Raw genomic sequence first — 57,671 nt, 5'->3', positions numbered from 1 at the left:
TGGATGATGAACAGCTTGAGGCGTTGGTTGAGCGCTTAGAGGAATGTGAATTAGACGATTACACAGAAATCACCACGCTGATTGGCATCGAGTTTGATGACAATACAGTTTGGGGACAGCTCACCATTTTAGAACTGAAATTGCTGATTTATGTTGCTTTACAACAGTTTGAAGAGGCAAAAGAGCTTGTTGAAACTTACTTGCAATATAACACCAACACCGTTGAGCGTGGCTTGTTCTATCAGTGCATGAACGTGGTGCTTGAAGTGATGTTAGATGAAGAACTAGAGCTTGAAGACTACCTGACTAATTTCCGCCGTATGTTTGGTGACACACGAATGGACGCGGTATTAGGTTCTGTCGATGGTAGTGTTCGTTTCTATGGTTTAACACCAACAAGCATGAAACTAGAAGGACTTGATCGTCATTTACGTCTGATTGAGAGCTATAAAAAATTGCATGCAGCTCGTGCTAAAGCCGTGGCGATGTAATTTAAAAAGCGAAATAAAAAAAGCCTATTTTTTAATAGGCTTTTTTTATAAAACAACTTGCTATTTTAAGCAGAAGCTTTGGTGATCTCTATGGTTTCTGCCTCTACTCTATGATCTTGCTGTTCATCCAAAGAGTGTTTAGCTGGAATATAAGACATTGCACGTTCTGCTAGAGCTGTAATGGTAAGACTTGGGTTAACGCCCAAATTGGCACCTAACATTGAACCATCCACAACGTATAAGTTTTTATAGTTAAAGACACGGTTTTGTCCATCTACCACGCCACGCTCTGGACTTGAAGAAATCGCACAACCACCCATACAGTGGGCTGTAAAAGGTACGTTAAACAAAATTTCGGTAATAGTCGTCATTGGGTGACCATTAAACATTTTGGCAACTTTTTCGGTAAAAGCATTGGCCTGCGGAATATACACAGGTAGCTTTTTACCTTCGCTCGATAACACCTTACCAAAAGGCCAGAACCAATTACGTTTCAAGCGCATGTTAATTGAGGCATCAGCTGTTTGCATCACCAAGAAAATTAAAGTCTGACGCGCAAAACTGACAGGATTACTCATGCGAAGGAAAATAAATGGATGGCAGATTAAAGCCCATAACCAAAAAAAGATACGCGTCCAACCCGGTTTGCCTTTAGCCATGTAAGTACACATAAGCCCCATAGCATCTGAACCAGTTTGGTAACGAGTCGCTTCAATGTGAGTGTCATGGTCAAGGTAAATACTTGAACCAATGGCAACACCTTTACTCATGTCGACATCTTTACCAAAAAAGCGAACGCCTAAAATCGACTCGGCATTAGTACGAACCCGATTGCCCAAATCATCAGAAATATTTGGCAGAGAACCAGACTGTTTTAAACGGAACAACATCTCTTGCGTACCTAAAGACGATGCCGAGAAAATCACATTTCGAACACGCCATGTACGACGTTGTTTGTTAAACCATGAGCTTGAACATTCAGTCGTAACTTCATAGCCATCACTGCCATCGGCTTTACCATTGAGTGGTTTAACGTCAACAACTTTGGTTTCTTCGTAAACCTTGGCGCCATTCTTTTCGGCAAAGTACAAATAGTTTTTATCTAAGGTATTTTTTGCGTTGTGTTTACAACCCGTCATACAGCCGCCACATGCCGTACAGGTTCCGCGGTCTGGACCTTCGCCGTTAAAATACGGGTCAGGGTAGGTCTTGCCGCCTTGTTCACCTTCGGGTGGAAAGAAAGTGGCAACACGAGTCGGTTTAAATGTATGACCAACACCGACTGCTTCACCCATTTTTTTTAGCATATGATCGGCAGGGCCGAAAATTTTATTATCAGTCACCCCAAGCATACGTTCTGCTTCAGCATAGTGCTGTGGCATTTCATTTTTCCAGTCCGCTGCATCTGCCCATGTGCCTTCATCCCAAATATGTTCAGGTGGAACAAGTAAGGTATTGGCATAGGTGATTGAGCCGCCGCCTACAGCATTACCGCAAATAATGGTGACATGGCGAAAAAAACGCATGTTGAAATAACCGAAAAGTTTCATGCCCGGTCGCCAAATCCAGCGGCGGGTATTCCAGTTATTTTTAGCAAAATCTTTAGCTTCCCAGCGTCGCCCCATTTCCATTACAGCAACAGAGTAGCCCTTTTCGGTTAGACGGCAGGCAGAAACACTACCACCAAAGCCTGAACCAATAATGAGGTAATCATAGTCATAATTGTTTGTTGTCATGCCGAGGACTCCTCTCTGGCGATATTTTTATATTGACTGTGTATGTTTATCAATGAATTGCCCAATGCGCTCAATCGAGTCATTAGATTCATGTAGTATACCCGCGTGGAACTGAAAAACATGCCCGACTCGGTCATAAACCTTCAAGTTCGTCGGACTACCGTATTTTTCAGTTTGTTTAGCGAGCCGTTTTGCATCGTCTAATAAGACTTCTTCGGTACCGACATGAATCAAAATAGGCGGTAATCCAGTTAAGTCGGCATAGAGTGGGGAACATGTTGGATCGGTTACCGATTTTTGTCCGCAATAGTTTTTTGCACACCAAGCTAACCAGTTTTCTGACAGCATTGCATCTTGAACTGCATGAGTTTTCATCGTGCTTCCAGAGAGGCTTAAGTCAATCCAAGGTGAAAGTAAAACTAATGCTGCTGGTAACGGTAACCCTGCATCCCGTATCGCAATTGCAGCACTTAAACTCAGTCCACCGCCCGCAGAATCGCCCGCAATCACGAGTTTTTTCGGGTCTTGTCCTTGAGGAAGTAAAGCTTTATAAACTGCAATGACATCTTCAATCGCAGCAGGGCTTGTGTGCTCTGGGGCTAGGCGATATTCAGGTAACCAGACTTGTGCTTGAGCTGCATGTCCGATTTGAGCAGCAAGCTTAGTGTGACTTTTTGAGCTACCCACCACATAGCCACCGCCATGTAAATACAAGATGCCGAGGCCTGATTGAGTCGTTTTGGGCTGAATATGGACTGTCGGTACTTGAGCAATTATTTGCTTTTTTGTTTTATAGCCACGTGGTCCAAGCACAATTACACTGGCTGCATCGCTACAAAAGCGTTGTAGCTTTAGTGGGGTTCTAGGGGATAAAGCTGGACGTAGCGTGGTACGAATAGTCCATGCAAGAAGCTGCTTCATAATAAGGACTCATACTAAGCATTTAATGTCAGTCAGCATCTCTTAAAATGAAGAGTATGCTGACCACTGTTTTTATTTTGCTGATTTGTTGAGTAGACGAGTTTGCAAGGCAGTCGCGGTTGCAAAAATCTTTTGGTAGCCTTGCGGAAGAATACGTTGAATCACATCAACGGCTTTCGCATCGGCTCCAATGAGTAAGCGGCGACGGTCTTTACGAACAGCTTCTAAAATTTGTTGAGCGGCATCGTCAGCAGGGGTGCGAAGTAATTTATCGAAAGCATCCTGACTTTTTAGAGGGTCCATTCCTAAAGACTGGACGCTATTATTCATGCGGGCAGCTTTGGCAATATTGGTACGAATACCACCCGGATGCACACAGGTCGCACTCACTCCAGCATTTTGTAGATCGAGTTCTTGGCGCAATGATTCAGTAAAGCCACGAACAGCAAATTTACTGGCGTTATAAGCACTTTGGGTTGGTTGAGCTGTTAAGCCAAACATACTGGAAATATTAATAATATGCCCATCACCACTTTGCTTTAAGTAAGGCAAAAATTCTTTGGTGCCATAAACTACGCCCCAAAAATTAATCCCAATGAGCCATTCAAGATCTTCGTAGCTCACGCCTTCAGCGGTGCTACCTATTGCGACACCAGCATTATTAAAAATCAGGTTAACTTGGCCATGTTCATCTACAACTACCTTTGCCCAAGTTGCAACTTCATCACGTTTAGCCACATCGACTTTTTTGGTGGTTACTTTGACTGAATAAGGCGTTAACAGCTCGACTGTTTTAGCTAATCCCGCTTCACTAATATCGGAAAGTGCCAGATGGCAACCTTGTTTTGCGAGTGCTATAGCAATTGCTTGTCCAATACCAGAGCCAGCACCTGTCACAGCTGCGACTTTATTTTTAAAAGACTTCATAAAATTCTCCGTTTATTTTTCTCATTTCCTATGGTGAAGCTTGTTTAAGAAATAGCCGAAACCTGAGCGTAGTTTTCAACATCGAAGCGACGAGTGCGTTGTCGATATTCAAGAGTAAAACCCGGCCAGTTATTGGTATTTTTACCATCCGCAGTCTGATACCAACTGGTACAACCTTGTGCCCAGATAGTTTTTTTCATTTTTTCTTGAATGCTTTGATTAAACTCATGTTGAACTTCTGCACGAACGTTGGTGAACAGAAGTTTGTTTTGTAGGGTTGTTTGAATGGCATCTAAAATATAATTCACCTGACTTTCAATCATATACACAATTGAGTTGTGCCCAAGATTGGTATTTGGACCATAGAGCATAAAGAAGTTTGGAAAGCCGCTCACAGTTAAACCGAGATAAGCTTCTGCACCATCTTTCCATGTGTCTTTTAAGGTACGACCATCAAGGCCTGTAATCTGCATTGGCGCCATAAATTCCGTTGCGGCAAAGCCCGTACCATAAATAATGGTATCGATTTCACGTAGATTTCCTTCCGTATCTAAAATGCCGTTTTCGGTAATTTCTTGAATTCCCGTATTAATCACATCGACATGAGGCTGAGTCAGCGTTTCATACCAATGGTTAGAGATTAAAATACGTTTACAACCAATTGGATAATCCGGCATTAAGCGATGGCGCAACTTTCCATCTTTAACAACTTTACGAATGTGGCGCTGGAATAAATATTCCACCAAAGGCATTTCATTGAGTGAGGTTGTAAAAGCCAGTAGGCGAATTTCATGGTGTCCATATTGCAAGGCGCGGTCCAGACTTTGCAAAATTGGCAGTTTGCGGAAAGCCTTTTTCTCTAAAGGTTGGTAAACCCGATCTGGTTTTGGAATAACATACGGCGCTGAGCGTTGATAAACGTCTAGGTGAGCCACTTGTTTTGCAATTTCAGGTACAAACTGAATTGCGCTTGCACCTGTACCGATCACTGCAACACGTTTACCGGTTAAATCATAGTCATGATCCCAACGAGCTGAGTGGAATGCCTTACCTTTAAAGTTTTCAATACCTTTAAGTTTTGGATAGGCAGGGCGATTGAGTTGGCCTACAGCACCCACTAAGAATTCAGCTTCAAACTGTTCACCAGTCGTACTTTGGATGTGCCATACACCTTGCAGAGCATCAAATTCGGCACTGGCTATTTCAGTATTAAATTGAACATGCGGACGAATATCATATTTATCGGCGCAGTGGCGTAAGTATTGATAAATCTCTTGAGATGTCCCGTAGCGATTTTTCCAACCTAGCTCTTGTTCAAAAGAAAAAGAATACAAATGAGAAGGCACGTCGCATGCAGCACCTGGATACGTGTTGTCACGCCAGACACCGCCGACATCGGCAGCTTTTTCAAATAGGGTAAATTGTTCAAAACCTGCTTGTTTGAGACGAATGGCAAGTCCTAGACCACCAAAGCCAGTGCCAATAATGGCAATGCGTACATTTTTATTTGAATTAGTCGACGAATTAAACATAGGCTGCTCTAAATCCTTAAAAACAGTGGGCGAAAGAATCGCAATTTCCTGTATGCAGAATAGACGTTTATTAACTTGATTTAGAGGATGGATGAGGACAAAATATTGTGATTCGAGGACATTTTGGAAAGTACAGTGACGTACGCTTGGGCATTTGAACGCAGCATACATAGTGTCCGACTCATGGCTGATTTTGCAGTAGAAGCAGGTGCTTCTTATCAGACCATTTTAAATGGAACGGGATTGAGTCAGCAGCAGTTGCTTGACCCGAATATGGTGGTGTCAGGGCAACAGGAATTACAGCTCATTCATAATCTGGTTGCACAGTTTCCAGACCGACCAGTGTTGGGCTTAGAAGTAGGTACACGCTATCATTTCACAACATTTGGGCCATTAGGCATGGCACTGATGAGTAGTGCCAGCATTCGTGAAGCACTAGATTTAGCTCTCACTTATTTTTCACTTACTTTTGCGTTTACCCGTTTTTTAGTTTCAGATACTGATGCAGGAACACGTGTCGATATTGAAGAGGAAGGAATTCCATCTTTAGTTAGGCAATTTATTATTGAACGCGATGCTGCCGCTCTTATAACGGTGCAACGTGACCTGGTACAAGATAACTTTTGCCAATATTTGGCTTTTTCTTTTGAACCTACAGATCATTTAGAGGCTTATGAAAAATTATTTGGGGTGATGCCTGAATTTGGTTCTAGCAAAAGTTTTGTTCTGCTTGATGCACATAAAATTAATCAAAAGCTGCAAATGGCAAATGAGCTGGTGCTACATACTGCAGAAGAACAATGTCGACAAATTTTAGATAAGCGTCAAACCCAAAAGAAATTTATTAATTTAGTACAACAGCAATTGATGACTGTGCGAGGTGAAATGCCTTCTATGGAAATCGTGGCTGAACGTTTGCATTTAAATGTTCGTACTTTACGCCGTCACTTGGCATCTGAAGGAATGACTTTTATTCAAATACGTGAAGAAGTCAGACAAGTTTTAGCTGAGCAATATTTGGCATTACCAAAAGCTTCGGTTGAGCAGATTGCCGAGTGGTTAGGTTATGCCGAGCCTGCCAGCTTTATTCATGCCTATAAAAGATGGCATGGGAAAACACCTCATGCCATGCGTTTAATACAAAAATAAAAGATGAAGGGGCTTTTGCTTTCCATTCATCTAAAGAGTGGTTTATTTAATAAAGCTCAGTTGTTTGCTGATTTTTTCTAAAATCGGGGCTTTCTTGGCTTGAAATTCAACTTTGTTTTGTTGAATCAGGTTATTGCCTTTCGTATCGATAGAAATAATGAGCGGACCAAATTCTCTCACACGATTTATCCAAAGAGTTTCTGGCATACCTAAATCCTGCCATTCAGCACCTTCAATCTCTTCAACTAAGGTTGCTGCGAGCACTGCGCATCCACCTGGGAAAATCGCATGAACCGCAATATTTTCCTGACATCCAGCAGCTGTTTCTGGTCCCATGCCACCTTTACCTACAATAAGCTTTACGCCAGTTTGTTTGATAAATTCCCGTTCGAATTTCTCCATCCGCATACTGGTTGTTGGGCCAATCGAAACCATTTCGAAGTCGTTTTCACCTTTTTTGCGCACAATAGGGCCAGCATGAAAAATCGCTCCGCCTTCAAGGTTAACTGGTAGTTCTCGACCTTGTTCGATCAGTCTGCGATGAGCAACGTCGCGACAAGTTACCAAACGGCCAGTCAAATAAACGACATCGCCAACTTTAAGGTCTAAAAGGTCTTCGTCTTTAATAGGAGTTGTCAGAATTTTTTTCATAGTACAACTCCTTCATGAGACAAGATTTCATACGACATATCTGGATTAATCTTAATTTTGCCACGGCGATGTGCCCAGCAACCTGTATTTACGGCAACCCCAATAGTTGATGGGTGGCGTGCAGAAGATTCAATATTGACTCCCATCACACTGTTATTACCTGTGAGTCCCTGAGGACCAATACCAATTTCATTAAGACCTTGTTCTAACAGTTGTTCCATTAAGGCTGCGCGTGGATTATCACTTGTTGAGTCAACCGGACGCATAATCGCGAGTTTAGAAAGACGAGCAGCGGTTTCAACCGAAGTTGATACGCCCACACCAACCAGTAACGGCGGACAGGCATTTACACCACGTTCGGTAATAACATCCATCACAAATTCAGCAACACCTTCATAGCCTTGACCTGGCATTAAAACTTTTGCTGCACCCGGTAGGGTACAACCGCCACCAGCCATATAGACATCAATGGTACAAGTGTCGAGTTCAGGTACAATACGCCAGTCTAACCATGGAATTTGAGTACCTGTATTGGTGCCCGTATTTTTTTCATCGAAGGTTTCAACAGCGTTGTGACGTAATGGACCTATGCGTGTTGCTTCAGCAGTTGCTTCGCTCAAAATATCTTGAAGTTCACCAAGCAAAGGGAAGTTAGCACCTGCTTCAACGAAATATTGAATGACACCCGTGTCTTGACAGCTTGGGCGGTTGAGCTTATCGGCTGCTTGCTGATTTTCCTCCATCGAATCATAAACTGATTTAGCCAATGGATTGGTTTCTAAAGTACGCAGTTCAATTAACTTGCTTTTCACATCTTTAGGTAGGCGTTTTCCAATATAAGCCGTAAATTTAGCCATGGTGTCCGTAAGGGACTGGACTGCAATATCTTTGTCCATGTTGTGCTCCTTGAAGAAACTTGTTCAGATCTAATTGATGTAAATAGGGTTATTGGGTGGCTTTGGCAGTGTTTACTTTCACTTTTTGGGAGAAGCTCAGCACTAGTGTCAGTAAGGTCGAGATAATGAGTAGGCCTGCAACAAAATAGAGCCCACCTGTGAAATCTCCAGTTTGATCTTTAATCCAGCCGATCATGGCAGGGCCTGCAAACCCGCCTAAATTTCCGATTGAGTTAATAGTGGCAATGCCTGCCGCTGCGGCTGATCCTGACAAGAACATGGTTGGCATGCTCCATAGTGGTGGTTTGGCACAGCTAATACCGACATTCACAATGGTAAGTGCTGCAATTAATCCAATGACATTGTGTGTTCCAGCCGCAATTGCGAGACCAACCGCTGCGGTTAAACACGCAAGAGCAACATGCCATGTACGTTCATTGGTGCGGTCAGAATGTCGAGACCATAAAACCATGGCAATGACAGAAACGATGGGTGGAATGGCATTTAAAAGCCCGACAGTCATAGACGTTACGCCAAGCTGTTTAATAATTTGTGGTGCCCAGATACCGAGGGTATAAAGCCCAGCCGACGTTCCGAAGTAAATCAATGCAAGGGCAAGTACTCGTGGGTTGGCAAGGCCGCGAAGAATACTGTGATGCTGATGAGTATTTTTTCCTACATCTTCTTCCTTCATGGTTTTTACAAGCCATTCGCGTTCATCTTGTTTTAACCAAGTGGCTTGTTCAGGGCGATCAGTCATATATTTAAAAACCACAACGCCTAAGATGAGTGCTGGTATTGCTTCAATAATGAACATCCATTGCCAGCCAGCGAGTTCCCAAATTCCATGCATTTCAAGTAATGCGGCAGAGATTGGTGAACCAACTGCTGTGGCAATTGGGGCGGCTGCCATAAATAAAGCAATCACCCCAGCGCGATGGCGTGCAGGAAACCAGTAAGTTAAGTACAAAATAATGCCCGGAAAGAAACCCGCTTCGGCAACACCGAGTAAAAATCGCATAACATAAAAGCTGGTTGAGCTTTCTACAAATGCCATTCCCGCTGCAATCAGACCCCAAGTCACCATGACTCGAGCAATCCAGATACGGGCACCGACTTTATGCAAAATAATGTTGGATGGGACTTCAAATAAGAAATAGCCCAAAAAGAAAATTCCAGCACCAAACCCGAGAACTGAGGCAGTAAAGCCTAGATCTTCTTTCATGGTGAGTGCTGCAAAGCCAATATTGACGCGGTCGATATAGGCTACAAGGTATAACAACATAATAAACGGTACGATTCTCCATGTGATCCGACGTAACGTTCGCTTTTCAATATCCATTTCCATGTCATGACTCCATATTCATGACTACCAATCCTGATTGGTAGTTTTCGCTTTCTTTACCGCTATTGATTCGGCTAGATGGCTTTTCCCGTTCATCCACAGCATTCCTTCTGCGGACATTGTTATGCTCTTAAACAAGAGATGGCTTATGTCGGGAAACATTGAAATGGATGTTAAACACTTTAAAAAACTGATGAATCGATATAAAGTTAAATCACTATTGCAAAAAACTTAATAATCATGAATGCAGATACGGAATTAGCTTTCTTTTGTTTATTGGTTAAACAAGGAAGTCTTGTCGCGACGGCACGAGAGTTAAACCTGACCCCACCTGCGGTTTCTAGACGTTTAACTCAACTTGAAGAGCGTTTAGGTGTAAGGCTTTTAAATAGAACAACACGGCGAATTAGTTTAACCAGTGAGGGTGAGGTCTACTTTGAAAATGCAGTTCGTATTTTAAAAGAGATTGATGAAATGGAGCGTTTGGTTTCAAGTAGTCGGGCAGCACCCAAAGGGGTATTGCGTGTGAATGCTCCTTTAGGCTTTGGCCGTTCTTATATTGCGCCAGCGATTTCTACATTTGCCAAAATCTATCCTGATGTCGATGTCCAACTGCATTTAACTGACCGCCCGATTAATCTGCCAGATGAAGCCATTGATGTGTCAATCCGCTTTGGCCAAATACCCGATTCACGTCTCATTGCCAAAAAATTGGCAGCCAACCACCGTTTATTATGTGCATCACCTAGCTATTTAAAAATGGCAGGGCAACCGCTCACTCCCCATGATTTAACGCAGCATCAGTGCATTGTGATTCGGCAAAATGATTCTGCTTATGGGAATTGGCGGTTAAGTCATGGCAAACAAGTTGAAACTGTTAAAGTTCATGGGCAACTGAGCACCAATGATGGGGCAGTCGCATTAAACTGGGCTTTAGAAGGCTATGGAATTTTGATGCGAGCAGAGTGGGACGTAGCAAAATATTTAAGAAGTGGCAGATTGGTTCAAGTGTTAGAGGATTATGAAACACCACCAGCAGATGTCTATGCGGTGTATTTAGAGAGACTGAATTTGTCACCTAAAGTCGCGCACTTTTTAGAGCATTTACGTCAATTTTTAAATCAGCATGTCGATGGGCCAGAGCCGCGTTCAAGCTGGTAATGATGGTATTAATCTTGATTATAAAAAAGCCAACTTAAAGTCTAAGTTGGCTTTCAACGTTATTTTCTATTTAAACGTAAATGCAATAAACGCGTTGCTGAGGTGTGGCGAATTTCATCGATTCGTGCATTAAAATATCGCTCAGTAATGGCTTCCCCTGAAAGATCTTCGACCACTTCAAATCCCATCTGCTCCACTGCATGATGTAAATCTATTGGTTTAAATTGACCTAGTAAAGGCTCTTTCAGCAAATGGGTAAATTGTGCAACGCCCATACTTCCAAGTCGTTCAATACCGTTTAATTCCTGAAAATCGGTCGAATAGTCGAGTACCACTTCACTACCGTTTGCAGCAAATTCGGCAATACTTTTTAAAGTTTCCAAGGTCGTTTGCGGATTTAAATAGTGCGTTGTGCCTAACCATGAAAAAAATGCAGGAGCAGATGAATCATAGACACTTCTGGTCAGAGCTTCCGAAATAGACTCTTTTTCAAAGTTAATCGCGACAAACTCAACGGTAGTAGGAATATTTCCTAACTTTTTTAGCTTGGCTTGTTTAGCAGCTTGAGTATCAGGATGATCGACTTCAAAAATTTTCAAAGTAGGGTAATGGTGTGATTCACGTAGTGCAAAAGAGTCTAGGCCAGCACCCACTAACACATATTGTTGAGTATTTTGTTGAACTGCCTGATTAAGTAAATCTTCGGCATAACGAGAGCGTCCGACCACTTGCCCAGTAAGTAAACCTAAAGTGCGGTTTAAAACCGAAGAATTCATGACTTTAACAATCAGTGGGTTAGAGAGCAGTTTTTTCCAGCCTTTACTGGTCAGCTCAAAAGCATAAGGATCTGAAAATACAGGGTTCTTCGTATTTTGAAAATGATTGGCCCGTAATGCAGCAGCGGCCTCGGCGGTACGACTTGATTGACCTTCTTTCATCTTTATCCTGTTTTTTTATTTCTTGAAGATATTCAACGAAGAAGGCAGTGTATTTCATGAAAGTCAAAAATACACTGCCTCTTTCTTACAACGGATTTGATCGAAACTACAAATTAGTGAGTTTTTGTCGTTTGATACGTCACTTCATAATCTTTCAAATCTACTTTTTTCAAACGCTGTTTAAGTTTTTTTAGTGACCAAGGCCATGCAGCAAAGTTACGACCGTTGGCATCAAGGTAGTAACTTTTACAACCGCCGCTATTAAATACAGTCGTTTGTAAGTGCTTTTGCACTAAATCGTTATGCTTTTTAATCACATCAGATTTAACATTTAATTTGCTAATTCCTTTGTTTTTAATTTTCAATAAGCCATCTACGATATAGTCGAGCTGCGCTTCTGCCAAACCAATGAAAGAGTCATAAACCAGTACGTTAGGCCCTAAAACTAAAAATGCATTTGGTACATTTTCGATGTTAGTTCCTAAGTAAGCCTCTGGTGAACTACTTTTCCATATATCTTGTAAACATTGACCTTTTTCATTGTGGACACGTTTACCAATGGGTGGGTGAGATACTTCAAAGCCTGTACCCCAAATAATCACATCAACTTCGTGGCGCTCACCATTGGCAGCAACCACTGTATTGCCTTCAACCTTCACTAAACCATGAGGGATTAGGGTCGTGTTTGGTGCTTGTAGTGCAGGGTAGTAGTTGTTAGCGAATAAAATACGTTTACAACCAATATCAAAGTTTGGCGTTACGTTTTTACGTAACACTGGGTCATTAATTTGCAATTTAAGTAATTGCTTACCCAATACATTGACTGGTTTTAGGGCAAGTGGATTACGTAAACCAAAGTTAATCGCATTCAGCGTTAACGCTACACTTTTACGCCAGCTCGCCTGAATAGACGGATATTTAGCAATCACTGATTTACTAAATTCGCCTAAGTCTGTATCTGGTTTCGGTAGTACCCAAGGTGCTGTACGCTGGAACACAAACAGCTCTTTCGCTATTGGTTGAATTTGTGGCACAAACTGAATAGCAGATGCACCAGTACCAATCACGGCAATGCGTTTACCAGTTAAATCATAATCATGATTCCATTTAGCTGAATGGAACATCTCGCCTTTAAATGTTTCTAAGCCTTCAAGACGTGGAATTTGAGCTTCGGTAATTGGACCTGTGGCAAAAATAACGGTTTTAGATAAATATTGACCAGTACTGGTATCAAGTACCCACACATGACGTGAGTCATCCCACGCTGCGTTGAGCAGTTCGCTATTAAACTCGATTTTAGACGTAACATTAAACTCGTTACTCACATCTTCCAGATAACTTAAGATTTCTGGTTGGCGCGCAAATAAATGGCTCCATTTTGCACTTGGTGCGAATGAATATGAGTAAAGAGCAGAAGGTACATCACAACCACAACCCGGGTAGGTATTTTCACGCCATGTTCCACCCACACGGCCAGCTTTTTCAATAATCTTATAATTGGTATAACCAACTTGATCTAGGCGAATAGCAGCGGCGATCCCTGAAATACCAGCACCCACAATAAAAGTATCGAAAATATGGTTTGGTGATTTGACAGCTTTTTTTGCTGAAGCATTTGTTTTCATTTGAGCAGTCATATGTGTACTACCTATAAATTTCTTATTTAAATAATTTGTACGATGTGCCAAGGAACTTGTTATACAAGCTTGGAGATGCACGTTTCATGAGCCAGAATAACTTCGCATCAATTTGAGGAATGGTATACAACTCATCCTGATCAAGGCGATTAAGTGTTAATCTTGCAACATCATCACTTGTCGTTAAGGCATAGTTCATCAGCGCATGGTCTGCTAGCTTTGAATAACGTCCTGGAATTCGACCATTTTTAATGATGTTGGTTGGAACCAGCGTTGGGCAGAGTACATTCACTTTAATATTAAACTTATGCAGTTCAGCTGAAAGCGTTTCTGAAAGCGCACGCACACCTGCTTTAGTCACGTTATAAGCGGTCATTTCTGGTGCAGCAGTGTAAGATGCCGCAGATGCCACATTAATAATCGCACCGTAACCTAGCTTTTTAAACTTGGGAACAAATGCATGGCAACCGTGAATAACACCCCAAAGGTTAATATTCATAACCCAGTTCCAGTCTTCTAGGCTTAGCTCGTCAAACTTGCCACCCAAACCTACACCAGCATTATTAATGACAAGAGTTGCAGGGTGTCCAAGTAAGATTTCAGCAGTTTCAGCTAGATGATTAACCTGTTCAGCATTACCCACATCACAGCGCATAGCAAAAGCTTTGGCGCCTTCTTGTTCAAGAAGTTTTACTGTTTCTTCAGCAGCTTCGAGATTAATATCTGCACACACTACGCTGCCACCACGTTTTGCAAGTTCAAGTGCAAAACTTCGACCAATCCCACTGCCTGCACCCGTCACTACGGCATAAGCTTTTTGGCTTGGTTTAACTTTCTTTTTGCCAAATAAAATCATGATTCATCCATAAATAGCTTGAAGAGATACCAGCTATCTTTTCGATAGCTGGAAATACAGGACGATTAAGACATGCGTACTGGTGGGGTAAATTCTTTAACAAAGTAAGGTGCAATCGCACCGCCTTCGTTCAGTAATTTCTGTTTGTAATACTCAAGATATTCAGTCGTATCATGATCATTTGGATGAAAGTCTGGACGTAAGTAGTCAAGAATTTGACCAATCGTACTACCAAAAACACCATCTTTTGGACCAAAAATTAAGCCTACACCACGACGAGCATCTTTCCAGAATTTTAAGGTCAACATCTCTTGCGGCTTTCTTAACACTGGGACAAATAATGTCGTCGCAGGGATTAAGCCTAAAATCGTAAATAGCGCAAGGAAGAAACCAGAGGCGCGCAGTGGATAGCTGCCATTTAAGATTTGATAAACATCGTAGGCAATGTCTTTATGTTCAGATTCTTCAAGCATATGCCACATCCACAACGCACGACTTTTTGCATCATCTGAATAATAGAAATTCTTTTCATGCTTCATCATGTATTCAGCAAGTACCGCAGTAAAATGCTCAATACCTGCCATCATTGACAATTTTAGTGGTTGTGGAAATTTCAAAAATACATATTTAAAGAAGTTCGAACCAAGGAAGCGATATAGCGCAACAGGATATTCAGCATCTTGAAGGGCATCGTTATATTCATTGTGCAATTTAGAATGAATTGCTTCTTGTCCAATCAGTGAGGTAACACGTTGCTTTAAAACTGGGTCTTTAATAAATTCGCGGTGATGGCGAGCGGTTTCAATAACCAGATCTTCACCATAGGTTAAAAACACCGAAAGTGTGGCAAAAAACAAAGTAGCAAATTGATTGTCCATATAGAATCTGACATCAATTTCCTTTCCATCAAAACCAATATTTAAATGTCGGATTGGAATTGAGCTTTTGCTAGAAAAATCCGGTAACTCAATTTCACGCTGAAATTTAAGTTTGTTAAATGATTTTTTAACTGCGGTCGAGATCATGGCGACACCCTGAGGCAAAGTAGTGGTGCATTTTGATGAAAATCAATAAACTCAATGATCAACAAAGCACTGTAAAATTCCATTTTCAAAAGCAGATGATTCTCTGCATTGACTACGGTGTTGTTGCTCCGTTATTTGTTTGATTATTTGGCTGAATAACGGAAAGAAGAGGAAAGATAGACAAACTATTTAGTGACTCTTCTTTAATTTTTTCATATTAATCTGACTTTATGTTCGGATTCAATTCGGGTAAATTTTTAAAAATATCAAAGTATTTTATAGACCCGTTCTACAATAAAAATTTTAGATTTAATGGTTTTATATAATTGAAAAATAATAAATTAATTTAAATTTTAGCTATTGCAGTAGTCACTTAAAAACACAGTTTTACTCATAGCTTGGGGTATGTTTTTCCCATTTCTTTTTACTAAGTTTGACAACTATTCGGATTTTGTTTTTATATTTCTTCTGAGTCAAATTACATGCTAATCTGACTTTATGTTCGGATTATTGATTAGATCGTATGACTACGCGTAAACCTCGTCAAACTCGAGCCAAAGTCACTGTCGACACGATTATTGAAGCAGGTTTTATTGCAGTGGCACTTCACGGACCGAGTGGTACTACAACACGCCATATTGCAGAGATTGCAGGGGTGAGTGTCGGGTCTTTATATGAATATTTTAAAAATAAAGAAGAAATTTATGATGCGATGAATCACTTTTTTGTTCGGGAAATTCTGGACATGATTACAGAGCTTACACCGACGATTTTACAGTTGGAGTTAGAGCCTGTCATCGAAATGATTTTTTATACTTTTAGTGATTTATTAAAGAAAAATAATGACCGCTATTTGACTGTTTTGCGCTATGCAGGGGAATTGCAGTACGACAAATACATCCCAAAAATTGAACAGGCTTTAATGGAAGTGATCATGAAATATATGATGCACAATCCTAAATACCTAAAAATCAATAATTTGCCTGTAATTACCTACATTTGTATCAATAGCGGAATTTTTAATGTCGCGCGGCATCTTATTTTGCCAAACCCTTATATTAGTTTTGATGAAATGGTGCAGGGGCTAACCACGATGATTATGAGCTATATCAATACAGAGATGGCACGTTCAGAAGAACATTGAGCTGAGTTAGAATTTTATAAGTCCGATCAACAATAAAAAAGCCCTCACATAAATTTTATGCGAGGGCTTAGTTGTATTATGGCATGGTTGGAACTTCTTCAGGACGCATATCGAAAATCAAAATTTCGGCGTTATCACCATTGGTAAACGATAAACTTCCACCTTCACGAATACGTGCAGCATCGCCAGTGTTAAATGTTTTACCATTTACATCAACACGACCTTTGGCAACGTGTAGGTAAACATATCGACCCTCAGGAATTACAAATTCAGCAGTTTCTTCACCATCAAAAAGACCTGAGTAAATATTAATGTCTTGTTTGATCGATAAAGTTTTCTCGCCACCTTTTGGTGAGATGATCAAATGCAATTTACCACGTTTGTCTGCTTCATCAATATGAACTTGTTGATAGCCCGGCTCTGTATTCACTTCATTTGGAACAACCCAAATTTGCAAGAAATGAACGCCTTCATGAGCTGAATGGTTAAATTCACTATGAGCAACGCCACGACCTGCACTCATGAGCTGAATGTCACCCGGCACAATCACAGAACCTGTACCCATTGAGTCTTTATGCTCTAATGCACCTTCAAGCACATAGGAAATAATTTCCATATTGCGGTGAGGGTGAGTACCAAAGCCTTTAGATGGAGCAACGTTATCATCATTAATTACAAGTAGATCAGAAAAACCAACTTGTTTAGGATCCCAATAGTTAGCGAATGAAAAGCTATGTTTTGATTGTAACCAACCATGATGTGCTGCACCACGCTCGTGAGATAAACGCATATCAAACATGATGTATTCTCCTGATTTAATTTTCTATCTGAGCGTAGTTTATCGTAGCGTTTATCGTAATAAAGCACTGAAAATGGAAAGCTTGGTACGATTTTTAGAACGATTAAATGAAAATTATTTTTTGACTAAGAAAAAGGGCTCTTTTGGTTAAAATTGAAATTTTACTTTTAAAGCTAAAGATGAAAATCGAGAAATAGCGAGATCGCCAAACACTTTTAAATAAAAACAATTGAAAGAAAAATGAATCTTTTTATCCTATTTAATTGGTAGAAAATTTAGAGATATTTCATGCTATATACACATTATTCTACTCTGTGTATTTAAATGAACTTAATAATGGGAATGAATAAAAAGCTAATATTAAAAATAATTAAACCTAAACTATTTGGAAATAAAGTTACTTTTCAATGGAAATGTTTTGTATTTATCATCTATTGAAATGATGAATTTAAAATCACCTTTCTTTTCAATAGTTTGAGTAAGAGTGTGTTATTGTAAATAAATGTGAAAATATTCACAAAGCTATAATTTTTTGTTAAGATCATTAACATTAAAAACATAGAGATAATAATAATGATCAATAAAGTATTAATAGTGTTGTGCGTGGGTATCGTCTTTGTATTGGGATATTGGGCCTATTTAGATACTCAAAATAAAAGACATCAAGAGCTAATGCGGATCATTCAAGAAGCAGAACAAAATTTACAAAGTATCGAACGCAATCCTAATCATGCTCACCACAGCAATTTGGCTTCTTATAATTTGCAAGGATATATAAGTGAGAAAAGAATTATTTTCTAAAAATATTGAATGATAAATTTCTGAATTTTACTTTGTCATTGGTCATATCTTTTCATAAATTTTGATCATGTTTCTGTTGAATCTGTTAAACTTATTTAACGTATAGTAAAAAAGCTGCATAGGGGTTATGCAGCTTTTTTGTGTTTCAAGAGGGGCTGTGGCTATTTCCTATGTACGAGCTAGAAATCAAATGAGTGGCATATTTGTTGCTTCATAAGTTTGAGATTCTTGTTTATAGGGCTGAACAGAAAAACAATATTGTTCAGCGACCTACATAGACGTAAATATTCCACAGTTCAGATTTTGCATAGAGGCTACTTATGGCGGCGCCCAATTCTTCGGCAGGCTGGTTAGAGCGTTTATTTAAGTTAAGCGACAATAAAACCACTTTCCGAACTGAAGTTCTTGCTGGTGTAACTACATTCCTAACGATGTGTTACATCATTATTGTCAATCCACTCATTTTATCTGAAACCGGCATGGATCATGGTGCCGTATTCGTTGCGACCTGTTTGGCAGCAGCAATCGGATGTTTAGTAATGGGGATCATTGCAAATTATCCAATCGCACTGGCCCCTGGTATGGGTTTAAACGCTTACTTTACCTACTCGGTTTGTATGGGGATGGGCGTGCCATGGCAAACAGCTTTAGCGGCTGTTTTTGTTTCAGGCCTTGTTTTTCTTGCAATTAGCTTCTTTAAAATTCGTGAAGCGATTGTCAATGCGATTCCGATGTCACTTAAGTTTGCAATTGGTGGGGGTATTGGTTTATTCCTAGCACTGATTGCACTAAAAAATGCTGGAATCATTGTTGATAACCAAGCGACATTAGTTGGTTTGGGTGATATCAAACAACCTACAGTATTGTTAGCGCTATTCGGATTTTTAATGATTGTAGTTTTACACCAGTTGAAGATTCGCGGTGCAATCATTATTAGTATTTTAGTCGTTACAGGCATTGCTACTGCTTTAGGTCTAAACGAATTTAAAGGTGTAGTGGGTCAAATCCCTTCAATTGCACCAACATTCATGCAAATGGACTTTAAAGGTCTATTTACAGCAAGTATGGTCGGCGTCATCTTCGTATTCTTTATTGTCGATTTATTTGACAGTACGGGTACTTTAGTTGGTGTTTCACACCGTGCGGGTCTTTTACAAGACGGTAAATTACCTCGTTTGAAGAAAGCATTATTTGCAGACTCTACTGCAATTGTTGCTGGTGCTGCATTAGGTACATCTTCAACTACGCCATATATTGAATCAGCTTCAGGTGTAGCAGCGGGTGGACGTACGGGTTTAACGGCTGTTGTGGTTGCTGTCTTATTTATCTGCTGTTTATTCTTAGCACCTCTTGCTCAATCTGTACCAGGTTTTGCAACAGCGCCAGCTTTATTGTTCATTGGTGTGTTGATGATTCAAGGTATCACTCACATTGATTGGGATGATATTACAGAAGCTGTTCCAGCCTTTTTAACTATTGTATTTATGCCATTTACCTATTCAATTGCTGATGGTATTGCAATGGGCTTTATTAGCTATGCATTAGTTAAATTATTCACGGGTAAGGCAAAAACTGTACCGTATATGGTATGGATTATTGCTGCGCTTTGGGTATTTAAATTTATCGCGTTTGGCGGTTAATATGATTTTTTATAATTTTCTTCTTGAGCTATCTTAGTCAGAGTTTCTAATAAGAAGAAAGTTATAGAAGGGTGTGATTTTGACCACACCCTTTTTTCTTTAGATGTGGAGTTAATATGAATCAAGTCGAGCTGATTCGCGCCTTACCAAAAGCCGAATTGCATGTGCATATTGAAGGGACTTTTGAACCTGAATTAATGTTTGCAATTGCCCAGCGCAATCAGATTCAGATTCCTTACAAATCTGTTGAAGAAGTAAAGCAAGCTTATAACTTTCATAATCTTCAATCATTCTTAGATATTTACTATGCTGGTGCGAATGTTCTTGTACATGAACAAGACTTTTATGATTTAGCATGGGCTTATTTTGAAAAATGCGCCGAAGATCATGTCGTTCATACAGAAATGTTCTTCGACCCGCAAACCCACACTGATCGTGGTGTTGCATTCTCAACAGTGATTAGCGGTTTAAAGCGTGCGTGTGCAGATGCTAAAGCTAAGTTTGGTATCAGCTCTCAACTGATTATGTGTTTCTTGCGTCATTTAAGTGAAGAAGCTGCATTTGAAACACTTGAACAGGCTTTACCATTTAAACAAGACATTATTGCAGTCGGCCTCGATTCAAGTGAAGTAGGGCATCCGCCAGCTAAATTTGAACGTGTTTTTGCTAAGGCACGTGAAGAAGGTTTCTTGATCGTTGCTCACGCTGGTGAAGAAGGTCCACCTGAATATGTATGGGAAGCTTTAGATCTACTCAAAGTGAACCGTATTGATCATGGTGTACGTTCTGAAGAAGACGAACAATTAATGACGCGTTTAATTAACGAAAAAATGCCTTTAACTGTTTGCCCTTTAAGTAACTTAAAGCTATGCGTTGTTAAGGATATGAAAGATCATAATATCCGTCGTCTATTGCAAAAAGGCGTACACGTGACGGTTAACTCAGATGATCCTTCATATTTCGGTGGATATATGAATGATAATTTCTTTGCTATCCAACAAGCTTTAGACTTAAACAATGATGAGTTGAAGCAACTCGCAATTAACTCTTTTGAAGCCTCGTTCATTTCTGATGAAGAAAAACAAAAGTGGATTGCAGAAATCCAAAAAATCTAAATAAAAAAACCGCCTATTTCAGGCGGTTTTTTTATACATACGTTTTATTTAGGTTGTTTGGTCATACTATTTAAAATATTGTCTTTATCAACAAAGTGATGTTTTAAAGCTGCTAGTACATGTCCAACAATCAGCAGGCCTGCAAACCAAGAAATATAAATATGTAAAGGTTTAACGATAGCTAAAAGCTCATCATTTTTTTGAACTAAACGCGGAATTTCAAATAAATATAAAACAGGGGCAGGGTGACCAGCGCTCCAGCTAAATAAACAACCAGTGACAGGTAAAGCCACCAAAATCACATAAAGCAATAGATGACCAACATGTGCCAAAGTTTTCATTGTTGGAGACATGGTATCAGGTAGTTTGGGAGCTGGATGTGTATACCGCCATAAAATCCGGATAATCACCAAAAAGATAATGGTGGTCGCAATATTTTTGTGCAGCGTAATGACATCGCCTTTAAAGGGACCATCAACGTCATAACTTAAAAAATTTCCACTATAGAAACCAATAGCCCATGCTGCGATGAAAATGATTGCCATCACCCAATGCAGGATTTGTGCGGTACGGGTGTAATACTGAGATGAAACAGCAGGCATAAAAAACCTATTTTTTTGTCGTTTTGATTTTCAATTTTATGAGAAAGCACTGATTTTGAGAAATGTTTTAAATGTAACAGAGCGTGCTAAAAACAGAACGTTTAAGGAAAAATGCATTTGATGAGCTGAGTTATGCTGGGGAAAAAAGATTGCATAAATGCATCAAATTATTTGTTTCTTCTAAAGTCGAGTTTAGGCACAATACGCGCTGCCAACGTTCAATCAAAGGAAAAAATGATGAAAAAATTGATGCTCGCTCTAGCGCCAGTTGTTTTAGCTTTAACAGCGTGTGCAACGACTACAGGTACGAGTACAGGCGCTACTTCTGCACAAACAACAACTCAGCAGTTGGGTGTGGCTGCATTAAAAGTTGCTGTAAATGCGAAATGTATTACAGAGATTAATAATGTTGCCGCTTGGAAAACAGCAACAAAGCTTATGACTGCTGAGCAACGTGATAGCATTCAAACTAATGTTTGTGGTTGTGTGAGCGAAAAGGCACCAAATAGTGTAACGGCAGTAGAATTAGCAGCGGCTGCATTTGATGTAAATGCACGTGCTACAATTGTAAACCAAGTGGTTTCAAAAACTGTAAATGAGTGTGTGGCAGAAGCTTTACAAAAGTAATTAATGATTTTTGTATTAAAGAAGGCTGATTACTATTGATCAGCCTCTTTTGTTTAAAGGTGAAGAGTAAATGTTTATTGCTGGTGTAGATGAGGCGGGACGTGGCCCATTAGTAGGTTCCGTTGTGGCAGCGGCTGTTATTTTAGATCCGAATAATCCAATTGAGGGATTAAATGATTCTAAAAAATTAACTGAAAAGAAACGTGAAAAGTTGTTTATTGAAATACAAGAAAAAGCCTTAGCTTGGTCAATTGCAGAAGCAACACACGCTGAAATTGATGAATTAAATATTTTACAAGCGACTTTTTTGGCCATGCAGCGCGCAGTTGATGGTTTAAAAACTCAACCACAAAAAGTGATTGTAGACGGGAATCAAATTCCAAAAGGAATCATTATTCCTTGTGAAGCTATTGTTGGGGGAGATGCAAGTCATCCTGAGATCAGTGCAGCGAGTATTCTGGCAAAGGTTACACGTGACCGACAAATGGCAGAATTAGATCAGCAATATCCATTATTTGGTTTTGCCAAACATAAAGGATATCCAACTAAAGCGCATTTTGAAGCGATTGCAGCGCATGGGGTAATTGATCAGCACCGCCGCAGCTATGCTCCTGTTAAACGTGCTCTAGGCCTATAAATACAAAGTCCTAAAAAATTTAAAGCGACTAGAAAGTCGCTTTAATTAGGGAGAGAATAACTTCATATTAACGATTGAAGTTTTTCTGCGCATAATTATCATCTTCAAAAGAAACTTGATAATCTTGATCAAGATGTTGAAGGTGTTCATGCATTGCACGTTCATGTTGAATACGTTGATAAATTTCTTCGCGATGAACAGAAACCTCTTTTGGTGCATTCACACCAATACGAACCTGGTTTCCTTTGACGCCAAGCACAGTAACACTGACTTGATCCCCAATCATTAATGTTTCCCCGACACGGCGGGTCAGAATCAGCATGTTTATCTCCTTGCTAAACGCTTAAAACTGCAATATTGGTACCCAAATAAAAGCTCAACCTCAGTTTTCAGTCAGATTCTAACAGAAATATGAGAACAAAGTCATATTTTGATAATCACTGCCAAAAAACTTTCCGTTTAATATAACAGAGCCGCTATAAAAAAAACTATAGCGGCTCTGTGTTTTCTTTGATTATTGTCGGACAAGTAAACATTTTTTAATGAATTATTGACCGTTTGGTAAAATTAAGCGCGGGCGCTGCTTTCACCATGTTCACGATCTAAACCAAAAGCGGTATGTAGACAACGAACAGCAAGTTCAAGATATTTCTCATCAATAATGACAGAAACTTTAATTTCAGAAGTTGAAATCATAAGAATGTTGATGCCTTCGTCAGCTAGGGCAGTGAACATCTTGCTCGCTACGCCTGCATGTGAACGCATACCTACACCTACGATAGACACTTTAACGATGTCATCACGTGTTGAAACTTCACGTGCACCAATATTTTTGGCAGTTTCATTTAAGATTTTTTCAGCTTTTGCTAAATCAACACGGTTTACAGTGAAAGTGAAATCTGTTGTGCCATCTTCTTCAACATTTTGCACTATCATGTCGACTTCAATATTGGCATCACTTACTGGTGATAAAATTTTAGAAGCAATACCCGGTTCATCAGGTACACCTAAAATCGTTAATTTTGCTTCGTCACGGTTAAAAGCAATACCTGCAATAATTGGCTGTTCCATAGTATCTTCCGCCTCAGTCGTAATGAGTGTACCTACATTTTCTTTAAATTCTTCGTCAAACGCGCCATCGTTATCATTATCAAAACTTGATAATACACGTAAAGGAACTTGATATTTTCCGGCAAATTCTACTGAGCGAATTTGTAAAACTTTTGAACCTAATGAAGCCATTTCTAGCATTTCTTCAAAAGAAATACGGTCAATTTTTTTAGCTTTAGGAGCAACACGCGGGTCAGTGGTGTAAACGCCATCTACATCAGTGTAAATTTGGCATTCATCTGCTTTTAGGGCAGCAGCAAGAGCAACACCAGAAGTATCTGAACCACCGCGGCCTAGTGTTGTGATATTTCCATTAGCGTCAAAGCCTTGAAAACCTGCAACAACAATAACACGGCCTGCATCTAGGTCATTGGTCATGACATCTGTATCAATAGACTCAATACGCGCCTTGGTAAATGCACTGTCAGTTTTAATACCGACTTGACGTCCGGTATAGGATTTAGCTTCCACACCAATCGAATTAAGTGCCATAGCTAACATGGAAATCGTCACCTGTTCACCGGTTGAAACCATTTGGTCTAACTCGCGTGGGTCAGGTGTTTCGGTAATGGCTTTAGCGAGAGCAAGTAAGCGGTTTGTTTCACCACTCATTGCAGATACGACCACAACAACCTTGTGACCGTGATCATGCCAACGCTTAACACGACGAGCAACATTTAAAATGCGCTCGGGGGTACCCATAGAAGTACCGCCATATTTTTGAACGATTAATGCCATAGTTTTTCCATATAAGCCATGACCCTGAGAGGCTTTTCAGGGTCAGTTACACAAAAAGTGAAGTCTTATTTTTGTTCAAGCCATGCAGGTAATGCAGCAATAACTTGTCCAAACTTCTCGTTAAGTGGCGCGCCACCTTGTGCTAAGTCAGGTTTACCACCACCTTTACCACCTAACTCGGTTGCTAGATGTTTGATGATGTCACCTGCTTTTAGATTTGCAGTGTATTGTGATGCAACTGAAGCAAGTAGGCTAACTTTGTCACCCTCTACGCCAGCTAACACAATAACTGCATTCTCTAATTTTGATTTAACACTGTCATGTAAGTTGCGAAGTGATTTCGCGTCTACACCTTGAACAGTGGTAATAAGCGTTTGACGACCAGAAATCGTTTGTACCTGATCAATCAATTCTGACGCTTGGAAGTTTGCCAATTTCTGATTGAGCTGTTCAATCTGCTTTTGTAATGCAGAAACAAGTTCTACATTAGCCTGTACACGCTCAACAGTTTGGTCTTTCTGTGCTTTTAATAAGCCATTAATGTGCTGGATATCAGCATCAGTTTTTTGTACTACATCTAAAGCTTTAGTACCTGTAACCGCTTCAATACGACGTACACCAGCAGCTACACCGCCTTCAGAAGTGATTTTAAATAAACCAATATCACCTGTACGCTTAACGTGAATACCACCACAAAGTTCAATCGAGAAGTTTTTCTCATCAATCACTGAACCCATAGCGAGAACACGAACTTCGTTACCGTATTTTTCACCGAACAACATCATGGCACCTTTGGCTTTTGCCGCTTCGATGTCAAGAAGTTCAGTGGTTACAGCTGTATTTGCAATAATTTCTGCATTAACTAAACGCTCAACCTGTTGTAACTGTTCAAAAGTTACAGGTTGGTCGTTAGCAAAGTCAAAACGTAAGATATCACTTGCAACTAAAGAACCTTTTTGTTGTACGTGTGAACCTAAAATTTGACGTAGAGCAGCATGTAATAAGTGAGTTGCCGAGTGGTTGCGCGCAGTAGCTTCACGAATATCTGCTTTAACAATTGCTTCAACGTTTTGATCAGCTTTGAGGTTACCAACGGTCACAATACCTTGATGAACAAAGGCACCGCCTGACTTTTTGGTATCTTGAACTTCAAAAATACCAGTTTCGTTTTTGAAGATACCTGTGTCACCAATCTGACCACCACTTTCTGCATAGAAAGGAGTCTGGTTTAAAACGATAAGTGCTTCATCGCCTTCAGAAACTTCATCAACTTGTACGCCATCTTTATAGATCGCTACAATTTGGCCTTGACCAGTAGTGTTGATGTAACCATCAAACTGGGTTTCGCCTTCAACTTGTACAATGCTGTTATAGTCAATAGCGAATTTACCAGCATCACGAGCACGTTGACGCTGAGCAGCCATTTCTACTTCAAAACCAGCTTCGTCAATAATAAAGTCACGTTCACGTGCAATATCAGCAGTTAAGTCTGTTGGGAAGCCGTAAGTGTCGTAAAGTTTGAAGACTGTCGCACCAGGAATAGTCTTGTCTTTTAACTGAGCAAGTTCACCTTCAAGTAGTTTTAAACCTTGCTCAAGTGTTTTAGCAAACTGTTCTTCTTCACGAACTAAAGTTACTTCAATCACATCTTTACGAGCTGCGAGTTCAGGATAAGCCTCACCCATAACTTCGATTAAAGGTTGCAACATTTTGTAGAAGAATGTACCAGTTGCACCAAGCTTATTACCATGACGCACAGCGCGGCGGATAATACGGCGTAGTACATAACCACGACCTTCATTGCTAGGGTTTACACCATCAGCAATTAAGAAGCAGCATGAACGAGCATGGTCTGCAACAACACGTAAAGAAGGCTGACCTTCGTCTTCAATGCCAATAATGTTTGCAGCAGCTTTTAATAAATGTTGGAACAGGTCAATGTCGTAGTTTGAATTAACATGTTGCAATACAGCAGAGATACGTTCTAAGCCCATACCTGTATCAACAGATGGAGCAGGGAGAGGGTGAAGCACGCCATCAGCAGTACGGTTGAACTGCATGAAAACGTTGTTCCAGATTTCAATAAAACGGTCGCCATCTTCTTCAGGTGTGCCTGGTAAACCACCCCAAATGTGATCACCATGGTCAAAGAAAATTTCAGAACATGGACCACATGGACCGGTGTCACCCATTGCCCAGAAGTTATCAGATGCGTATTTTTCGCCTTTATTATCACCAATACGGATAATACGTTCAGGCGCTAAACCAATTTCTTTATTCCAGATGTCATAAGCTTCATCATCGGTGTGATAAACGGTCGCATATAAACGGTCTTTAGGGAGAGCTAACCATTCATCGCTAGTTAAAAATTCCCAAGCGAATTTAAGTGCATCACGCTTGAAATAATCACCAAATGAGAAATTACCTAACATTTCAAAGAATGTATGGTGACGAGCAGTGTAACCAACGTTGTCTAAGTCATTGTGTTTACCACCAGCACGTACACATTTTTGTGATGTCGTTGCACGTACGTAGTCACGTTTTTCAAGACCTAAGAAGCAGTCTTTAAACTGGTTCATCCCAGCATTTGTAAATAATAAAGTTGGGTCGTTGGCAGGAACAAGAGAACTCGACGCGACACGTGTATGCCCTTGCGTCTCAAAGTAGCGCAAAAATGCTTCACGAATTTCAGCAGATGTCATTAAACGAGTACTCACAACCAAGTCACTCCATATTTTCGAATTTGGCTAAATGTATCAATGCCTGTTTGTTTTATGCCAAACCTTAGCATGTGATACGGGGCTTATTTTTTAAAAACGCTAAATTGTAGCGGAAAAACCCCACCGAACCAACGATTTTAAAAGGAATATCTTACAAAACTGTGATTTGGCTAAAAATCTATATTCAATTGGGCGTGAGGTGCTTTACTATATGTCTTCTTTAGCCTGTAGTTTTGTAGATAAGGATAGGTCATGCAACGTATCGCCATTAATGGGTTTGGCCGAATTGGACGTAATGTTTTACGTGCCTGGTTTGAGAGCTCAAAACAATTTCAATTTGAAATCGTGGCGATTAACGACATAGCAGATGTGCAAACATTAGTGCATTTATTTAAATATGACTCAACACATGGCCGCTTCAATGGAAATGTGGAAATATTCATTGAAAATGAAAAAGTTTTTTTGAATATTCAGTCAAATCAACGAGCGCTAAAAGTTGAGGTTTTAAAGCAGGAACAACCTGAACTTTTACCATGGTCTAGTTTAGATATTGATGTGGTACTTGAGTGTACAGGACTGTTCCGTTCTCACGCTGATGCAACGCGTCATCTACAAGCAGGGGCGAAGCGGGTGATTATTGGGGCAGCGCCTTTTGATCATGTCGATGCAGCCATTGTTTATGGTGTGAACCATCATGAAGTCAAAGTGACTGATCAGATCATATCAAGCGTTTCATGTACTACGCAGGCTTTGGTTCCATTGGTAAAAATCATTGATGATGCTTTTGGTATTGAAACAGCGCTTATGACTGAAATTCATGCAGTAACGGCAGACCAATCTGTACTCGATCACGCACATCGTGATTTGCGCCGCGCTAGAGCTTCAGGGCAAAATATTATTCCGACCACGTCTAGTGCACTCGGTGCATTAAAACGTGTTATGCCTAAAATGGAAGACCGTATAGATGGTTATTCAATTCGGGTACCTACTATTAATGTAGCTGCAATTGATTTAACTTTTATCGCGCAATCTCCAATTACTGTGCATCATATTAATGAATTGCTAATTAAAGCATCTCAAACAGACTATGCAGAAATTATGGCAGTGACTGATGAGCCTTTAGTTTCAAGCGATTTTAACCATTCACCTTATTCACTTATCGTTGATTTAACTCAGACTATGGTCGTTGGGCATCAAGCTAAAGTATTTGCTTGGTACGATAATGAATGGGGCTATGCAAATCGATTATTAGATTTGTGTGATTCTTTTTAAATTTAAAATAACTTAAGAAAGCTATTCAACAGTCAAGGTCGGTTAATTGCAAACAGGGCGATAGTTCAGATATTGGCCCATTCTTTGGTCGAAGAACTTTTGTCTATGATATAAACGAAGCAGAGTAAGATATTGAATATTATTATTAATTGTTTAAATCTTCTTTTTGACTTTAGAGTTTATTAAGAAAGATTTATGCAAATTGTCAGGTGCATGGCAGAAAGTATCATGCTACACTAAGAGAAATCGGGTGTGTTCCCGATTTTTTTATGTGGGGTCGTTCCACGTTGATCAGATTTTAGGCTTGAAATATGACCATTTCAGAGACATGGTTGCTGCCTGACGGGGTAGCAGATGTATTGCCGGAACAGGCACAAGTCATTGAAAAACTTCGCCGTGAAGCTTTAGATTTCCTCGCGGTGCGAGGTTATCAATTGGTATATACACCATTTATCGAATACATCGAATCGTTGTCTTCATTATCAGAATCAAATCAAGACTTGGATTTAGTAACTTTTAAGGTTATTGATCAGCTCTCAGGCCGTTTACTCGGTGTTCGTGCTGATATGACGCCACAAGTTGCACGTATTGATGCACATGTAAGACCAGTTGAAGGTGTTGCACGTTACTGTTATTCAGGGACTGTATTACATACTAAACCACAAAATTTCAATGCCACACGTGCACCTTTGCAATTGGGTGCAGAGTTATATGGCCACGATAGTATCGAAGCTGATGTCGAAATGGTCGATGTTATGCTGGGATTGATTGAGAACATCTATACCTTACAAGGCGCGCATTTAGATTTGGGCCATGTAGGTTTGTTCCGCAGTCTAGTGAAGTATGCTGGCCTGTCAAAAAATGAAGAACATGAACTGTCTGATCTTTATCAAAGAAAAGCATTGCCAGAGTTAGCAGAGTTTACTCAAAGCCTCAATATGGGTTCTGATTTCTATGCGCTTGGTCGTTATTCTAGTGATTTAGAAGCATTGCAGACGAATTTAAGTGCCAATATTTTGCAAGATGCTGAATTTAAGTCAGCACTAGATGCATTAAAGACGACGCTTGAGCAAATAAAAGGTCGTTGGCCAAATCTCAATATCGGTATTGATGTTGTGGAGCTACGTAGTTATCACTATCACACCGGCTTAATGTATGCAGTATATGCGCCGAACCGTGCTGCGCCGTTAGCGCAGGGTGGCCGTTACGATGGTATTGGTGAGCACTTTGGTCGTGCACGTCCTGCTACTGGCTTCAGTTGCGATTTATATGCCTTAGGTGCAAATCAGTTCGCCGAAATAGAAACTGTTGTTGCTCCAAAAGGCTCAGAACAAGATTTACTCTCAGCAATTTCGAATGCACGCGCTCAAGGTTTACGTGTCGTTCAATTGTTAGGTAATGATGATTTAAGTTCTATTCCATACGCGACCCATCAACTCGTGGCGCAAAATGGTCAATGGAATATTGAAAAGATTTAAACGCCAACGGTAAGTTTTTACTGGTGGTTTCCAATTTTAACAGCATGATGTAATGAGGCTATTATGGGCAAAAATGTTGTGGTACTTGGTACCCAATGGGGCGACGAAGGTAAAGGTAAAATCGTCGACCTGCTCACAGATCAGGCGGCTGCGGTAGTACGTTATCAAGGCGGACATAACGCAGGTCATACTCTTGTCGTAGGTGGTAAAAAGACTGTATTGCACCTCATTCCATCAGGCATTTTACGTGAAAACGTATTGTGCTTAATTGGTAATGGTGTAGTACTTTCACCAGCCGCGTTAATTGAAGAAATGGGAATTTTGGAAGCAGAAGGTGTTCCTGTTAAAGAACGTCTACGTATTTCTCCAAACTGTCCACTCATTTTGCCTAACCACATTGCACTTGATCAGGCACGTGAGAAGAAACGTGGTAATGCTAAAATCGGTACTACAGGTCGTGGTATTGGTCCTGCTTACGAAGATAAAGTGGCTCGCCGTGCAGTGCGTGTTGCTGACCTTGTTCGTGGTGGCGCGGCATTAGAAGAAAAACTGTCTGAAATGCTTGAGTTACATAACTTCCAGTTAACTCAGTTCTACGGTGTAGAAGCTGTTAAATTTGAAGATGTATTGGCTCTTTGCAACGAATGGCGCGAAGTGCTTGCTCCATTAGTGATTGACGTGACTAAAGTGTTACATGACTACCGCAAAGAAGGTAAGCCTGTAATGTTTGAAGGCGCTCAAGGTTCACTTTTAGACATCGACCACGGTACTTATCCATACGTTACAAGTTCAAATACAACTGCTGGTGGCGTAAGCTCTGGTTCAGGTATGGGACCTTTACATCTTGATTATGTATTAGGTATTACTAAAGCTTATACAACACGTGTAGGTGCTGGCCCATTCCCAACTGAATTGGTTTACGATGCAGCTGCTGATGCTGGTGACCCAGTGGGTAAACACCTTGGTACAGTTGGTCATGAATTTGGTGCTTCTACTGGTCGTCAACGTCGTTGTGGTTGGTTTGATGCTGAAATCCTTCGCCGTTCTGTAGATGTAAACTCACTTTCTGGTATTTGCTTAACTAAACTAGACGTTCTAGATGGTTTAGAAGAAGTAAAAATCTGTGTGGGCTATGAAAATACAGATTCAGGCTGTGTAGGTTCTTCTGATGCGGTTTCTTTTGAATGCTTGAAACCAATTTATGAAACTATGCCAGGTTGGAGCGAATCGACTGTTGGTTTAACCAGTATCGATCAATTACCAGCAAATGCTTTAGCTTATGTGAAGCGTATTGAACAATTAATCGAATGTCCGATTGATATCGTTTCAACTGGTCCAGACCGTGCAGAAACAATTGTTTTACGTCATCCATTCTCTGCTTAATTAGCAAAGATTAAAAAGGCCTCCTAAAAGGGGGCTTTTTTATACCCGACTAAAGTGCAGTTTTCGTTTTATTCGATTCAGATTAAAACGTTAGATAGATAAGGAATGATGGGCTCAGGATGAAGCTACAACCAACTATTTCGAAAACAATTTTTTATTCTTTTTTATTCGCTATTGGTGGTTCACCGACATTGGCGATGTTAGTTATTTATGGTCAAGAGTATCATGAAGATTTCTTTATGACCGCGTTTATGAGTCTGTCAGTATTGTTCGCATGTGTGTTAATTCCTGTTGTGCTCATACAAAATAGTTATTTACTCTGGAAAAGAGAAAGCCCTAATCTTGAAGAGAAAGTTAAGTTTTTAAGTTATGTTTATCTTGGCTTAAATGTAATATGTCTAATTTTCTGGATTTATTTGATGACTTTATCGGCTTGATCGTTACATAAATACTATGATCATGAAGAAATGAGACATTCAAAGTGGGAGTGGTATTTCTTATAATAAGTGCAAAAGAATAAACAGCTTTTTCTCGATTTAGGTGATCCATGTTATGAATAAAAAACTCTTTTTAAGCTTGTGTGCGGCAAGTGTGATGACCATTTCTGGCTGTGCAACAGTAGCGGACATGGCGGGTGCAGATACTGCAACCTTAAATGCTCAGTCTGCTCAAGGTTTTAGTAAAATGGTGCAGGAAGCGCGTGGCAAAGGAACGCTGGACACAAGTTCAAGTACCTATAACCGTATTAATGCTGTTTTTAACCGTTTAAAACCGTATGCAAACCAGATGAACCAAACTGGTCAGCCTTTTAGTTGGCAGTTGGCAGTACTAAAATCAGACACCATTAATGCTTATGTAGCACCAGGTGGTAAAGTGGTGTTCTATACAGGCATTGTAAATAAATTGAACCTGACAGATGCTGAAATTGCAGCTGTTATGGGGCATGAAATGACACATGCTTTAGAAGAGCATGCAAAAAGTAAAATTGGTGCTCAAGCTTTAACTGATTTAGCATTAAATATTGGCTTAAGTCAGATTAATGGTGGTAATGTGGGGCAACTAGGGTCGGCTGCGGCTCAGTTAGGTTCACAAGTCGGTGTAGGCTTACCATATTCGCGTAGCTTGGAAAGTCGTGCTGACCAAGGCGGCTTAATGCTAATGGCACGTGCAGGTTATAATCCAAATGCAGCGATTACACTTTGGGAAAAAATGAATAAACTTGAAGGTGGCGGTGGTTCATCATTCTTGTCTACTCACCCATCTAACTCTCAGCGTATTAGCGATATGCGTCAAAACTTGCCTGCGGCAATGGCTATTTATAATGGCCGTAAATAAGATATAAATTTTTTATAGATAAAGAAAACGGATGCTTAAGCATCCGTTTTTTTATTTAAGGAGCAGGGTTGGGCTGTTGGATATGAATAGCTTCAATACCTTGTAAAACTTCAGCAGGCAGTTCAATTTCAAATGCCTGAATATTTTCTTTAAGTTGGTCTAGATTAGTGGCACCAATAATTGTGCTAGTCACAAAGAATTGTTGTTTGATAAATGCTAATGCCATTTGAGTTAAGCTTAACCCATGTTTCTCAGCTAGCTGTGCATATTGCTCAGTTGCCCACTCACTTTGAGGGTTACTATAGCGGCTAAAACGTGGAAATAATGTGACACGAGCATTCGCGGGACGAGCGCCATTTCTAAACTTGCCAGAGAGGTAGCCAAACGCGAGAGGAGAGTAAGCGAGTAAACCAACATCTTCATATTTAGCAATTTCAGACATACCTATTTCATAAGTACGGTTGAGAAGGCTATATGGATTTTGAACACTTACAAACTTACTGACACCTAGCTTTTCAGCCAAATGTAAAAATTTCATAGTGCCCCACGGCGTTTCATTCGATAAGCCAATATAGCGAATGCGTCCTCGGTTAATCTCTTCTTGTAGAGCAAGTAATGTTTCTTCTAGAGGAGTGGTATCGTAATCATTTTGTGCTTGTTGGTTGCCATAAGCTAGCGTACCGAAAAAGTTGGTATTACGTTCAGGCCAATGCAGTTGATAGAGGTCGATATAGTCAGTTTGGAGACGTTTCAGGGAGCCATCTAGGGCTTTGGCAATGTGATCGCTGTTGAAGCGCGTATAGCCTTCTCTGATGTGTGTTCCTCCAAAGCCTGGCCCTGCAATTTTAGAGGCAAGAAAGACTTTGTCACGTTGACCATTTTGGGCAAACCAATTGCCAATAATTGTTTCAGTTGCACCATAGGTTTCAGGTTTTGGCGGAACCGAATACATCTCTGCCGTATCCCAAAAATACAAACCGTGTGCCAGAGCATAATTGAGTTGTTCAAATGCTTCTTGCTGGGAGTTTTGCTCACCAAATGTCATGGTGCCTAAACAAATTTCTGGAAGTTTGAGGCCTGTGCGACTAAGTGGGTTAAATTGCATACAGCGGAATCCTTGGAAATTTTGAGTTAGCCTAACGGAGAATATGTATTCAACTTAAATCATAAAATTAGAATAGTTTGTAAGTTTTGTGTATTAACTCATTGTTGCATATAAAAAAAGCAAACCGAAGTTTGCTTTTTATTAAAAACTTAATAAATATTATTCTTCATCATCATATTCTTCATCAGAAACAGGTGCTTCTTCTAATGAAACATCAAAAATAAGAATAGCTTTACCGTCTGTCTGGATCATGCCTTGATCTTCTAAGGTCTTGAGTACACGACCAACCATTTCACGTGAACATCCCACAATACGGCCAATTTCTTGACGAGTAATACGAATTTGACGACCGTTTGGCAAAATCATTGCTTCTGGCTGTGAAGATAAGTCGATTAAACAACGTGCAATACGGCCAGACACATCAATAAACGCAAGATCTGTCATTTTACGAGTTGTATTTTTTAGACGGCGAACAAGTTGTGCAAAAACAGCATAACTTAAGTCCGGATATTGCTTGCTAAGTTCGTGGAAGTTGTCGTAAGAAATTTCTGCAATTTCACAGACATCACGAGTACGAACTTCAGCTGTACGTTGAGGGTTCGGTTCGAAAAGCCCCATTTCCCCAAAGAAGTCGCCCGGATTCAAATACGCAACAACAATTTCACGTTCGTCATCTTCACGTAAAATAATTGAAACTGAGCCTTTTAAAATTAAATATAAAGATTTCGACTCTGTTCCGGCATCAACAATTGTGGTTCGTTTTGGATATCTGTTGATGTGAGCACGTTTTAACAATGCTTTAACGGATTCAGGTAGTTGCCCCGGAGATAAAGCATCTGTGCTGAGTTGTGAAAAATTTGAAGTCATGCTTAATATGTTCCGAATAGGGTAAACAATTCACACAAGCCCGAGATGAGCTATTACACAGAAGAGATGAAATTCCTTATCAACTCATTTTATGTTAGTGTACAAAACAAGGGTCTGTTGACATTTCACAGATGGTTGCGACATAAGACAATTCTTTTAGACGTTACCAAGCAAGAGCTATGAAATTTAGCCATTCTAAATAAATAGATCTTAACAACGGAACGTACAAAATAACATGGTCTTGCGCTGTGCCTGCGCTGCTTAAATGGCAACTCAGATTATGGCTGAAATTTCACAAACTATATAACAAAACTGGACAAAGGATTGCCATTGTCTGGGTTTTGCGTCTTATTTGGATTAATTTTTAGCTCTAACGCAATCCATAGATGAAATGTCAACAGACCCTGCTTAAATTTATAATTTTTTTTAGGTAGTTGCAATGCAAACAAGTGTACATTGGCTAGAGAATGTTGCTTTTGAAGCGAAATCAGATAGTGGGCATAGTGTCATTATGGATGGCTCACCTGAGTATGGTGGTGAAAACCGTGGTCCACGTCCTATGGAATTGCTATTAATGGGACTTGGTGGGTGTGCTTCGTTTGATATTGTGACCATTTTAAAGAAATCTCGTCAAGATGTGACGAATGTTGTATGTAATTTAAAAGCTGAGCGTGCTGACACAATTCCGGCTGTTTTTACTAAAATCCACTTGCACTTTGTGGTAACGGGTAAAGCTGTTAAAGAAAAGCAAGTTGCAAAAGCGGTTGAATTGTCTGCCGAAAAATATTGTTCAGCGAGTAAAATGCTTTCCGATGGTGGTGTAGAAATTACCCATGACTTTGAAATTATCGAAGCGGAATAAGACAGTTTTTTGATAGCTAAAAATTAAAAGAAGCTGACATTAGAGTTGGCTTTTTTATTGTCAAAAATAACTAAAAAAATAAGAGGAGGGATGAAATGAATATTCGTACTGCCAAATGGGAAGATACTCAAGCAATATGCGATTTACTTAAACAGATGGGCTACCCACAGACACTCACTCTTATCCAAAAAAAATTTGAAATATTGCATAATGACGCTAACTCACAAATTTTGGTTGCTGAAGAAAAGGGCAAGATTTGTGGTTTTTTATCTCTTTATTTTATTCCTCAAATTGCCTTAGAGGGTGACTTTGCCAAAATATGCTATCTGTGCGTTGATGAGAATATGCGTAGTAAAGGTGTAGGGCGGTTACTAGTACAAGAAGCTGAGCAACAAGCCAAGCGCCGTGGTTGTGATCGAATGGAACTTCATTCTGGAGTGCAAAGACCTTTGGCACATCAATTTTACCTAAGAGAAGGCTATATCGAAGCACCAAAGTATTTTCGTAAAGCTTTAAATTAACGAGCTGTATTTAGAAAAAGCTGAGGATCTACCCGAGCATTATTAAGGCTCATACCCCAATGTAGGTGAGGGCCTGTCACACGTCCGGTTTTGCCCACCAGACCTAAAGTTTCTCCTTGGCGGATATGTTGGCCTTTCTCTACTTTAATTGCGCTTAAATGGCAGAACATGCTGACTAGGCCTTGGCCATGATCAATCAACACGGTTTGACCATTAAAAAAATAAGATCCAGTTTGGATAACGACACCATCTGCGGGTGCAACAACTTTTTGTCCTATTGGCGCAGGGATATCTAAACCTGAATGGGGAGCACGTTCTTCACCATTAAAAAAGCGCTTTCTTCCAAAAGAGTTAGAAAATTTCCCTGAAGTCGGGCGTATAAATGCTGGTAAGGTTTGCCATGAACTCTTTGTAAATGAGCTATACACATCATTTTGTTCTTTAGCTTCTTGAGCATAACGGTCTAACTGGCTTTGGTTCGGGTTCACATAATCTTGGTTAGTGACTTTAATCCGTTGCTCCGCATAGGGATAGGACTTAATTTCTATTTGAATAGGGGTTTTATTCGTGTCGAGTTGTACACTGCCAAGTGGGGTAGATAACGGAATACCCACAACAGCATAACGCTGCTGACCTTCGTGACTAATTAAAACCGGCTTTTGTTGAAAAGTGACCTGAGTAATATCAGTGGTTAATGGGACAACTGCGATGCCACCGGGTCTTCTTGAGTCTTGAGGAAGTTGAGCGACTGCCAGTGCCGAAGTAAAAAGACAAGTTGTTGTTAATAGAATGTGTTTAAAGTGCATTTTTCATTTCAAAACGAGTAGTAAACTAACAAGATAAACTAAAGCTTAATTATTAAATTCTCAATGAAGAGTTTGTGAAAAGCGTAGTATGAATAAGCATGAAGCTAAATATTCAAGTATTTTAATAAAATGTAGCTGAACTGTACTTGAAATATATACAAAATAATCCCATATTATAATGGAGTTTTACTCATTGTTATTTTAATAACATTATGAAAAATATATAAAATTTTATTTGAAATCCGAAGAAATGTTCCCATCTATTAGACAAGTACAAATTTGTTGTGAGGAATAACAAGAATGCGTTTTGAAAAATTTACAAACCGCTTGCAGCAAGCCCTTTCAGATGCTCAATCTTTAGCGATGGGTAAAGACCATACCGCGATCGCGGGTATTCATATTTTGAGTACTCTTTTAGAAGAGCCATCAAATATTAGTTTGTTGCAACAAGCAGGTGCACGGTTACCTGAACTTAAACAAAAGCTTGAGCAAGCTATAAAAGATGCTCCGACCATTGCGAATCCGACTGGGGATGTCAATTTAAACCCTGAAGCTGTTAAAGCGCTTAATCTTGCAGATAGATATGCACAAAAAGCGGGTGATGAATTTTTGTCAACTGACTGGGTGCTATTAGGCTTAGCAGAAACAGGCGAAACTAAAAATATTTTAAGTGCCGTAGGTGTAACTCCCGACAGTCTACGTAAAGTAATTGAACATATTCGAGGTAGTGACAAAGTCATGAGTAATAATCACGAAGATCAACGTGACTCACTTAATAAATATACGATTGATTTAACTGAGCGTGCCTTATCTGGAAAACTTGACCCGGTGATTGGGCGTGATGACGAAATCCGCCGTACCATTCAAGTCTTGTCGCGTCGTACAAAAAACAACCCTGTTCTTATTGGTGAACCGGGTGTAGGTAAAACCGCTATTGTTGAAGGTTTGGCTCAGCGTATTGTCAATGGTGAAGTACCGGAAGGCTTAAAAAGCAAACGTGTTTTATCTTTAGATTTAGGTTCATTACTTGCTGGTGCTAAATATCGTGGTGAGTTTGAAGAACGTTTAAAAGCTGTTTTAAAAGATTTGGCAAAACACGAAGGCGAAATCATCCTGTTTATTGATGAGCTACATACGCTTGTAGGCGCAGGTAAAGGCGATGGCGCTATGGATGCAGGTAATATGTTAAAACCTGCATTGGCTCGTGGTGAATTGCGCTGTGTGGGTGCAACAACTTTAGATGAATACCGCCAATATATTGAAAAAGATGCAGCTTTAGAGCGTCGTTTCCAAAAAGTGTTGGTTGATGAACCAAGTGTTGAAGATACCATTGCGATTTTACGTGGTCTAAAAGAGAAATATGCCACTCACCATGGTGTACAAATTTTAGACTCAGCGATTATTGCAGCGGCAAAAATGTCTCATCGCTATATTACAGATCGTCAATTACCAGACAAAGCAATTGACTTGATTGATGAAGCCGCTTCTCGTATTAAGATGGAAATTGACTCTAAACCTGAAGCACTTGATAAACTTGATCGCCGTTTAATCCAGTTGAAAATGCAATTGGAAGCTGTGAAAAAAGATGAAGATGTCGGCAGTAAAGCTGAAGTTAATCATCTTGAAAAACAGATTGCTGAAGTCGAGAAAGAATACAACGATCTTGAAGAAATCTGGAAATCTGAGAAGACTCTTGTTGAGGGTACTAAACAGGCTCAGGTTGAACTTGATAAAGCGCGTATTGCTTTTGAGAAAGCTCAGCGTGAAGGCGATTTGGCTGAAGCAGCGCGCTTACAGTATGGCGTAATTCCAGAGTTACAAAAACAACTGGAGCAAGACGAAGTTGCTGAAGAAAACGAAGAGCCAAAACTCATTCGTACTAAAGTGACTGAAAATGAAATTGCCGAAGTTGTGAGTGCTGCAACAGGAATTCCTGTTGCTAAAATGATGCAAGGTGAGCGTGAAAAACTCCTTAATATGGAAGAGTTTTTACATGACCGTGTTGTAGGTCAAGATGAAGCTGTTGTAGCCGTTTCGAATGCCGTACGTCGTTCACGTGCAGGCTTGTCTGACCCGAATCGTCCTAGCGGATCATTCCTGTTCTTGGGTCCAACAGGTGTTGGTAAAACAGAATTAACCAAAGCATTGGCTAATTTCTTGTTTGACAGTGATGATGCCATGATTCGTATCGACATGAGTGAATTCATGGAAAAACATTCGGTTAGCCGTTTAGTTGGTGCGCCTCCAGGATATGTGGGTTATGAAGAAGGTGGTGTTTTAACTGAAGCTGTTCGCCGTAAACCATATAGTGTGGTGTTGTTTGATGAGGTTGAAAAAGCGCATCCAGATGTATTCAATATCTTGCTACAAGTGTTGGATGATGGTCGCTTAACAGACTCACAAGGTCGAGTAGTAGATTTTAAAAATACTGTGATTGTGATGACCTCGAACTTAGGTTCACAAGATGTACGTGAGCTAGGTGAGGGTGCAACAGACGATGAAGTGCGTACCATTGTAATGAATGCGGTAAGTCAGCATTTCCGTCCGGAATTTATTAACCGGATTGATGAGCTTGTGATTTTCCATTCACTCAAAAAAGCACAGATTCGAGGCATTGCCGATATTCAGTTGGATCGATTACGTTCGCGTCTGGTTGATCGTGATATGAGTTTAACTGTAGATGACACTGCTTTTGATTTATTGATTGATGCTGGTTTCGACCCTGTTTATGGCGCACGCCCATTAAAACGTGCGATTCAACAACAGATTGAAAACACATTAGCGCAAAAAATCTTGTCGGGTGATTTTGTCGCAGGTGACACCATTTTAGTGAAAGGTGAAAATGGTCATTTAGTCTTCGATAAAATGAAACTCAGCTAATCTTGTTCTGCTAAAACCGAAAAGAGAATATGGAAACATATTCTCTTTTTTTATGACGAGGTTATTTATGTTTTTGATGTGAGTAACGCAATTAAGGTGTCTGATACTTTCTGAGTTAATGTCTTTAACTTTTGTTCGGGATGGCCAGATAAAAAGTAATGGTAATGATAAATACGTTCTTGATAAGAAATGCAGATAAAAAAGGTACCTACAGGTTTTTCTGAGGTTTCACTTCCCCCAGATTTTAATAGCCCAGTACAACTTACAATAATATCGGCTTTTTGAAATAACGTTTGTCCCAGCTTGCACATTTCCTCTGTAACTTGTGGTGACTCAGCTGTGTAAGTCTCTATTAACTTAGGATTAATATTTAAAATACTAATTTTAACGCTAGGGTCATAACTCACTAAACCACCGAGTAAAATGTCTGCACCGCTATTTTTATGAATAGAAAATTGACTGGTTAAATAACCGGAACTGGCACTTTCAATAAAAGCAATTTTGAGTTGAAGATTTTCTAATAGTTGACAGCAGTGCTGAAGCATTATTTCACCTCGAATGGTGTTTATTTATAAATAAAATCAATTTACAGATAAATTATGAAATTACAGTAAGTGATTTAAGGGTGTCATTCAAGTCTGGGATAAAAATCTATAAAACTGCTTGAATATTCACAAAATGCCTGTGAAAAAAATCCGATTTTAAAATGATCAATGTTAATTGTCGGGAAGTTTATTTATAACATTGCGACAAGCGTAAAAAATTGTTAATTTTGTTCAATATAACGAACAATAACAATTTTAGGATGAATGAAATGAACAATAAGCAAGGGTATATGCTGGGAATTTTGAGCGGTGTATCTGTATTATTATCAAATACATGGGCAGCACAACCTATGTCGGAAAGTGCGCTTGCCACTCAAACAGGGGCGATAACCGCATCTTTACCCGTAATTATTGCTAAAGCTCAGGATGATGCTAAAAAACCTGCGATAGAACAACAACAAGTACAGCAGGCGTTAGGAGATAACTATTTACAGCAAGTTCGATGGGATGCACTTAGAACCAGCGTACTTTCTCCGTATCAAGAACAAAAACAGAATCATGTTGTTGATAGTAAAGAAAAGAAGAAGTTAGAAATGATTGCGTTACCAGAAAGAGCAGATCGTTTTACTAAATATGATTTTGAGTCAAAAAATGTTCATGGTGAGGTTATTATTACCGTGAAGTAATAATAACCTCTAGTCTCATTAATACTGATCTAAACCAGGGTGCTGAATTTTCCATGCACGGTGGATTTTTTGATTACGTTTAAAATCAAGGCCGATGGTTTCAGAAGTGATTTCTTCAACCTGAAAAATAGCTTCGATCTCTTCGTCCATTTCAAAACCACGATAGTTATTCGAGAAGTAAAGCGTACCTTCACTGTGTAAACGGTTCATTGCGCGTTTAATAAGTGAGATGTGGTCACGTTGTACATCGAATGTACCATAGAATTTTTTCGAGTTTGAGAATGTCGGTGGGTCAATAAAAATAAGATCGTATTGTTCATGGCCTTCTTTTAACCACTCAAAACAGTCACTAGCAAAGAACATGTGTTGTTCATCTGCATGATCTACAGTTAAGCCATTTAAAACAAAGTTTTCTTTTGACCAGTTTAGGTAAGTGTTAGATAAATCCACACTTGTTGTACTAGCAGCACCGCCAAGTGCAGCATGTAAGCTTGCAGTAGACGTATAGCTATATAAGTTCAAGAAGTGTTTACCACGTGCTTCTTGAGCAATACGTAAACGCATTTGACGGTGGTCAAGGAATAAACCTGTGTCGAGGTAATCAGTCAGGTTAACTAAAATTTTAGCTTTACCTTCTTGCACGATAAAACGTTTTGAAGCTGTACTTTGCTTTGTATATTGCGTTGTACCAGTTTGGCGTGCACGTGTCTTAATAAAGATGGCATCACGGTTTAAACCAGTAACAGCACGAATTGCAGCAAGCGCTAAATTAAAACGTTTTTTAGCTTTTTCTGGATCGATTGTTTTTGGTGGTGCGTATTCCTGAACGTGTAAACGGTCACCATATAAGTCAACAGCGACATTAAAGTCAGGTAAGTCTGCATCATACAAACGTAAGCAGTAAACATTTTCTTTTGTTGCCCATTTTTTCAAGGCAGTCATATTTTTTTGCAAACGATTAGCGAAGTCTTGAGCTTCTTCCATTTCAATAGGTTGAGCTTGCCAAGTTGCTAAAAATGGTTGAGTTACTTTTTCAGGTTTGATTACACCAAAACGAATATAAATTGGTAATTTACCATTCATTAAGCGTAAGGTTTCAGGCGCTTCAAATGCTAGAACATCAGATTGTTCAATTTGGGCTGCAATAACTGCTGCATATTGATTTGGGAAATGCTTTTGTAAAAGCGCTGATAAACCTAAGTATAGAGAACGGTTTGAAGCTTTTTCACCTAAACGTTCACCATAAGGCGGGTTAGTCACAATAAATGCAGTTTTGCCTTCAGCAGCAAAATCTGGCCAATCTGCTAAAGTACGCTCTTCGATTTGAATCTGACCTAATAAATTTTCAAAGCCTGCCGCAATAATGTTTTCACGGGTTGCTTTAATTGCTTCCCAGTCTGCATCGTAGGCATAAAATTTCGGTAAAGGTAATTGAAGTGCTTTTTCGTGACGTTCTGCTGCTTCTGCTTTAAGTGAAAGCCAAAGTTCGCGGTCATGACCATGCCAGCCATTAAATCCAAAACGGCGAACAAGTCCTGGTGCACGGTCAGTTAAAATCATTAATGCTTCAATGATAAATGTGCCCGAGCCACACATTGGGTCAAGTACAATCTCTGGATTACGTTGTTTGAGCTGAGCTTTTTGTAAAATTGCCGCAGCAAGGTTTTCTTTAATTGGTGCATCTGTCATGTAACGGCGGTAACCACGCTTATGTAGCGAATCACCTGATAAATCTAGACAGTAAGTATGTTCGGTTTTACCTGCCAAAGCATAGATCGTAATTTCTGGTTGTTTGGTGTCAATGCTAGGACGGCGACCTACAGCTTCCATAAATGAGTCAACGACACCATCTTTTACACGCAGTGTAGCAAATTGCGAATTGACCATGATTTCACGTTCGGCATGCAAGCGAATTGCAAAGGTACTTTGTGGTGCAAAAACAAGTGACCAGTCAAAGCTCATTGCACCTTCGTAGAGTTCTTCTGCGACATCACGTGCATCATGCGTAAAATCAAGTTCATAAGTATGAATAGGAAGTAAAACACGAGAAGCGAGACGCGACCACATACAGATGCGGTAAGCTTGTTCAAGCGTTCCTTCAATGATTAAACGTCCTGCTTTACGTTCTGTCACTTTGGTGCCAAGTTGTTCTATTTCTTCTTGTAAGAGGGGTTCTAAACCATCAGCACAAGTAATCCAATAGTGGTTTAAACGTAAAGAGGTATTCATAAACTCGATTGACCAAAACATATAAATATTAACGATGCAAAGTTTAACTTATTTTGATGTCTAAAGGTTTTTAAATTATTGCAACCTATCATTTAGCAACCAATAAACTGATTTTTAAAGAGTAATACCTTGTAATTGGTATGTATTTTGCTAGACCAAGATTATTGATGGTTATTTATTTAACAGACAAAGTCGATTTTTAACCATTTTTATAATTTTAATGGATGGGGACGTTATAAATGAAAGACATGATGGGGAATGGTTTTATTACTAATGCGGATGCTTTCTCAGTGGCCACACAAATATATGTACGTATGCGTCGGGTCACGGGGCGGGTAATAGATGCAATGTATGTAATTCAAAATAAAGATTATGCAAAATATGTAATTACGGTGGCGTTAGAAACAGAGGATGATGAATTAAAACGATGTGTTGAGCGATTAAGAGCGTTAGTTGAAACACTGCCAGAACCTTCTCAAAAAGAAACGCTCCCTGTTGCTAAGACTGATGAAGATTCAGAAATAACGGCCGAAGACATTTATCGAGCGCAAGTTCCACATCATTATATTGGTGCTTTAAGGTAATCTTGAATAAGACCTTAAATTTTGGTCAATTTAGGGTCTTATTCTGTAAAGTTCTTCTGCGAAAAGAGCGGAATTCAGCTACACTATGCACGTTTTCGCGATTCGACCTATAGGAATCCATTATGCATATTGCAGCGTTGCATCAGCCGAGCCAGGTTCAGCTCAATCAGGACGGAAATTTAAAACATTTTTTAACGATTGAGGGACTTTCAAAAGAAAACCTCACGAAGATTTTAGATACCGCACAAAGCTTTTTAGATGATAATAATAATTTAATTAACCGTCCGCTCTTAGAGGGATTGACGGTTATGAATCTTTTCTTTGAAAACTCCACCCGTACTCGTACTACTTTTGAAGCAGCAGCAAAACGCTTGTCTGCCAATGTATTGAATATTGATATTGCACGTTCAAGTACATCAAAAGGTGAAACGCTACGAGATACGCTTTGGAACCTTGAAGCAATGGCTGCCGATATTTTTGTTGTACGCCATTCATCTTCGGGCGCTGCACATTTCATTGCTAAAGATGTATGTCCAAAGGTCGCGATTATTAATGCTGGAGATGGACGTCATGCTCATCCAACGCAAGCGATGCTTGATATGCTTACAATTCGCCGTGAAACAAAGAAACCTTTTGAAGAGTTGAGTGTTGCCATTATTGGGGACATTAAACACTCTCGCGTAGCACGTTCGGATGTAGCAGCATTACAAACCCTCGGATGTAAAGATATTCGCGTGATTGCACCGAATACCTTATTGCCAGTGGGCTTTTCAGAATATGGCGAACACGTTCGTTTGTTTAATAACATGGATGCTGGGATCGCAGATTGCGATGTGATTATTGCTCTACGTATTCAAAATGAGCGTATTGACTCTCCAGCATTATCTTCACAGTCTGAATTCTACAGAATGTATGGTTTAAACAAAGAGCGTCTTGGTTTAGCCAAACCGGACTGTATTGTGATGCATCCGGGACCAATGAATCGTGGTGTGGAAATTGACTCAAGTGTTGCAGATGGAGACCAGTCGGTTATTTTGAAACAAGTAACCAATGGTATTGCTGTTCGTATGGCTGTGTTGGCACTGTCAATGCAAGGCCAGCTCCAAGAGCAAGGTTTAATTGAAGCGATTACGTTGTAAGGAATGGATCACATGAGTATTGTAAAAATTGAAAATGTACGTGTGTTAGACCCAATCCAAAAAACAGACAGCGTACAAACTGTATATATTCAAAATGGCAAGCTAGTTGCTCAAGCCGAGCAAGTTGAGCAAACCATCGATGGTCAAGGCAAATGGTTAATGCCAACCATGGTTGATTTGTGCGCACGTTTGCGTGAACCTGGTCAACAGCAACACGGTACACTTAAATCTGAAGGTAAAGCAGCACGTGCTAATGGTATTTTGCATGTGATTACTCCACCAGACTCAAAACCGATTGTGCAAGACAATGGTGCGCTTATTCATGGCTTGATTGAAAAGGCATGGCTTGATGGCGGCATTCATATGCATATTATCGGTGCTCAAACCCAAGGTTTAAATGGTAAACAGCCTGCAAATATGGCTGGTCTTAAAAAGGGTGGTTGTACTGCTGTTTCAAATGCCAATGCTGCTTTTGAAAATGATGATGTGGTTATTCGTACTTTGGAATATGCAGCGGGTCTTGGCTTAACGGTTGTGTTCTATGCCGAAGAACCACAAATTGCTAAAGATGGATGTACACACGAAGGCTTTATTGCTTCTCGCCAAGGTCTGCCAATGATTCCGTCGCTTGCTGAAACTGTAGCGATTGCAAAATATTTGCTTATGATTGAAGCAACTGGCGTAAAAGCTCACTTTGGTTTGTTGTCTTGTGGTGCATCGGTTGAATTAATTCGTGCGGCAAAAGCAAAAGGCTTGCCTGTGACTGCTGACGTTGCAATGCACCAGTTACATTTAACTGAACACTTAATCGACGGTTTCAATTCACTTGCACACGTTCGCCCACCATTGCGTTCTGAGCAAGATAAAGAACTTTTACGTCAAGGATTAAAAGAAGGCGTAATTGATGCAATTTGTACGCACCATGAACCTTTAAGCAGTTCGGCAAAAATGGCGCCATTTGCTGAAACTCAGCCGGGTATTACCGCTTTTGATACCTATGTATCTTTAGGTGTTCAACTCATTAATGAGGGTTTATTCGAACCTCTAGAATGGGTAGCTAAAGTTACTAGTGTACCAGCACAGGTTGCGAATATGACTTCGCGTTGGGAAGATGAAGCTGGATGGGTATTGGTAGATCCTGCTTTAAGCTGGACAGTAAGCAAAGATACTATTTTATCGCAAGGAAAAAATACCCCATTGTTGGGTCAAACCTTGACGGGTAAAGTACTTCAAACTTTTGCTAACTGATAAAGTATTTAGTTAAAGTAAATTTAAAATATAAACAGGTAGATCAATAAGATCTACCTGTTTTGTAAGTACTAGATGGAAAATTGTATATAAATTATATAAAAAACAATAAAAGATTGAAGGAAGATTAGAATAAAAAACTATCAGCAAAGAGAAGTATTTGAATAATCAAAAATTGCTGGTTACGACGTATAAGATTCGGGAGAATAACCAATGTCGATAAACCCTATAGAATTGCTTAAAGAAAAAGTATCTTCAATATTATTAAATGAACAGGATGGATACCTAGGCGAAAAATCGAATGCTTTATCTAAGTTTTATCCAATTTTACTTTCATTATTAGCTGCTAAACCTGATCTTATCGGACAATTGAAAAATAGTTTGGCTCCTTCCTTATCAGACCTTTTTTCTCATAATGACCAAATCAAAAATACTGTACTTACCCATTTAAGTGGTACAGCACCAAATAATGAAATTGAAAGCACGCTCAACAGTGCAATTAAACCCAGCCTTAATGCAATTTCAGATGTTGCTGGAAATGATCAGCAAAGTATTGTGAATTACTTGCGCCAGCATGCAGATACTATTCGTTCATATTTACCAGCATGGGCAGTGGGTCTATTAGCTCCGCTAGGACTTGGTGCAGGTTTATCTTCTGTCACACCATCAACTGCACCTCCGCTTGCAGCAGCAACTGAAAATACAGGTAAGTCTCGTGGATTCTTACCGATTATTGCCCTTATTATTCTGGGTCTTATCATTGCTTGGTTATGGCGTTCTTGTCAGCATAAAGAGGCTGTACCAGCACCAGAACCGACCGCTGCCAGTGGTGTTGAAGCTGCTGCTGCACCTGCTAGCTTAACTTTAAGTACCGATGATAAAGGTACAGTGAGTGAGTGTCAGGCTGGAATTGGCGATCAAGGCTTCTTGGCAACGCTACAAACCAACGTTAAAAAGATTTTTTCGACAACTCAAGATTGTAAGGTGGATACGAGTCAAACTTATGCAGCTTCATTTACAGACAAAGATGCACTTGCAGGTGTGTTAGGTGCATTAAAAGGTGTACCAAATGCATCTTTAGAATGGGTAGGCGACAAAATTACTTTGAAAGCGGGTGATGCGGCAGCATTAGAAGCATTAACTGCAAAAGTAAAAGCATTGGTGCCACATACTGAGGTGGTCGGTACAGCACCAGTAACAGCTGAGCAATCTGTAAGCAATAGCTTAACTGCTTCACAAACTGCTCTAGGCTCAATTGACCCGAACAATGTCGATGTAAATGCTTTGGTGAAAGCACTTAACTTGCAAATTATTAATTTTGCCAGTGGTTCAAGTGACATACCTGCCGATAACAAAGCCATTCTTGACCAAGCTGCAACGCTTTTAAATAAAGTGTCTAGCGTCAAATTAAATGTGGGTGGTCATACCGACTCAACAGGTAACGCTGCTGCAAATAAAGCTTTGTCTCAACACCGTGCTCAAGCAGTTGTAGATTATTTAAAATCTAAAGGTGTGGATGCTTCTAAATTAGTTGCAGAAGGCCATGGTTCTGATCAGCCAGTTGCAGAAAACACAACAGAAGAAGGTCGCTTTAAAAACCGTCGTATCGAGTTTTCAGTAGCCCAATAATCGACTGATTTATGAAAAATTAGTTATTTTAATTTGAAAAAAGCTTCTCATTTTGAGAAGCTTTTTTGTTGAGACAAATAATGTTGGATTGATATGAAAATCAGTTTGGTTGGAAGTGGGCGAGTTGCCTTTCATTTGGCAAAGGCTTTATTGGGCCAAGGTCATAATATCGTACAGGTCTATGCGCGTGATTTTGATAAAACCCAAAAATTTGCAGAGAAAATTCGAGCAAAAGCATGCCAGTCTCTTCAAGAATTCCAATCAACCGATCTTATCATTCTAGCGGTTTCAGATAGTGCAATTGCAGAGCTTGTAAAACAAGTTCATGAATTCTTTCCTGACACACTTATTGTTCATACCTCGGGTAGTACTGATATTGAAGTCATCAGTCATGTACATGAAAAAGCAGGGGTGTTTTATCCATTACAAACTTTTAGCTTAGAAAGAGATGTTGATTGGTCTGCAACGCCGTTATTTGTTGAAGCCGTAACAAATGTCGATCAGAAACTACTTTCAGATTTAGCAAATAGCCTAAGTAACCGAGTATATCAATACACCTCAAAACAACGTTTAACTTTACACTTAGCGGCTGTGTTCGCTTGTAATTTTAGTAATTACTGTTTTGATATGGCAAAGCAGGTTGTAGATAAAGAGCAGGTGGACTTTAGTTTGCTATATCCTTTGATTTTGGAAACAGCAAAAAAAACCACTGAAAATGATCCGAAACAAATGCAAACTGGGCCTGCGGTAAGGGGAGATCAGAATATCTTGGCAATGCATCAGAGGTTATTAGCCCAAGCAGAACGGGATGATTTAAAACAGGTCTATCAACTTTTAAGTGATGGCATCGTGAAGCGCCATCACTCAGTTTAAAGCTTATTTAAAATTAAGGTTCGCCGTTATTTCCCCATTTTAAGAAACCCGCACGTTGATTTAAACGTTCAAAATATTGGTCGACATGTTTAAGCGTTGGATGGTCAAAAGGAGTGGCCTTCCAGCGTTGTACAGATAGACCAATTGGAATATCCGCTAGAGTGAACTCAGTTCCTGCAACATAGGCTTGAGTTTTTGCAAGTTGTTGATCGAGAATCTGCATATGATGATTCCAGTTCTCAATACCTTGTTGTAATAAGTTTGGATCTTGATGATCTGGAGAATGTCTAAGTAGAGACATAATCGTATAAGTCCAGCTGTTATTTAGCTCGATCGCTTGCCAATCAATCCACTGGTCAACAAAGAACCTTTCTTTTGCTTGAGTAGGGTAAAGTTTATGCTCTTTATCGTAAGCATTGGCGAGATAACGGATAATACTGTTGGATTGCCAAAGGACTAAATCGCCATCTAAAACAACAGGAATTTGACCATTTGGGTTTAATTGCAAATATTCAGCTGATTGAGCAGAACGAAAGCCTCGACCCCAGTCTTCTCTTTCATATTCAAGATTTAATTCTTCACACAGCCATAAGACTTTGCGAACGTTAATTGAGTTATCGCGCCCTAAAATTTTTAACATATTGTTTTCTGACTTTTCGTGAGTTTAAGTAAATTGAATGTAATACAGATTCTTTAATTTTTTAAGATTTAATAATAAAAAAGATAGCAGAACAAATACTAGCTATAAGAGCATAATTTTTTTGATATTTATTATTCTTTTGTGGTGAAAATATACAGACAGTTTTGTATAGTAAGTGTTAAAATAATGTATTGAAAATATAAATTCTGAATGTATCTTAATTTTACAATTGATGATCAAGACAAGATCATAGGGGAAGACGTAATCCAAGCATGCCAAGTCGGCGAGTCGTTTTCTCCAACTTAAATTACACTGTTTTGTATGAGAATTTAAAATAGTATTTTAGATAGAGAAAAATATTTTATATGTTTAATTTATTATTAATGGGGCTTTCAATTTTTTTTGGATTTTTTTTACTCTTATGGTTAATTTTTAAATTTCTTCTTCTTGTGGTTAAGAATATCTATACAAAGTATATTTTTCTAGGATTATCCTTAATTTTACTTTTAATTTTGGGTAGCTATTTTATTGTAAAAAATTATGAACAAAGAAAAATAGAGAAAATTTTTTGTTTGCAAGCTAAAAATTTTAATACAAATCAATTGTATGAAAGAGCAATGGCAAGTTATTTTCAGAGTTATAAAGATGATATCATTTTTAAAAAATCGAAAGATAAAGTAGATGATAATGAAAAAAGTGATAATGCTACTTATAATCTATTTTTTTTAAAAGAAAATATTCGTAATCTTGATGACTTGCAAAATGCTTTTAAAAGTCAAATTGAAAATCCATATAATACAATTAATTCTAAAGTTACTGTAGGAAAAAGAGGAAATAAAATACTTGATGAGGATTTGGTATTAGATGGTATTTCTCATGGTGGTGTTGTGGTTTTAACAGGGTTTTCAAAAATACGAGACAATATTGACGTAAATAATAAAAATTTTTATCAGCAACTCAATAATAAAAATAGTTTTTTATTAACATTTTCATCAGATGGTGATGCCAATCTGCAAAATTTTTATCCCTATAACTGCTGTAGTATTATTAATTATGATAATTTAATTAATAATAAGGGGGTTAGTCATCTTTCTAAGCAAAAAATAACTAAATATTATTTAATAGTTTCTTATTATAGATATAAAATTAATACATTTATTAAGGACATGAAATATATACCACTTAAAGAAATTTATATTGAATCTCAGGCACATCCTATTGATGAATGTGGAAGGGTTTCTTTTAATGTTTATCTTCCTGTAGAAAGATTGAATGTTAATTGAAGTTGGATTAGGCTAAATAATGATATGTGATATAGTTTATATTAAAAATTATGAATTATTGTCTTGATGTTAGTTTTAAGGTTTTGATTAATTGTGAAGCGTGAAGGTTGTTTGGGCTTGAATGGGGATTAAAATGAAGAAATATAAAATATTGTTTTTTGCTATATTGGTGTTTTTCGTAATATTTGATTTTTTAAATAATAAATATTACGAATATATAATTAATAAAAATGAAGAAGAAGGATTTTGTACAAGTGAGAATAAATATCTTACTGACGAAGAAAAATTAATAAATTTAAAAGCAGATTTTTTGGCTATAGAAATGGAACATTGGATTAGAGATGGTCGTGAAGGATTTAATGTGGATGATAATGTGATGTATGTTTCTAAATTTAATTTTAATAATAAGGAAAAAATTATTGAAGTGATAAGTACTGCAAAATTAGATAAAACATTCGAAGATAATATGGGTATTGTAGCAGTGGCAACAATGCAGGAATATTATGATAATAAAGATTGTAAGAAAGATAAAAGAAGATGCAAAGATTTAAACGAAAATAAGAATAATTTAAAAAGTTTATGGACAAAAGATAATCGTGTGGATATTGATTATTTGAAAAGCTTGCCAATGAACTATTCTGTAATAACTTATGGGCGAACAATTTATCCACTTTCAAGTTTGAAGAAAATAAGTAACAGTAATTATAGTATAGAAGAATACTCTATTGATAAGCTTTGTTGTGATAATAAAGAAATCCTTAAATCGATTAAAACAATCGATTTAAAAATGATAAGGAATATGAAAAGAATGGAAGAAGGTGAAAAAATTTATAGCACCAAAGAACCTGATTTAAATTTGGATCAAATTGATGGTCAAAATATTGATAATATTTATATTATGAAGTTATATGAAAATTTAGCACTTAATGAGCCAGAACAAATCCAAAGATATGGGATACGTATGAGTGTGGCTTCTCTAAGAAAAGATATATATCCATTTGTTAGGAGAATATTGGTAACTGCATGTGGCACTATTTCAGAAGAAGAGCAAGTATTTAACTCTAGTGAAACTCAAAGTGGCGAAGATATTTCATTGAGAAAAAGAAATAAATTATATTAATTAAATGTGTTGTCGGTTGATTTTTAAATGAAAAACCTAAACTCTAAGAGCTTGTACTTATTATTTTTAATTTTTTACTCAGTAGGAGTCCTCTATTGGGTAATAAGTAATAAGAGTTTTTATGGAATAAGATTTTTATCTATATGGTCCATTGTGATGATATGGATTGTAAATTTAAATTCAATTTTTTTAAGTTATAAAGTGAATTTTTTTTAATGGTCTTTTTTTTAGCTCCTTTTGTTACAGGGCTCCCTGAAAAAATATCAATTTTATTTTTTATAATATTGAGCAAGGTTATAGAGAATCAGAAACTCATAAAGTTGAAGTTGCAGGTTATTTCAAAACGGGAACCTCTAAACAAGGAAGAGACACTTGGGCTTATGCTGAGGATAGAGAGGATAAAAGAATAAATTATGTAATGGTATGCAACTTAATATCTAGGGTTAAGTGTGATTTAGGGAGTTTAAAAGGAGTGAAAGCAATTGTTAAATTAAAACAAGAGAATAGCTATCCGTTAAAAAATATGAGTGTAGTTTATAGATTTGAAAGCAAAAATCTGAATATTGGGGAAAATGAATTAATAGAATTATATAAGGAAAATAAAAAATTTATTTTCTATTTTTTATTCTTTATTTATATTCCATCAATTTGTTTTTCTTTTTTAATCTTAAAGAAACTTTAAAAGGCATTAAATACTAATATTTAATGCCTTTATTTTTTGTCTTTAGTAGTTAAATTTTACTTAACCTTCTTAAAGATAAAGTCATTAATCTTATGACCTGACTCAATACCACGGCGTTCAAACTTAGTCACTGGGCGCCAGTCTGGACGTGGGTAGCTGTTGCCTTTACCTGCCAAGTTTTCAAGGTCTGGACGGTTGTCTAATACATCTAGCATCCATTCTGCGTACGGTTCCCAATCTGTTGCAGCATGGAATGTACCGCCAAGCTCAAGCTTTTGTTCAACCAATGGCATACGCTCATGAGCAACAAAACGGCGTTTGAAATGACGTTTCTTTTGCCACGGGTCTGGGAAGTAAAGTTGTACACAGTTAATGCTGTTGTCTGGCATTTCACGTAGAACCTGAATTGCATCTGCATCAAGTACACGTAAGTTTTTAACTTCTGCTATACCTGCTTCATATAGGCATTGAGCAATACCAGGTACATGGACTTCAATACCCACATAGTTACGTTCAGGGTTTGCTTTTGCCATAAGTACTAACGAACGACCCATACCAAAACCGATTTCAACAGTTAATGGACGCTCTGGGTGTTCGAAGTGTTGACGTAAGTCGCCAACAGGATATTCCAAAATTAAATCGCGATGTTGTTCTAATGCCGTGCGTTGAGACGTATTAAGTGGTGCTGAACGACGCATAAACGTCACAATTTCACGGTGTTCAGGCAAATTGTCTAAGTCTGCAATTTGCGTTTCTAACTGATCGATCGACATAACCTTGGCAATATTGAAATTCAAATGCAGTATTTTAAGTCTTCATGGGATCAAGTCAAATGTTTCGGTGTTTTTCTTCATGTAGATGTCATGATCAATATTTACTCTAAGAGACTAATTAAAACTCATATGAACACTTTTACTCATGAAAACTTTTCAATTAAGAACACTTTCGGTCTTTTTAAGTGCATTAGGTGCATTTTCATATAGCTCAGTTGCTCAAGCGCAGCTCATGTTTAGCCAATATGTGGATGGGAGCAGCAATAAAAAAGGCTTGGAAATTTATAATCCAGATGGCGCTACAGTTAATTTAGCCGATTATGAGATTCAACAATTTAATAATGGTGGTACAGCAAAGACAGTGGCTTTTCGTTTACAAGGCACGCTCGCGAGTAAGCAGAAGTTTTTAGTGGGGCGCTCAGAGTTACAAACTGAGCTTGGAAGTAAAGTTAATCAGGTGGCAGCACTATCTTTTAATGGAGACGATGCGGTTATACTCGTTTATAAAGGTACGCCTGTAGACCGTTTTGGCCGTATTGGTGAACGCCCAGCAGCGGGATGGGGGACGGCAGTTTCAAGCCTCGGAAATAGTTTTAAGCGTATTGAAACAGAGAATCCAGCTTTAAGTGTTGATGCAACTGCAGCATTTGATTTGGATCATTCATGGTCGGCATGGGCGAACCGAAATGACTTTTCAAATTTATCGGGTTCTACAACTCAGCCTCCTGTTGAAACAGTAAGTTGTTCAAGTTCAGATACACCAATTGCTGACTTGGCGGCAGCAACTCAAGACCAGACTTATACTGTGCGTGGTGTGATTACAGCTGATTATCGTTATGCCAATGGTTTCTCTGGTTTTTATGTTCAGACGCCAGACACTAAAGCACGCGCAAATGTCAGTAATGCTATTTTTGTTTATATTCCAAATAGTAGTGCGGTAAAAGGTGGGCAAGTTGGCGATGAAGTTATTTTACGTGGTCGTTTAACGTCTTATCAAAATCAGCTACAAATAGATCAATTACAACAAGATATTCAAACCTGTAATAGCAATATGGCAAATCAGGTTCAGCCAATTAGCCTTGAACTCCCGTTTGCTAGTTTAACGGGTGGCTCAATTAATTCACCGCAGCGTTATCAAGGTATGTTGGTCAAACTACCTCAGACTTTAACGGTGAGTGAGAACTATAATTATGGTCGTTATGGCGAACTATCGCTAAGTTTAGGCCGTTTATATATTCCAACTAATTTATATCCAGCGTTATCTCCTGAAGCTAAAGCTTTAGCTCAGAAAAATTTATTATCGAAAATTATTTTTGATGATGGCTATAACAATCAAAACCGTACACCGTGGCTACCAAGCAATTTTAGTGCTGCCAATACGCTACGTTCGGGTTATCAACTTAAAAATGCTGAAGGTATTTTAGAATATCGTTTTAATGGTTGGCGTGTACAACCTGTGCTTGGACGTAATCAGCCTGAAGTTATTACTCAAACAAACCCGCGTCAAAACGTCCTTACTAAAAATGCTAATCACATTCGTGTAGCTTCATTTAACGTTTTGAACTATGACAATGGTGCAACGGGTTTTCCAACAGAGCGTGGTGCGACAACACAAGCTGAGTTTGATAAACAGCATCGTAAAATTGTGAGTGCATTAAAAGCGATTGATGCCGATGTATACGGTTTAATGGAAATTGCCAACAATGGTTATGGGCCTAACAGTGCAATTGCCAATTTGACCAAAGCTTTAGGTAGCGATTGGAAATATGTGGTTCCTGAAAACTTAGATCGTTTAGGTGGTGATGCAATCGCAGTTGCTATTATCTATAACAGCAAACGTGTTAAGCCTTTAAATAAACCTGTTGTGCTTGATTTAGGCGTCAAGAACCGAACAACTTTGGCGCAAAGTTTCCAAGCAGTTCGTGGTAATAAAACGTTTACTGTTATTCCAAACCACTTGAAATCAAAAAGCTGTAGTGGGGTCGATGCTAGCTCTACTGACGCAGACCAAAAAGATGGTCAAGGCTGTTGGAACCCAACTCGTGTGAAAGCCGTTGATCAAATTGTGCAATGGCTCGCGAAAAATCCAACTCAAGTGCAAAAGCAAAATGCTTTACTTGTAGGGGATATGAATAGTTACGCAAAAGAAGAGCCCATTTTGTCATTTGAGAAAGCGAATTATAAAGTTTTACTTAATGACACTAAGGTCGGTCAGGGTACTCAGGCGTATAGCTATGTGTATGGTGTTGCGAGTGATGCCAATGGCAATGGTGGAGCAGGTAACTTAGATCATGCAATTGCTGATGCAGCTTTATATCCAAAAGTGGTTCGAACCTTTGCATGGCATATCAATGCAGATGAGCCAACGGTTCTAGATTACAACGAAGAATATAAAACGGATGAGCAAAAGGCATTATTCTATGGTGAAGATGCTTATCGTTCTTCGGATCATGACCCTGTAATTGTCGATCTAGATTTAAATGGAAAAGACTCAAGTCATTCTGACGATGATAAGAAAAATGGGATTTTTGATTTCTTAACTGAATTAGTGAATTGGTTTAGCCAGCTTTTTAAGCGTAATTAACGGAAAAATTGCGTGACGCAAATGTGTTTTATCATATTTTAAACAATCGTCACGCAAGACAACTTGCAAGGAATGACTTTTTGAAGAATATTAGATGGCGTAAGTATTTTATAAGTTTACGCTTTTTTACAATTAAAGAATTGTGCAAACCTTGCAGGTTTTCTAGAAGCAATTTAAAACGTTAATATGAGATAACAAGGATCAGATATGAAATTATATTATTCGCCAGGCGCATGTTCTTTAGCTGCACATATTATTTTAAATGAAATTAATGTTGATTTTGACTTAGAACGGGTAAATTTAAAAACTCATAAAACAGAAAAAGGCGCAGATTATTACGAGATTAATCCAAAAGGATATGTACCAGCTTTAGAAATTAATCCGGGTTTAATGTTAACTGAAAACGTTGCGATTTTACCGTTCCTTGCTCAGCATGATCCTAAACAAGACTTAATTCCTCCATCAGGGATGGGGCGTGCGAAAGTATTGGAATGGTTGGGATATTTGAACTCTGAATTACATGATGCATATGCAGTCTTCTTTGGGGCGCCGTTAACGACTGATGAAAAAACTAAAGCTTATGCAGAAATTGATCGTCTTTTAAAATATATCGATAACTATTTGGCTGAGTCTGATTATGATTATTTGGTAAATGATAATTTCGGTCCAGCAGATGCTTATCTATTTGTTTTAACAAACTGGTCAAACTCAATTGAACATGATTTAACGCCATATAAACATATTATTGCTCTACGTAATAAGGTAGCAGAACGTCAATCTGTACAAATTGCGATGCGTGATGAAGGTCTAATTTCTTAATCAGTTTTTTAGACTTTAATAAAAAGCCCCTGTTCATACAGGGGCTTTTTTTATATTAAAGATGATTAGTGTTGAGCATCTTTTTTCACATCAGCAGCAGTATTTTCAACAGCTTGGGCAGCATCAGCAGTTGCCTTACGAGCAGTTGCTTCAGTTTTTGCAGCAGCTTCAGCGGTTGCGTCAGCAGCATGGTCAGTTGCAGCATCGATTTTTGCAGTAGCATTATCAGTTGCAGTAGCAATATCGCTTGCAGCTTTGTCACCAGCCGATTTGATATCTGCAGTTGCTTGTTGAGCAGCATTTTCTAAGTGTTCACCCGTTGTCGCACCTGTTTCTGGAGCTTTATCTTTATTACATCCAACAAGGGCAACGGTCGCAGCAAGACCTAAAGCAACAAGTAATTTATTCATTGTGTTTTTCCTTCTAATTCATAGCATCCAAATATGGATGTATAAAATATAAACATAAACTAACTGATTAATAAAGATCGAAAATTGTTAAAGAGTTGTAACTCTAATATTAAAAAAGCCTAGCATTTTGTAATGCTAGGCTTGGGTTAAATCATACTGGTTGGACTGAATTTTATTGCCCAGAACGGATGATGTAATCAAACGCAGAGAGTGAGGCTTTAGCGCCTTCACCTGTGGCAATAATGATTTGTTTGTAAGGCACTGTTGTACAGTCACCAGCAGCAAATACACCTTTGACATTGGTTTCATTGCGGTCATTCACAATGATTTCACCGCGGTTGGTTAACTCAACTTCACTGTCTTTTAAGAAGTCAGTGTTTGGTAATAAACCAATCTGTACAAAGATCCCTGCAAGTTCAACTACATGCTCTTCATCAGTCGCACGGTCTTTATATTTAAGACCCGTCACTTGTGAGCCATCACCTAACACTTCTGTACTTAAGGCATTCATAATCACAGTTGTGTTCGGCAAGCTATGCAGTTTGTTTTGCAACACTTGGTCAGCACGGAGTTTTGTATCGAACTCAACCAAAGTCACATGCTCAACAATCCCTGCAAGGTCAATTGCAGCTTCAACACCAGAGTTACCGCCACCAATCACCGCTACACGTTTACCTTTGAACAATGGACCATCACAGTGTGGGCAGTACGCAACACCAC

At 38.9% G+C, this 57,671-nt stretch carries 53 protein-coding genes and 1 pseudogene (1 of these 54 running past the window's edge); 29 read left to right on the top strand and 25 right to left on the bottom strand.

What is annotated here, in order from left to right:
* Positions 1-491, top strand: partial view of an OsmC domain/YcaO domain-containing protein gene (locus ODQ17_RS12960; protein ID WP_107973620.1) — the end only. 1,708 nt of this gene lie to the left of the window's left edge; 491 of the gene's 2,199 nt are visible here — the last part of the coding sequence; its start codon lies off the left edge, out of view; the stop codon is at positions 489-491.
* A 65-nt stretch (positions 492-556) separates the two neighbouring features.
* Here the strand turns inward: ODQ17_RS12960 and ODQ17_RS12955 are convergent, their stop codons facing one another.
* The 4 genes from ODQ17_RS12955 to ODQ17_RS12940 all read right to left on the bottom strand — a co-directional run bounded on the left by ODQ17_RS12955 (position 557) and on the right by ODQ17_RS12940 (position 5,607).
* Positions 557-2,227, bottom strand: coding sequence for a GMC family oxidoreductase (locus tag ODQ17_RS12955; RefSeq protein ID WP_322904148.1), 1,671 nt, complete (start codon positions 2,225-2,227; stop codon positions 557-559).
* A 27-nt stretch (positions 2,228-2,254) separates the two neighbouring features.
* Complete coding sequence (locus ODQ17_RS12950; protein WP_322904146.1) at positions 2,255-3,148, bottom strand: alpha/beta hydrolase; 894 nt, start codon at positions 3,146-3,148, stop codon at positions 2,255-2,257.
* A gap of 72 nt (positions 3,149-3,220) precedes the next feature.
* A complete protein-coding gene (locus ODQ17_RS12945) occupies positions 3,221-4,075 on the bottom strand; it encodes an SDR family NAD(P)-dependent oxidoreductase (RefSeq protein ID WP_322904144.1) in 855 nt (284 codons plus the stop codon).
* A 44-nt stretch (positions 4,076-4,119) separates the two neighbouring features.
* Positions 4,120-5,607 (bottom strand): flavin-containing monooxygenase, encoded by a 1,488-nt coding sequence (locus ODQ17_RS12940; RefSeq protein WP_322904142.1) that lies wholly within the window; start codon positions 5,605-5,607, stop codon positions 4,120-4,122.
* Between the two features lie 135 nt (positions 5,608-5,742).
* On the opposite strand from ODQ17_RS12940, the gene ODQ17_RS12935 reads away from it, so the two are divergent.
* Positions 5,743-6,756: an AraC family transcriptional regulator gene (locus ODQ17_RS12935; protein ID WP_322904140.1), complete on the top strand. Its 1,014-nt coding sequence runs from the start codon at positions 5,743-5,745 to the stop codon at positions 6,754-6,756.
* A gap of 42 nt (positions 6,757-6,798) precedes the next feature.
* Here the strand turns inward: ODQ17_RS12935 and ttdB are convergent, their stop codons facing one another.
* Genes ttdB through ODQ17_RS12920 form a run of 3 tightly spaced genes read right to left on the bottom strand, consistent with a single transcriptional unit; the run spans position 6,799 to position 9,651 of the window.
* A complete protein-coding gene (gene ttdB / locus ODQ17_RS12930; RefSeq protein WP_000722967.1) occupies positions 6,799-7,407 on the bottom strand; it encodes a L(+)-tartrate dehydratase subunit beta in 609 nt (202 codons plus the stop codon).
* Complete coding sequence (gene ttdA, locus ODQ17_RS12925) at positions 7,404-8,303, bottom strand: L(+)-tartrate dehydratase subunit alpha (RefSeq protein WP_002163154.1); 900 nt, start codon at positions 8,301-8,303, stop codon at positions 7,404-7,406. The genes ttdB and ttdA overlap by 4 nt, the downstream gene beginning before the upstream one ends.
* A gap of 49 nt (positions 8,304-8,352) precedes the next feature.
* Complete coding sequence (locus ODQ17_RS12920; RefSeq protein WP_322904137.1) at positions 8,353-9,651, bottom strand: MFS transporter; 1,299 nt, start codon at positions 9,649-9,651, stop codon at positions 8,353-8,355.
* A 237-nt stretch (positions 9,652-9,888) separates the two neighbouring features.
* On the opposite strand from ODQ17_RS12920, the gene ODQ17_RS12915 reads away from it, so the two are divergent.
* The gene (locus tag ODQ17_RS12915; RefSeq protein ID WP_322904135.1) at positions 9,889-10,809 is read left to right on the top strand and encodes a LysR family transcriptional regulator; all 921 of its coding nucleotides are present in this window, start codon (positions 9,889-9,891) and stop codon (positions 10,807-10,809) included.
* 59 nt (positions 10,810-10,868) lie between these two features.
* Here ODQ17_RS12915 and ODQ17_RS12910 read toward each other — a convergent pair whose 3' ends face one another.
* The 4 genes from ODQ17_RS12910 to ODQ17_RS12895 all read right to left on the bottom strand — a co-directional run bounded on the left by ODQ17_RS12910 (position 10,869) and on the right by ODQ17_RS12895 (position 15,265).
* The gene (locus tag ODQ17_RS12910) at positions 10,869-11,747 is read right to left on the bottom strand and encodes a class I SAM-dependent methyltransferase (protein ID WP_322904133.1); all 879 of its coding nucleotides are present in this window, start codon (positions 11,745-11,747) and stop codon (positions 10,869-10,871) included.
* Between the two features lie 113 nt (positions 11,748-11,860).
* Positions 11,861-13,384, bottom strand: coding sequence for a flavin-containing monooxygenase (locus ODQ17_RS12905; RefSeq protein WP_322904131.1), 1,524 nt, complete (start codon positions 13,382-13,384; stop codon positions 11,861-11,863).
* 22 nt (positions 13,385-13,406) lie between these two features.
* On the bottom strand, positions 13,407-14,240 hold the full coding sequence (locus tag ODQ17_RS12900) for an SDR family NAD(P)-dependent oxidoreductase (RefSeq protein ID WP_322904129.1): 834 nt from the start codon (positions 14,238-14,240) through the stop codon (positions 13,407-13,409).
* Positions 14,241-14,305: 65 nt separating this feature from the next.
* Positions 14,306-15,265, bottom strand: coding sequence for a metal-dependent hydrolase (locus tag ODQ17_RS12895; protein ID WP_005299295.1), 960 nt, complete (start codon positions 15,263-15,265; stop codon positions 14,306-14,308).
* A 523-nt stretch (positions 15,266-15,788) separates the two neighbouring features.
* Between ODQ17_RS12895 and ODQ17_RS12890 the strand changes: the two genes are divergently transcribed.
* Complete coding sequence (locus ODQ17_RS12890; RefSeq protein WP_002163161.1) at positions 15,789-16,409, top strand: TetR/AcrR family transcriptional regulator; 621 nt, start codon at positions 15,789-15,791, stop codon at positions 16,407-16,409.
* A gap of 76 nt (positions 16,410-16,485) precedes the next feature.
* Here ODQ17_RS12890 and ODQ17_RS12885 read toward each other — a convergent pair whose 3' ends face one another.
* Positions 16,486-17,208 carry a pirin family protein gene (locus ODQ17_RS12885; protein ID WP_322904126.1) on the bottom strand — a complete coding sequence of 241 codons (723 nt, stop codon included), beginning with the start codon at positions 17,206-17,208 and terminating at the stop codon, positions 16,486-16,488.
* A 573-nt stretch (positions 17,209-17,781) separates the two neighbouring features.
* On the opposite strand from ODQ17_RS12885, the gene ODQ17_RS12880 reads away from it, so the two are divergent.
* The 3 genes from ODQ17_RS12880 (at position 17,782) to ODQ17_RS12870 (ending at position 20,764) form a co-directional block, all read left to right on the top strand.
* Positions 17,782-18,009, top strand: a complete 228-nt coding sequence (locus ODQ17_RS12880) for a hypothetical protein (protein WP_013198505.1) — start codon at positions 17,782-17,784, stop codon at positions 18,007-18,009.
* A gap of 320 nt (positions 18,010-18,329) precedes the next feature.
* Positions 18,330-19,649 (top strand): NCS2 family permease, encoded by a 1,320-nt coding sequence (locus ODQ17_RS12875; protein ID WP_004793782.1) that lies wholly within the window; start codon positions 18,330-18,332, stop codon positions 19,647-19,649.
* 116 nt (positions 19,650-19,765) lie between these two features.
* Positions 19,766-20,764, top strand: coding sequence for an adenosine deaminase (locus ODQ17_RS12870; protein ID WP_322904123.1), 999 nt, complete (start codon positions 19,766-19,768; stop codon positions 20,762-20,764).
* Positions 20,765-20,808: 44 nt separating this feature from the next.
* On the opposite strand, the gene ODQ17_RS12865 is transcribed toward ODQ17_RS12870, so the two are convergent.
* On the bottom strand, positions 20,809-21,366 hold the full coding sequence (locus ODQ17_RS12865; protein ID WP_322904121.1) for a cytochrome b: 558 nt from the start codon (positions 21,364-21,366) through the stop codon (positions 20,809-20,811).
* A gap of 237 nt (positions 21,367-21,603) precedes the next feature.
* Between ODQ17_RS12865 and ODQ17_RS12860 the strand changes: the two genes are divergently transcribed.
* Positions 21,604-21,993 (top strand): hypothetical protein, encoded by a 390-nt coding sequence (locus ODQ17_RS12860; RefSeq protein WP_322904119.1) that lies wholly within the window; start codon positions 21,604-21,606, stop codon positions 21,991-21,993.
* A gap of 70 nt (positions 21,994-22,063) precedes the next feature.
* A complete protein-coding gene (gene rnhB, locus ODQ17_RS12855) occupies positions 22,064-22,630 on the top strand; it encodes a ribonuclease HII (RefSeq protein ID WP_322904117.1) in 567 nt (188 codons plus the stop codon).
* 67 nt (positions 22,631-22,697) lie between these two features.
* Here rnhB and csrA read toward each other — a convergent pair whose 3' ends face one another.
* The 3 genes from csrA to alaS all read right to left on the bottom strand — a co-directional run bounded on the left by csrA (position 22,698) and on the right by alaS (position 27,180).
* The gene (csrA, locus tag ODQ17_RS12850) at positions 22,698-22,952 is read right to left on the bottom strand and encodes a carbon storage regulator CsrA (RefSeq protein WP_004793773.1); all 255 of its coding nucleotides are present in this window, start codon (positions 22,950-22,952) and stop codon (positions 22,698-22,700) included.
* A gap of 245 nt (positions 22,953-23,197) precedes the next feature.
* The gene (locus ODQ17_RS12845) at positions 23,198-24,478 is read right to left on the bottom strand and encodes an aspartate kinase (RefSeq protein ID WP_004793772.1); all 1,281 of its coding nucleotides are present in this window, start codon (positions 24,476-24,478) and stop codon (positions 23,198-23,200) included.
* 65 nt (positions 24,479-24,543) lie between these two features.
* Positions 24,544-27,180, bottom strand: coding sequence for an alanine--tRNA ligase (gene alaS, locus ODQ17_RS12840; protein ID WP_322904205.1), 2,637 nt, complete (start codon positions 27,178-27,180; stop codon positions 24,544-24,546).
* 270 nt (positions 27,181-27,450) lie between these two features.
* On the opposite strand from alaS, the gene gap reads away from it, so the two are divergent.
* From gap to ODQ17_RS12815, 5 genes are all read left to right on the top strand, one after another.
* A complete protein-coding gene (gene gap, locus ODQ17_RS12835; RefSeq protein WP_005299057.1) occupies positions 27,451-28,470 on the top strand; it encodes a type I glyceraldehyde-3-phosphate dehydrogenase in 1,020 nt (339 codons plus the stop codon).
* 311 nt (positions 28,471-28,781) lie between these two features.
* A complete protein-coding gene (locus ODQ17_RS12830; protein ID WP_003652693.1) occupies positions 28,782-29,948 on the top strand; it encodes an ATP phosphoribosyltransferase regulatory subunit in 1,167 nt (388 codons plus the stop codon).
* Between the two features lie 63 nt (positions 29,949-30,011).
* Positions 30,012-31,331 (top strand): adenylosuccinate synthase, encoded by a 1,320-nt coding sequence (locus tag ODQ17_RS12825; RefSeq protein ID WP_013198499.1) that lies wholly within the window; start codon positions 30,012-30,014, stop codon positions 31,329-31,331.
* A 119-nt stretch (positions 31,332-31,450) separates the two neighbouring features.
* On the top strand, positions 31,451-31,768 hold the full coding sequence (locus tag ODQ17_RS12820; RefSeq protein WP_005299047.1) for a hypothetical protein: 318 nt from the start codon (positions 31,451-31,453) through the stop codon (positions 31,766-31,768).
* Between the two features lie 115 nt (positions 31,769-31,883).
* The gene (locus tag ODQ17_RS12815) at positions 31,884-32,666 is read left to right on the top strand and encodes a M48 family metallopeptidase (RefSeq protein WP_322904106.1); all 783 of its coding nucleotides are present in this window, start codon (positions 31,884-31,886) and stop codon (positions 32,664-32,666) included.
* A 55-nt stretch (positions 32,667-32,721) separates the two neighbouring features.
* On the opposite strand, the gene ODQ17_RS12810 is transcribed toward ODQ17_RS12815, so the two are convergent.
* Together ODQ17_RS12810 and crp are read right to left on the bottom strand one after the other, a co-directional pair.
* Positions 32,722-33,771, bottom strand: coding sequence for an NADP(H)-dependent aldo-keto reductase (locus ODQ17_RS12810; RefSeq protein ID WP_322904105.1), 1,050 nt, complete (start codon positions 33,769-33,771; stop codon positions 32,722-32,724).
* Between the two features lie 159 nt (positions 33,772-33,930).
* Entirely contained in the window at positions 33,931-34,638 is a 708-nt protein-coding gene (gene crp, locus ODQ17_RS12805; RefSeq protein WP_322904103.1) for a cAMP-activated global transcriptional regulator CRP, read from the bottom strand.
* A gap of 241 nt (positions 34,639-34,879) precedes the next feature.
* Here crp and ODQ17_RS12800 point away from each other — a divergent pair.
* From ODQ17_RS12800 to ODQ17_RS12790, 3 genes and pseudogenes are all read left to right on the top strand, one after another.
* Positions 34,880-34,942, top strand: a pseudogene (locus ODQ17_RS12800) (hypothetical protein); the annotation flags it as partial.
* 135 nt (positions 34,943-35,077) lie between these two features.
* The gene (locus ODQ17_RS12795) at positions 35,078-35,500 is read left to right on the top strand and encodes an OsmC family protein (protein WP_005041936.1); all 423 of its coding nucleotides are present in this window, start codon (positions 35,078-35,080) and stop codon (positions 35,498-35,500) included.
* A gap of 95 nt (positions 35,501-35,595) precedes the next feature.
* Positions 35,596-36,021, top strand: coding sequence for a GNAT family N-acetyltransferase (locus ODQ17_RS12790; RefSeq protein ID WP_322904099.1), 426 nt, complete (start codon positions 35,596-35,598; stop codon positions 36,019-36,021).
* Here the strand turns inward: ODQ17_RS12790 and ODQ17_RS12785 are convergent.
* Positions 36,018-36,827: a peptidoglycan DD-metalloendopeptidase family protein gene (locus ODQ17_RS12785; protein WP_322904097.1), complete on the bottom strand. Its 810-nt coding sequence runs from the start codon at positions 36,825-36,827 to the stop codon at positions 36,018-36,020. The genes ODQ17_RS12790 and ODQ17_RS12785 overlap by 4 nt on opposite strands.
* Positions 36,828-37,127: 300 nt before the next feature.
* On the opposite strand from ODQ17_RS12785, the gene clpB reads away from it, so the two are divergent.
* Positions 37,128-39,707, top strand: a complete 2,580-nt coding sequence (gene clpB / locus ODQ17_RS12780) for an ATP-dependent chaperone ClpB (RefSeq protein ID WP_013198493.1) — start codon at positions 37,128-37,130, stop codon at positions 39,705-39,707.
* A gap of 65 nt (positions 39,708-39,772) precedes the next feature.
* Here the strand turns inward: clpB and ODQ17_RS12775 are convergent, their stop codons facing one another.
* Positions 39,773-40,252: a CinA family protein gene (locus ODQ17_RS12775; protein WP_322904094.1), complete on the bottom strand. Its 480-nt coding sequence runs from the start codon at positions 40,250-40,252 to the stop codon at positions 39,773-39,775.
* 269 nt (positions 40,253-40,521) lie between these two features.
* On the opposite strand from ODQ17_RS12775, the gene ODQ17_RS12770 reads away from it, so the two are divergent.
* On the top strand, positions 40,522-40,938 hold the full coding sequence (locus tag ODQ17_RS12770) for a hypothetical protein (protein ID WP_107882491.1): 417 nt from the start codon (positions 40,522-40,524) through the stop codon (positions 40,936-40,938).
* Between the two features lie 18 nt (positions 40,939-40,956).
* On the opposite strand, the gene rlmKL is transcribed toward ODQ17_RS12770, so the two are convergent.
* Positions 40,957-43,167: a bifunctional 23S rRNA (guanine(2069)-N(7))-methyltransferase RlmK/23S rRNA (guanine(2445)-N(2))-methyltransferase RlmL gene (rlmKL, locus tag ODQ17_RS12765; RefSeq protein WP_034596304.1), complete on the bottom strand. Its 2,211-nt coding sequence runs from the start codon at positions 43,165-43,167 to the stop codon at positions 40,957-40,959.
* A 239-nt stretch (positions 43,168-43,406) separates the two neighbouring features.
* On the opposite strand from rlmKL, the gene ODQ17_RS12760 reads away from it, so the two are divergent.
* The 5 genes from ODQ17_RS12760 (at position 43,407) to ODQ17_RS12740 (ending at position 48,640) form a co-directional block, all read left to right on the top strand.
* The gene (locus ODQ17_RS12760; RefSeq protein ID WP_322904089.1) at positions 43,407-43,751 is read left to right on the top strand and encodes a hypothetical protein; all 345 of its coding nucleotides are present in this window, start codon (positions 43,407-43,409) and stop codon (positions 43,749-43,751) included.
* 122 nt (positions 43,752-43,873) lie between these two features.
* Positions 43,874-44,890 (top strand): aspartate carbamoyltransferase catalytic subunit, encoded by a 1,017-nt coding sequence (locus ODQ17_RS12755; protein ID WP_003652674.1) that lies wholly within the window; start codon positions 43,874-43,876, stop codon positions 44,888-44,890.
* A 12-nt stretch (positions 44,891-44,902) separates the two neighbouring features.
* Positions 44,903-46,138: a dihydroorotase gene (locus ODQ17_RS12750; RefSeq protein WP_322904087.1), complete on the top strand. Its 1,236-nt coding sequence runs from the start codon at positions 44,903-44,905 to the stop codon at positions 46,136-46,138.
* 213 nt (positions 46,139-46,351) lie between these two features.
* A complete protein-coding gene (locus tag ODQ17_RS12745; RefSeq protein ID WP_322904085.1) occupies positions 46,352-47,767 on the top strand; it encodes an OmpA family protein in 1,416 nt (471 codons plus the stop codon).
* A 93-nt stretch (positions 47,768-47,860) separates the two neighbouring features.
* The gene (locus ODQ17_RS12740) at positions 47,861-48,640 is read left to right on the top strand and encodes a Rossmann-like and DUF2520 domain-containing protein (RefSeq protein WP_322904084.1); all 780 of its coding nucleotides are present in this window, start codon (positions 47,861-47,863) and stop codon (positions 48,638-48,640) included.
* A 13-nt stretch (positions 48,641-48,653) separates the two neighbouring features.
* Here ODQ17_RS12740 and ODQ17_RS12735 read toward each other — a convergent pair whose 3' ends face one another.
* A complete protein-coding gene (locus tag ODQ17_RS12735) occupies positions 48,654-49,280 on the bottom strand; it encodes a glutathione S-transferase family protein (protein WP_199942443.1) in 627 nt (208 codons plus the stop codon).
* Between the two features lie 365 nt (positions 49,281-49,645).
* On the opposite strand from ODQ17_RS12735, the gene ODQ17_RS12730 reads away from it, so the two are divergent.
* The 3 genes from ODQ17_RS12730 (at position 49,646) to ODQ17_RS12720 (ending at position 52,365) form a co-directional block, all read left to right on the top strand.
* Positions 49,646-50,563 (top strand): hypothetical protein, encoded by a 918-nt coding sequence (locus tag ODQ17_RS12730; RefSeq protein WP_322904079.1) that lies wholly within the window; start codon positions 49,646-49,648, stop codon positions 50,561-50,563.
* A 133-nt stretch (positions 50,564-50,696) separates the two neighbouring features.
* A complete protein-coding gene (locus ODQ17_RS12725; RefSeq protein ID WP_322904077.1) occupies positions 50,697-51,683 on the top strand; it encodes a hypothetical protein in 987 nt (328 codons plus the stop codon).
* A 472-nt stretch (positions 51,684-52,155) separates the two neighbouring features.
* Positions 52,156-52,365 carry a hypothetical protein gene (locus ODQ17_RS12720; protein WP_322904075.1) on the top strand — a complete coding sequence of 70 codons (210 nt, stop codon included), beginning with the start codon at positions 52,156-52,158 and terminating at the stop codon, positions 52,363-52,365.
* Positions 52,366-52,421: 56 nt separating this feature from the next.
* Here ODQ17_RS12720 and trmB read toward each other — a convergent pair whose 3' ends face one another.
* On the bottom strand, positions 52,422-53,138 hold the full coding sequence (gene trmB / locus ODQ17_RS12715; RefSeq protein ID WP_322904073.1) for a tRNA (guanosine(46)-N7)-methyltransferase TrmB: 717 nt from the start codon (positions 53,136-53,138) through the stop codon (positions 52,422-52,424).
* Positions 53,139-53,283: 145 nt separating this feature from the next.
* Here trmB and ODQ17_RS12710 point away from each other — a divergent pair, with 145 nt between their 5' ends.
* Positions 53,284-55,722 carry an ExeM/NucH family extracellular endonuclease gene (locus ODQ17_RS12710; RefSeq protein ID WP_322904070.1) on the top strand — a complete coding sequence of 813 codons (2,439 nt, stop codon included), beginning with the start codon at positions 53,284-53,286 and terminating at the stop codon, positions 55,720-55,722.
* Positions 55,723-55,929: 207 nt separating this feature from the next.
* Positions 55,930-56,541 carry a glutathione binding-like protein gene (locus ODQ17_RS12705; protein ID WP_003652661.1) on the top strand — a complete coding sequence of 204 codons (612 nt, stop codon included), beginning with the start codon at positions 55,930-55,932 and terminating at the stop codon, positions 56,539-56,541.
* Positions 56,542-56,606: 65 nt separating this feature from the next.
* On the opposite strand, the gene ODQ17_RS12700 is transcribed toward ODQ17_RS12705, so the two are convergent.
* Both ODQ17_RS12700 and ODQ17_RS12695 read right to left on the bottom strand, forming a co-directional pair.
* On the bottom strand, positions 56,607-56,951 hold the full coding sequence (locus ODQ17_RS12700; RefSeq protein WP_005303582.1) for a hypothetical protein: 345 nt from the start codon (positions 56,949-56,951) through the stop codon (positions 56,607-56,609).
* Positions 56,952-57,123: 172 nt separating this feature from the next.
* Positions 57,124-57,671 (bottom strand): FAD-dependent oxidoreductase (locus ODQ17_RS12695; protein ID WP_322900898.1); only part of this gene is annotated, 548 nt, incomplete at its 5' end.

The sequence above is a fragment of the Acinetobacter sp. IRS14 genome, assembly GCF_034650275.1.
GTDB classification, from domain to species: Bacteria; Pseudomonadota; Gammaproteobacteria; order Pseudomonadales; family Moraxellaceae; genus Acinetobacter; species Acinetobacter oleivorans.
Note: the sequence above shows the minus strand (reverse complement) of the source record. Positions and strands in the feature narration are given on the sequence as shown.

Coding starts and splice junctions, on each gene's coding strand:
- ODQ17_RS12740 (WP_322904084.1), top strand. CDS start 47,861: ATGAAAATCAGTTTGGTTGGAAGTGGGCGAGTTGCCTTTCATTTGGCA.
- ODQ17_RS12870 (WP_322904123.1), top strand. CDS start 19,766: ATGAATCAAGTCGAGCTGATTCGCGCCTTACCAAAAGCCGAATTGCAT.
- ODQ17_RS12885 (WP_322904126.1), bottom strand. CDS start 17,208: ATGTTTGATATGCGTTTATCTCACGAGCGTGGTGCAGCACATCATGGT.
- crp (WP_322904103.1), bottom strand. CDS start 34,638: ATGACTTCAAATTTTTCACAACTCAGCACAGATGCTTTATCTCCGGGG.
- ODQ17_RS12795 (WP_005041936.1), top strand. CDS start 35,078: ATGCAAACAAGTGTACATTGGCTAGAGAATGTTGCTTTTGAAGCGAAA.
- ODQ17_RS12910 (WP_322904133.1), bottom strand. CDS start 11,747: ATGAAAGAAGGTCAATCAAGTCGTACCGCCGAGGCCGCTGCTGCATTA.
- ODQ17_RS12905 (WP_322904131.1), bottom strand. CDS start 13,384: ATGACTGCTCAAATGAAAACAAATGCTTCAGCAAAAAAAGCTGTCAAA.
- ODQ17_RS12760 (WP_322904089.1), top strand. CDS start 43,407: ATGAAAGACATGATGGGGAATGGTTTTATTACTAATGCGGATGCTTTC.
- alaS (WP_322904205.1), bottom strand. CDS start 27,180: ATGACATCTGCTGAAATTCGTGAAGCATTTTTGCGCTACTTTGAGACG.
- ODQ17_RS12845 (WP_004793772.1), bottom strand. CDS start 24,478: ATGGCATTAATCGTTCAAAAATATGGCGGTACTTCTATGGGTACCCCC.
- ODQ17_RS12810 (WP_322904105.1), bottom strand. CDS start 33,771: ATGCAATTTAACCCACTTAGTCGCACAGGCCTCAAACTTCCAGAAATT.
- ODQ17_RS12785 (WP_322904097.1), bottom strand. CDS start 36,827: ATGCACTTTAAACACATTCTATTAACAACAACTTGTCTTTTTACTTCG.
- ODQ17_RS12955 (WP_322904148.1), bottom strand. CDS start 2,227: ATGACAACAAACAATTATGACTATGATTACCTCATTATTGGTTCAGGC.
- rnhB (WP_322904117.1), top strand. CDS start 22,064: ATGTTTATTGCTGGTGTAGATGAGGCGGGACGTGGCCCATTAGTAGGT.
- ttdA (WP_002163154.1), bottom strand. CDS start 8,303: ATGGACAAAGATATTGCAGTCCAGTCCCTTACGGACACCATGGCTAAA.
- ODQ17_RS12920 (WP_322904137.1), bottom strand. CDS start 9,651: ATGGAAATGGATATTGAAAAGCGAACGTTACGTCGGATCACATGGAGA.
- ODQ17_RS12875 (WP_004793782.1), top strand. CDS start 18,330: ATGGCGGCGCCCAATTCTTCGGCAGGCTGGTTAGAGCGTTTATTTAAG.
- ODQ17_RS12940 (WP_322904142.1), bottom strand. CDS start 5,607: ATGTTTAATTCGTCGACTAATTCAAATAAAAATGTACGCATTGCCATT.
- ODQ17_RS12755 (WP_003652674.1), top strand. CDS start 43,874: ATGCATATTGCAGCGTTGCATCAGCCGAGCCAGGTTCAGCTCAATCAG.
- ODQ17_RS12895 (WP_005299295.1), bottom strand. CDS start 15,265: ATGATCTCGACCGCAGTTAAAAAATCATTTAACAAACTTAAATTTCAG.
- ODQ17_RS12730 (WP_322904079.1), top strand. CDS start 49,646: ATGTTTAATTTATTATTAATGGGGCTTTCAATTTTTTTTGGATTTTTT.
- ODQ17_RS12900 (WP_322904129.1), bottom strand. CDS start 14,240: ATGATTTTATTTGGCAAAAAGAAAGTTAAACCAAGCCAAAAAGCTTAT.
- ODQ17_RS12735 (WP_199942443.1), bottom strand. CDS start 49,280: ATGTTAAAAATTTTAGGGCGCGATAACTCAATTAACGTTCGCAAAGTC.
- csrA (WP_004793773.1), bottom strand. CDS start 22,952: ATGCTGATTCTGACCCGCCGTGTCGGGGAAACATTAATGATTGGGGAT.
- ODQ17_RS12815 (WP_322904106.1), top strand. CDS start 31,884: ATGAATAAAAAACTCTTTTTAAGCTTGTGTGCGGCAAGTGTGATGACC.
- ODQ17_RS12705 (WP_003652661.1), top strand. CDS start 55,930: ATGAAATTATATTATTCGCCAGGCGCATGTTCTTTAGCTGCACATATT.
- clpB (WP_013198493.1), top strand. CDS start 37,128: ATGCGTTTTGAAAAATTTACAAACCGCTTGCAGCAAGCCCTTTCAGAT.
- trmB (WP_322904073.1), bottom strand. CDS start 53,138: ATGTCGATCGATCAGTTAGAAACGCAAATTGCAGACTTAGACAATTTG.
- ttdB (WP_000722967.1), bottom strand. CDS start 7,407: ATGAAAAAAATTCTGACAACTCCTATTAAAGACGAAGACCTTTTAGAC.
- ODQ17_RS12745 (WP_322904085.1), top strand. CDS start 46,352: ATGTCGATAAACCCTATAGAATTGCTTAAAGAAAAAGTATCTTCAATA.
- ODQ17_RS12945 (WP_322904144.1), bottom strand. CDS start 4,075: ATGAAGTCTTTTAAAAATAAAGTCGCAGCTGTGACAGGTGCTGGCTCT.
- ODQ17_RS12880 (WP_013198505.1), top strand. CDS start 17,782: ATGATCAATAAAGTATTAATAGTGTTGTGCGTGGGTATCGTCTTTGTA.
- rlmKL (WP_034596304.1), bottom strand. CDS start 43,167: ATGAATACCTCTTTACGTTTAAACCACTATTGGATTACTTGTGCTGAT.
- ODQ17_RS12915 (WP_322904135.1), top strand. CDS start 9,889: ATGAATGCAGATACGGAATTAGCTTTCTTTTGTTTATTGGTTAAACAA.
- ODQ17_RS12750 (WP_322904087.1), top strand. CDS start 44,903: ATGAGTATTGTAAAAATTGAAAATGTACGTGTGTTAGACCCAATCCAA.
- ODQ17_RS12710 (WP_322904070.1), top strand. CDS start 53,284: ATGAAAACTTTTCAATTAAGAACACTTTCGGTCTTTTTAAGTGCATTA.
- ODQ17_RS12770 (WP_107882491.1), top strand. CDS start 40,522: ATGAACAATAAGCAAGGGTATATGCTGGGAATTTTGAGCGGTGTATCT.
- ODQ17_RS12820 (WP_005299047.1), top strand. CDS start 31,451: ATGAAGCTACAACCAACTATTTCGAAAACAATTTTTTATTCTTTTTTA.
- ODQ17_RS12790 (WP_322904099.1), top strand. CDS start 35,596: ATGAATATTCGTACTGCCAAATGGGAAGATACTCAAGCAATATGCGAT.
- ODQ17_RS12775 (WP_322904094.1), bottom strand. CDS start 40,252: ATGCTTCAGCACTGCTGTCAACTATTAGAAAATCTTCAACTCAAAATT.
- ODQ17_RS12830 (WP_003652693.1), top strand. CDS start 28,782: ATGACCATTTCAGAGACATGGTTGCTGCCTGACGGGGTAGCAGATGTA.
- ODQ17_RS12725 (WP_322904077.1), top strand. CDS start 50,697: ATGAAGAAATATAAAATATTGTTTTTTGCTATATTGGTGTTTTTCGTA.
- ODQ17_RS12700 (WP_005303582.1), bottom strand. CDS start 56,951: ATGAATAAATTACTTGTTGCTTTAGGTCTTGCTGCGACCGTTGCCCTT.
- ODQ17_RS12890 (WP_002163161.1), top strand. CDS start 15,789: ATGACTACGCGTAAACCTCGTCAAACTCGAGCCAAAGTCACTGTCGAC.
- ODQ17_RS12860 (WP_322904119.1), top strand. CDS start 21,604: ATGAAAAAATTGATGCTCGCTCTAGCGCCAGTTGTTTTAGCTTTAACA.
- ODQ17_RS12950 (WP_322904146.1), bottom strand. CDS start 3,148: ATGAAGCAGCTTCTTGCATGGACTATTCGTACCACGCTACGTCCAGCT.
- ODQ17_RS12865 (WP_322904121.1), bottom strand. CDS start 21,366: ATGCCTGCTGTTTCATCTCAGTATTACACCCGTACCGCACAAATCCTG.
- gap (WP_005299057.1), top strand. CDS start 27,451: ATGCAACGTATCGCCATTAATGGGTTTGGCCGAATTGGACGTAATGTT.
- ODQ17_RS12825 (WP_013198499.1), top strand. CDS start 30,012: ATGGGCAAAAATGTTGTGGTACTTGGTACCCAATGGGGCGACGAAGGT.